The sequence below is a fragment of the Planctomycetota bacterium genome (genome assembly GCA_033763975.1).
In the GTDB taxonomy this organism is placed as follows: Bacteria; Planctomycetota; Phycisphaerae; order Phycisphaerales; family UBA1924; genus RI-211.
The window spans coordinates 1-57420 of the sequence record JANRJM010000001.1 but is presented as its reverse complement, the minus strand read 5'-3'; the positions used below and the strand labels follow the sequence as shown (position 1 = coordinate 57420).

The 57420-nt window shown below is 68.7% G+C and carries 49 protein-coding genes and 1 tRNA gene (1 of these 50 only partly in view); 21 read left to right on the top strand and 29 right to left on the bottom strand.

Annotation, left to right across the window (positions count from 1 at the left end):
* Nucleotides 1-332, bottom strand: partial view of an MBL fold metallo-hydrolase gene (locus SFY69_00250; GenBank protein MDX2130467.1) — the 5' end (the start) only. Its footprint begins 733 nt before the window's first position; the window shows 332 of its 1065 coding nt (coding positions 1-332); its start codon is at nt 330-332; its stop codon lies beyond the left edge, outside the window.
* A gap of 205 nt (nt 333-537) precedes the next feature.
* Here SFY69_00250 and efp point away from each other — a divergent pair, with 205 nt between their 5' ends.
* From efp to SFY69_00235, 3 genes are all read left to right on the top strand, one after another.
* Nucleotides 538-1092 (top strand): elongation factor P, encoded by a 555-nt coding sequence (efp, locus tag SFY69_00245; protein MDX2130466.1) that lies wholly within the window; start codon nt 538-540, stop codon nt 1090-1092.
* A gap of 16 nt (nt 1093-1108) precedes the next feature.
* On the top strand, nt 1109-1636 hold the full coding sequence (locus tag SFY69_00240) for a shikimate kinase (protein ID MDX2130465.1): 528 nt from the start codon (nt 1109-1111) through the stop codon (nt 1634-1636).
* Nucleotides 1637-1742: 106 nt separating this feature from the next.
* On the top strand, nt 1743-2903 hold the full coding sequence (locus SFY69_00235) for a hypothetical protein (GenBank protein ID MDX2130464.1): 1161 nt from the start codon (nt 1743-1745) through the stop codon (nt 2901-2903).
* 56 nt (nt 2904-2959) lie between these two features.
* Here SFY69_00235 and SFY69_00230 read toward each other — a convergent pair whose 3' ends face one another.
* Nucleotides 2960-3595: a phosphoribosylanthranilate isomerase gene (locus tag SFY69_00230; protein ID MDX2130463.1), complete on the bottom strand. Its 636-nt coding sequence runs from the start codon at nt 3593-3595 to the stop codon at nt 2960-2962.
* Nucleotides 3596-3796: 201 nt separating this feature from the next.
* Here SFY69_00230 and SFY69_00225 point away from each other — a divergent pair, with 201 nt between their 5' ends.
* The gene (locus SFY69_00225) at nt 3797-4927 is read left to right on the top strand and encodes a citrate/2-methylcitrate synthase (protein MDX2130462.1); all 1131 of its coding nucleotides are present in this window, start codon (nt 3797-3799) and stop codon (nt 4925-4927) included.
* Nucleotides 4928-5205: 278 nt separating this feature from the next.
* A complete protein-coding gene (gene tnpA, locus SFY69_00220; protein ID MDX2130461.1) occupies nt 5206-5649 on the top strand; it encodes an IS200/IS605 family transposase in 444 nt (147 codons plus the stop codon).
* A gap of 433 nt (nt 5650-6082) precedes the next feature.
* On the opposite strand, the gene SFY69_00215 is transcribed toward tnpA, so the two are convergent.
* Nucleotides 6083-6601, bottom strand: coding sequence for a hypothetical protein (locus SFY69_00215; GenBank protein MDX2130460.1), 519 nt, complete (start codon nt 6599-6601; stop codon nt 6083-6085).
* Between the two features lie 234 nt (nt 6602-6835).
* Between SFY69_00215 and rpsU the strand changes: the two genes are divergently transcribed.
* Together rpsU and SFY69_00205 are read left to right on the top strand one after the other, a co-directional pair.
* Nucleotides 6836-7057: a 30S ribosomal protein S21 gene (gene rpsU / locus SFY69_00210; GenBank protein ID MDX2130459.1), complete on the top strand. Its 222-nt coding sequence runs from the start codon at nt 6836-6838 to the stop codon at nt 7055-7057.
* 99 nt (nt 7058-7156) lie between these two features.
* Nucleotides 7157-9778 (top strand): sodium-translocating pyrophosphatase, encoded by a 2622-nt coding sequence (locus SFY69_00205; GenBank protein ID MDX2130458.1) that lies wholly within the window; start codon nt 7157-7159, stop codon nt 9776-9778.
* Nucleotides 9779-9970: 192 nt separating this feature from the next.
* Here the strand turns inward: SFY69_00205 and SFY69_00200 are convergent, their stop codons facing one another.
* The 3 genes from SFY69_00200 to SFY69_00190 all read right to left on the bottom strand — a co-directional run bounded on the left by SFY69_00200 (nt 9971) and on the right by SFY69_00190 (nt 12938).
* Nucleotides 9971-10486 (bottom strand): hypothetical protein, encoded by a 516-nt coding sequence (locus SFY69_00200; protein ID MDX2130457.1) that lies wholly within the window; start codon nt 10484-10486, stop codon nt 9971-9973.
* A 79-nt stretch (nt 10487-10565) separates the two neighbouring features.
* Nucleotides 10566-11258, bottom strand: coding sequence for a translation initiation factor IF-3 (gene infC, locus SFY69_00195; GenBank protein ID MDX2130456.1), 693 nt, complete (start codon nt 11256-11258; stop codon nt 10566-10568).
* A gap of 288 nt (nt 11259-11546) precedes the next feature.
* On the bottom strand, nt 11547-12938 hold the full coding sequence (locus SFY69_00190) for a serine/threonine-protein kinase (GenBank protein MDX2130455.1): 1392 nt from the start codon (nt 12936-12938) through the stop codon (nt 11547-11549).
* Nucleotides 12939-13267: 329 nt separating this feature from the next.
* Between SFY69_00190 and SFY69_00185 the strand changes: the two genes are divergently transcribed.
* The 9 genes from SFY69_00185 to SFY69_00145 all read left to right on the top strand — a co-directional run bounded on the left by SFY69_00185 (nt 13268) and on the right by SFY69_00145 (nt 21733).
* A complete protein-coding gene (locus SFY69_00185) occupies nt 13268-14188 on the top strand; it encodes a prepilin-type N-terminal cleavage/methylation domain-containing protein (GenBank protein MDX2130454.1) in 921 nt (306 codons plus the stop codon).
* A gap of 79 nt (nt 14189-14267) precedes the next feature.
* The gene (locus SFY69_00180) at nt 14268-14498 is read left to right on the top strand and encodes a hypothetical protein (GenBank protein MDX2130453.1); all 231 of its coding nucleotides are present in this window, start codon (nt 14268-14270) and stop codon (nt 14496-14498) included.
* Between the two features lie 29 nt (nt 14499-14527).
* Entirely contained in the window at nt 14528-15559 is a 1032-nt protein-coding gene (locus SFY69_00175; GenBank protein MDX2130452.1) for a prepilin-type N-terminal cleavage/methylation domain-containing protein, read from the top strand.
* The gene (locus tag SFY69_00170) at nt 15556-15819 is read left to right on the top strand and encodes a hypothetical protein (GenBank protein MDX2130451.1); all 264 of its coding nucleotides are present in this window, start codon (nt 15556-15558) and stop codon (nt 15817-15819) included. Before SFY69_00175 ends, SFY69_00170 begins: the two co-directional genes overlap by 4 nt.
* Nucleotides 15820-15889: 70 nt before the next feature.
* On the top strand, nt 15890-16579 hold the full coding sequence (gene elbB / locus SFY69_00165; GenBank protein MDX2130450.1) for an isoprenoid biosynthesis glyoxalase ElbB: 690 nt from the start codon (nt 15890-15892) through the stop codon (nt 16577-16579).
* A 141-nt stretch (nt 16580-16720) separates the two neighbouring features.
* Nucleotides 16721-18775, top strand: a complete 2055-nt coding sequence (locus SFY69_00160; GenBank protein ID MDX2130449.1) for a universal stress protein — start codon at nt 16721-16723, stop codon at nt 18773-18775.
* Nucleotides 18776-18853: 78 nt separating this feature from the next.
* Entirely contained in the window at nt 18854-21250 is a 2397-nt protein-coding gene (locus tag SFY69_00155; GenBank protein MDX2130448.1) for a UvrD-helicase domain-containing protein, read from the top strand.
* A gap of 75 nt (nt 21251-21325) precedes the next feature.
* Nucleotides 21326-21460, top strand: a complete 135-nt coding sequence (locus SFY69_00150) for a hypothetical protein (protein ID MDX2130447.1) — start codon at nt 21326-21328, stop codon at nt 21458-21460.
* Nucleotides 21461-21475: 15 nt separating this feature from the next.
* Nucleotides 21476-21733 (top strand): hypothetical protein, encoded by a 258-nt coding sequence (locus tag SFY69_00145; protein MDX2130446.1) that lies wholly within the window; start codon nt 21476-21478, stop codon nt 21731-21733.
* On the opposite strand, the gene SFY69_00140 is transcribed toward SFY69_00145, so the two are convergent.
* From SFY69_00140 to SFY69_00100, 9 genes are all read right to left on the bottom strand, one after another.
* Complete coding sequence (locus SFY69_00140) at nt 21720-23303, bottom strand: hypothetical protein (protein ID MDX2130445.1); 1584 nt, start codon at nt 23301-23303, stop codon at nt 21720-21722. The two genes, SFY69_00145 and SFY69_00140, sit on opposite strands and share 14 nt — an antisense overlap.
* A gap of 46 nt (nt 23304-23349) precedes the next feature.
* Nucleotides 23350-24780, bottom strand: coding sequence for a phosphomannomutase/phosphoglucomutase (locus SFY69_00135; protein MDX2130444.1), 1431 nt, complete (start codon nt 24778-24780; stop codon nt 23350-23352).
* Between the two features lie 90 nt (nt 24781-24870).
* The gene (locus SFY69_00130; protein ID MDX2130443.1) at nt 24871-27009 is read right to left on the bottom strand and encodes a helicase C-terminal domain-containing protein; all 2139 of its coding nucleotides are present in this window, start codon (nt 27007-27009) and stop codon (nt 24871-24873) included.
* Nucleotides 27010-27034: 25 nt separating this feature from the next.
* A complete protein-coding gene (locus SFY69_00125; GenBank protein MDX2130442.1) occupies nt 27035-27784 on the bottom strand; it encodes a PrsW family glutamic-type intramembrane protease in 750 nt (249 codons plus the stop codon).
* A 25-nt stretch (nt 27785-27809) separates the two neighbouring features.
* A complete protein-coding gene (gene rsmG, locus SFY69_00120; GenBank protein ID MDX2130441.1) occupies nt 27810-28754 on the bottom strand; it encodes a 16S rRNA (guanine(527)-N(7))-methyltransferase RsmG in 945 nt (314 codons plus the stop codon).
* A gap of 61 nt (nt 28755-28815) precedes the next feature.
* A complete protein-coding gene (locus SFY69_00115) occupies nt 28816-30039 on the bottom strand; it encodes an FtsW/RodA/SpoVE family cell cycle protein (GenBank protein ID MDX2130440.1) in 1224 nt (407 codons plus the stop codon).
* Between the two features lie 19 nt (nt 30040-30058).
* Nucleotides 30059-32446, bottom strand: a complete 2388-nt coding sequence (locus tag SFY69_00110) for a penicillin-binding transpeptidase domain-containing protein (protein MDX2130439.1) — start codon at nt 32444-32446, stop codon at nt 30059-30061.
* Between the two features lie 58 nt (nt 32447-32504).
* Nucleotides 32505-33281 carry a GTP cyclohydrolase FolE2 gene (gene folE2 / locus SFY69_00105; protein ID MDX2130438.1) on the bottom strand — a complete coding sequence of 259 codons (777 nt, stop codon included), beginning with the start codon at nt 33279-33281 and terminating at the stop codon, nt 32505-32507.
* A gap of 195 nt (nt 33282-33476) precedes the next feature.
* Nucleotides 33477-34361: a hypothetical protein gene (locus SFY69_00100; GenBank protein MDX2130437.1), complete on the bottom strand. Its 885-nt coding sequence runs from the start codon at nt 34359-34361 to the stop codon at nt 33477-33479.
* 73 nt (nt 34362-34434) lie between these two features.
* On the opposite strand from SFY69_00100, the gene SFY69_00095 reads away from it, so the two are divergent.
* Nucleotides 34435-35616 carry a hypothetical protein gene (locus SFY69_00095; protein ID MDX2130436.1) on the top strand — a complete coding sequence of 394 codons (1182 nt, stop codon included), beginning with the start codon at nt 34435-34437 and terminating at the stop codon, nt 35614-35616.
* Nucleotides 35606-35890: a hypothetical protein gene (locus SFY69_00090; GenBank protein MDX2130435.1), complete on the top strand. Its 285-nt coding sequence runs from the start codon at nt 35606-35608 to the stop codon at nt 35888-35890. The genes SFY69_00095 and SFY69_00090 overlap by 11 nt, the downstream gene beginning before the upstream one ends.
* On the opposite strand, the gene truB is transcribed toward SFY69_00090, so the two are convergent.
* Together truB and SFY69_00080 are read right to left on the bottom strand one after the other, a co-directional pair.
* Nucleotides 35829-36611, bottom strand: a complete 783-nt coding sequence (truB, locus tag SFY69_00085; protein ID MDX2130434.1) for a tRNA pseudouridine(55) synthase TruB — start codon at nt 36609-36611, stop codon at nt 35829-35831. The genes SFY69_00090 and truB overlap by 62 nt on opposite strands.
* Nucleotides 36608-38350 (bottom strand): glycosyltransferase family 39 protein, encoded by a 1743-nt coding sequence (locus tag SFY69_00080; GenBank protein MDX2130433.1) that lies wholly within the window; start codon nt 38348-38350, stop codon nt 36608-36610. Before SFY69_00080 ends, truB begins: the two co-directional genes overlap by 4 nt.
* On the opposite strand from SFY69_00080, the gene SFY69_00075 reads away from it, so the two are divergent.
* Together SFY69_00075 and SFY69_00070 are read left to right on the top strand one after the other, a co-directional pair.
* Nucleotides 38328-39131: a phosphatase PAP2 family protein gene (locus SFY69_00075; protein ID MDX2130432.1), complete on the top strand. Its 804-nt coding sequence runs from the start codon at nt 38328-38330 to the stop codon at nt 39129-39131. The two genes, SFY69_00080 and SFY69_00075, sit on opposite strands and share 23 nt — an antisense overlap.
* A gap of 19 nt (nt 39132-39150) precedes the next feature.
* Nucleotides 39151-39237: transfer RNA gene (locus SFY69_00070), tRNA-Ser, on the top strand.
* Nucleotides 39238-39409: 172 nt separating this feature from the next.
* On the opposite strand, the gene SFY69_00065 is transcribed toward SFY69_00070, so the two are convergent.
* From SFY69_00065 to SFY69_00025, 9 genes are all read right to left on the bottom strand, one after another.
* Nucleotides 39410-39988, bottom strand: a complete 579-nt coding sequence (locus SFY69_00065; GenBank protein ID MDX2130431.1) for a hypothetical protein — start codon at nt 39986-39988, stop codon at nt 39410-39412.
* A gap of 970 nt (nt 39989-40958) precedes the next feature.
* Nucleotides 40959-46259 carry a Holliday junction DNA helicase RuvB C-terminal domain-containing protein gene (locus SFY69_00060; GenBank protein ID MDX2130430.1) on the bottom strand — a complete coding sequence of 1767 codons (5301 nt, stop codon included), beginning with the start codon at nt 46257-46259 and terminating at the stop codon, nt 40959-40961.
* Between the two features lie 28 nt (nt 46260-46287).
* Nucleotides 46288-47844: a hypothetical protein gene (locus SFY69_00055; GenBank protein ID MDX2130429.1), complete on the bottom strand. Its 1557-nt coding sequence runs from the start codon at nt 47842-47844 to the stop codon at nt 46288-46290.
* 11 nt (nt 47845-47855) lie between these two features.
* Entirely contained in the window at nt 47856-49922 is a 2067-nt protein-coding gene (locus SFY69_00050) for a hypothetical protein (protein ID MDX2130428.1), read from the bottom strand.
* Nucleotides 49907-51223: a DNA cytosine methyltransferase gene (locus SFY69_00045; GenBank protein MDX2130427.1), complete on the bottom strand. Its 1317-nt coding sequence runs from the start codon at nt 51221-51223 to the stop codon at nt 49907-49909. The genes SFY69_00050 and SFY69_00045 overlap by 16 nt, the downstream gene beginning before the upstream one ends.
* On the bottom strand, nt 51220-51438 hold the full coding sequence (locus tag SFY69_00040) for a helix-turn-helix domain-containing protein (protein MDX2130426.1): 219 nt from the start codon (nt 51436-51438) through the stop codon (nt 51220-51222). Before SFY69_00040 ends, SFY69_00045 begins: the two co-directional genes overlap by 4 nt.
* Nucleotides 51439-51705: 267 nt before the next feature.
* On the bottom strand, nt 51706-52095 hold the full coding sequence (locus tag SFY69_00035; protein MDX2130425.1) for a hypothetical protein: 390 nt from the start codon (nt 52093-52095) through the stop codon (nt 51706-51708).
* A 74-nt stretch (nt 52096-52169) separates the two neighbouring features.
* Complete coding sequence (locus tag SFY69_00030; GenBank protein ID MDX2130424.1) at nt 52170-52907, bottom strand: hypothetical protein; 738 nt, start codon at nt 52905-52907, stop codon at nt 52170-52172.
* A 65-nt stretch (nt 52908-52972) separates the two neighbouring features.
* Nucleotides 52973-53992, bottom strand: a complete 1020-nt coding sequence (locus tag SFY69_00025) for a hypothetical protein (GenBank protein ID MDX2130423.1) — start codon at nt 53990-53992, stop codon at nt 52973-52975.
* A 181-nt stretch (nt 53993-54173) separates the two neighbouring features.
* On the opposite strand from SFY69_00025, the gene SFY69_00020 reads away from it, so the two are divergent.
* Entirely contained in the window at nt 54174-54836 is a 663-nt protein-coding gene (locus SFY69_00020) for a helix-turn-helix transcriptional regulator (protein MDX2130422.1), read from the top strand.
* On the opposite strand, the gene SFY69_00015 is transcribed toward SFY69_00020, so the two are convergent.
* From SFY69_00015 to SFY69_00005, 3 genes are all read right to left on the bottom strand, one after another.
* The gene (locus tag SFY69_00015; GenBank protein MDX2130421.1) at nt 54837-56762 is read right to left on the bottom strand and encodes a recombinase family protein; all 1926 of its coding nucleotides are present in this window, start codon (nt 56760-56762) and stop codon (nt 54837-54839) included.
* Complete coding sequence (locus tag SFY69_00010; protein MDX2130420.1) at nt 56759-56980, bottom strand: hypothetical protein; 222 nt, start codon at nt 56978-56980, stop codon at nt 56759-56761. The genes SFY69_00015 and SFY69_00010 overlap by 4 nt, the downstream gene beginning before the upstream one ends.
* 22 nt (nt 56981-57002) lie before the next feature.
* Nucleotides 57003-57420 (bottom strand): tyrosine-type recombinase/integrase (locus SFY69_00005; GenBank protein ID MDX2130419.1); only part of this gene is annotated, 418 nt, incomplete at its 5' end.

Here is a 57420-nt window from a genome sequence, read left to right as displayed (position 1 = left end):
TGGTCGAAGTGGTGATGCGTGTTCAGCACGCGCACGAGCGTGCCCGCGCGGGGCTGCATCTCGCGCCGCAGCGCGGGGGCGATCACCGCCTGCTTGGTGTCGACGAGCAGCGTCTCGCCCTTGATGGTGAGCACCACGCTGTTCCCGCCCACCAGGCTCAGGTCGTCCCCCGTACGCCCGAGCGCGACGAGCGCGTGCGTGCCCGCGGAACGCCAGGCGAAGAACTCGGCCGCCCGGCGGGCGGCGAGCGGGCGTGCGTGCAACCGGCCTCCCATGACCGCGACGCCCGTGGCGGCGCTCAGGGCGACAAACTGGCGGCGAGAGATGTGCATCGATCTGTCTCCTGGGAAGAACCCTCCCGATGAGGGTACCCGCGGGGAGGACGGAGGGAGCCTCTGCCCGGCGCTTCGCCCGGAGGCACGCGTCCCGCCGCTCCGGCCGGGCCTACACTCCCACCCATCGCCGGTCGAGCACTCGGGTCACGTCGCGGTCTGCGCGGCCTTCGCTCCGTCGGCCTGGAAACAGTCGAGGACTCCGATGCAGGCGACCAACCTCCGCCCCGGTCAGGGCATCAAGCTGGACGGCAAACTGTTCGTCGTGACGGGCATCGAGCACCGCACGCCGGGCAACCTTCGCGCGTTCATTCAGCTCAAGATCAAGGACGTCATCAAGGCCCAGACCCTCGAGCGCCGCTTCAAGCCCTCCGACGATCTGGAGGTCATCGACCTCGACCGGCGCCCGATGGAGTACCTGTACTCCGACAACACCGGCGCCACCTTCATGGACGCCGAGAACTACGAGCAGATGACGATCTCGAAGGAGGTCCTCGGCGACGCGCTCCTCTACATGCGCCCGAACTCCTCGGCCATCGTCCTCATGCACGACGGCAATCCGATCCTGATCGAACTGCCCCCGTCGGTGGAGCTGGTCGTCAAGGACTGCGACCCGGGCGTCAAGAACGCGACCGTGACGAGCGTGATGAAGGAGGCCACGATGGAAACGGGCCTCAAGACCCGCGTGCCGGACTTCATCAACCAGGGCGAGACGCTCCGCATCTCCACGGCGGACGGCGCGTACCAGTCGCGCGCCTGACCGTGCGGCGGGCCGCGTGAATCTCGTGCTCCTCGGCCTGCGCGGCGCGGGCAAGTCGAGCGTGGGCCCCGCCCTCGCCGAAACCCTCTTGCGCCCCTTCGTCGATCTCGACATCATCACCGCTCGCGCGGCCGGCCTGCCCAGCGCGGGCGAAGCGCTCGCGACGCTCGGCGAGGCCCGCTTCCGCGAGGCCGAGGCCGGCGCCCTCCGCGTCGTGCTGGCCGGCGACCAGCACGTCGTTGCGCTCGGCGGCGGCACGCCGACGTACGCCCCCAGCGCCCGCCTGCTCTCCGACGCCCGCGTCGCCCGCCGGGCCCGCACGATCTACCTCCGCGCCCGCCCCGACACACTCGCGGTACGCCTGCGAGACTCTGATCTCGCGGCCAGGCCGTCGCTCACCGGCGCGGGCACGCTGGCCGAGATCGACGCCCTCTTCGCGGTGCGCGACCCGCTGTACCTGGCGCTGGCCGACGTGGTGATCGATGTCGACGGGCTGTCGCAGGCCGACGTCGTCGCCCGCTGCGCCGGTGCGCCGCACGCGTGAAGCGGCGCTCATGACGCCCGAACGAGCACGACGCGCGTCGCCCGCGACGGGAGGTACACTCGCCCCCTTCTCATCCCGGGCGTGTGCCCGTTCAGGAGGCTGGGTCATGCGAAGCGCATTGGTTTCGGCGGCGGCGGGCGTGTTCATGCTGGGGATCGCCCCGCAGGCACACGCCCAGGAGTTCTCGATCATCCCCGACAGCACGGTCATCGGGCGCAACTGGGGATATCCCACCGGCACGCCCCATCCGCGCAACACCGAGAACCCCACCGGCGAGACGCGCGTCGACAACCTCGACGTCGTGTTCGAGTCGGTGATCTTCCTCAAGAACCTCGAACTCACGGGCTACGACACGTCCACCGGCATCGACGGCGAGACGTTCTTCGGGTTTCTCGCGCCCCTGCGCCTGCGCTACCGCGCGGGCGAGCGGGTGACGATCGAGGCCGGCGCCGTGCTGGGCCAGAACTTCGGCGACGAGGACGAACTCGACATCGCCGAGCCCCTGCTGCGCATCGTCTACGAGCCGACCGAGAACGTCTTCCTCGTCGGCGGCACCATCCTGCCCACGCACCCCATCCACGACGCGCTCCTCGACGACCTGCACGTCTTCCGCGAGACCGAGCAGGGGCTGCAGGTGCGCGTCGACCTCGAGAACTGGAAGAACGACACCTGGATCAACTGGCGCATCCGCGAGGACGAACTCACCGCGGAGGAGTTCGAGGTCGGCAACGCCTCGCAGCTCCGCTACGCGGGCTTCCACGCCGACGCGCAGCTCCTCTGGTACCACGTCGGGGGCCAGCAGAACTCGGCGGATCGCGTCGAGAACCGCGTCGCCGGGCTGATCGGCGCGTCGTTCGGGCTCATGGGCTCGACGATCTTCGAGGACCGCCCGAAGTGGCTCGAGGACGTCCGCGTCGGCGGCGCGATCCTCGCCAGCCACGACGACACGCTCGCCGAGGAGACCGGCTCGGGCTGGGAAGTCTCCGCGCACATCGACACGCGCCCCGCCGAGTTCGTCATGGTGCGCGGCTTCGCCAGCCACTTCTCCGGCAGCGACTTCTCCGGCGCCCGGGGCGACCCGCTGTACCAGTTCGACGACTACACGCAGGGCGGTGTGACGGCCTTCTGGACGCCCGGCGAGGGCTTCCGAATCGAGACCACCGCCGTCCTCCAGCACGCCGAGAGCGAACTCAACTACACGTTCGCGGTCAATCTTGTGTGGGGCCGCGCCTTCACCGTGTTCACGCCCGGCGCGGCGACGAACTAAGGCGCGTCGGCGGCATGTATGAGCACCGCCCGGCGCGACCAACATCGCCTCACGGATCAACCCGCCGCATCCGCGCGTTGCACGGCCTCGCAGAAGGCTTCTATCAATACGGGGTCCTTCACGCCGCGCGAGGATTCCACGCCGCTTGAAACATCGACGGCGTAGGGGCGTGCGGCGCGGATTGCCTCGCCAACGTTCTGTGGCGTGAGTCCACCGGCGATGATGATCGGCTTCGGGCATGCCTCGACGAGCGGCGCGAGCAGGTTCCAGTCGAAGGCCTCGCCCTGTCCGCCCGCGGAGCCGTCGACGAGGATCGTGCCGACGTCGTCGCACGCCGCCCAGCGGTCGAGGTCGGCGCCGATGGTCGCGGGGTCGAACCTGATGGCCTTGATGACATCCGGGCCGCACGCGCGCACGACCTTCTCGTTCTCATTGCCGTGCAACTGCGTGAGGTGCGTGGGGCAGGCCTGCTCGAGCTCGGCGAAGGCGTCGGGGCGCGGGTCGGCGATCACCCCCACCGCCGCGACGAACGGCGGGAGCAGCCCCATGAGCTCGGACGCGGCGTCGGGATCGATGTAGCGGGGCGAGGACGCGACGAACATGAAGCCGACGGCGTCGGCGCCGCTGTCGGCCGCGGCGAACAGGGCGTCTTCATCGCGGATGCCGCAGATCTTGATGCGCGTGCGTGCCACGGTGGCTCCTTGATCGCCCATGCCCGGGCGAGGGGAATCCCTCGCGGAGGACGGCGGGGGCATCCTACGGACTCGAGCGCGCGCCGCGCGGGGCGGGTGGCGTCGGCGGCTCTATACTGCGGTTCTTGGCCGATGCCGGGCGGGGCGTGCGGGCACAGCACGGGCGGGCCGCGCGATCGTCGGCGGGGTGCAGGAGGTTCCATGACGACGTACTCGAAGGGCCTTGAGGGCGTGATCGCGGCGGAGACGAAGCTGTCGTTCATCGACGGCGAGAAGGGCGTTCTCGAGTACATCGGCATCCCCATCGGCGAACTGGCCGAGAAGAGCACGTTCGAAGAAACCGTGTTCTTCCTCTGGAACGGGCGCCTGCCGACCCGGAGCGAGCTCGCCGAGTTCACCGGCGCCATCCGCGCCCGGTACGAGATTCCGCAGGGCGTCGAGGCGTTCCTCAAGAACATCCCGCCGGCCGCCGAGCCGATGCACGCCATCCGCACGCTCGTGTCGAGCCTGGGGCTGCACGACGCCAAGCCCAACGCGATCGACGTGCCGTCGCTCCGCGAGAAGGCGCTCACCATCCTCGCGCAGACGCCCACCCTGCTGGCCTACTTCCACCAGCACCGCCAAGGCAAGCCCTTCGTGCGCCCAGACGCCTCGCTCGGGCTCTCCGAGAACTTCCTGTACATGCTCAACGGCAAGCGCCCCACCGCCGCCATGACCAAGGCGCTGGACGTCTGCCTCGTGCTGCACACGGACCACGGCCTGAACAACTCGACCTTCACCGCGCGCGTCATCATCTCCACCGAGAGCGACATCTACTCGGCGATCACCGGCGCCATCGGCAGCCTCCGCGGGCCCCTGCACGGCGGGGCCAACGAGGGCGTCATGCGCATGCTGAACCAGATCCCCAGCGTGGCGGCGTGCGAGGCCTTCATCCAGGACAAGCTCGCCAAGAAAGAGAAGATCCCCGGCTTCGGGCACCGCGTGTACAAGGCGTACGACCCGCGGGCCACGCACCTCAAGGTGCTCGCGCAGCAGCTCGCGCACGACACGGGCAACACCCAATTGTACGAGAAGTCGACGGCGATCGAAGCGGTGATGAACCGCGAGAAGGCCGCCAAGGGCATCTACCCCAACGTCGATTTTTACAGCGCCACGACGTACCACTGCATCGGCCTGCCGCTGGACCTGTTCACGCCGATGTTCGTCATCGGGCGCGTCGGTGGCTGGTCGGCCCACGCGCTCGAGCAGCTCAACGGCAACCGCCTCTACCGCCCGGACGTCGACTACACCGGCCCCCACAACGTCGCGTACACGCCGATCGAGAAGCGGTAAACCCTCGCGCTGCGGCGAAGCCGCTCGGGTCCATAGCCGGGGGTCGCTGCGGAGCAGCGCCCCCGGACGCCGTGCCCCGAGCACACCGTCAGTACACGTCGCCGCGGTTCGCCTCGCGGCCCTTTACCTCGCCGCTCTTCGCCTCACCGCCCCTCGCCGACCTTCCCTTGCGGCGAAGCCGCGGGGGTCAATAGCCGGGGGTCGCCGCGAAACGGCACCCCCGGACGCCGTGCCTACCACCCGCACGCACCGCGTAGCGGTGCGGTACGCTGGCGCGCATGGCGACCACGCTCACGAGCATCCTCGTCCATGTTACGTTTTCGACCAAAGGCCGCGATCCAACACTCCCGCTCGACCCGCGGCCCGAGCTCTTCCGCTACATGGGCGGCATCTGCCGCGACATGCACTCCGCGCTTCTCCACGCCGGCGGCGTCGCCGACCATGTCCACCTCCTCGTCAGCCTGGGAAAAACAACCAGCATCGCGGACCTCATGCTGCACGCGAAGCGCGGCACGTCGTCATGGATGAAACACCAGGTCCCGCTCTTCGCCTGGCAGGACGGCTACTTCGCGTTCTCCGTCGGGCATGACACCATCGACGCCGTCCGGGCGTACCTCGACCGGCAGGAGGAACACCACCGGGGGACCGACTTCAAGCAGGAAGTCCTCGCGTGCCTGGCGAAGTACAGGGTCGAGCACGACCCGCGATATCTGTGGGATTGACCACCCGCACCGCTGCGCGGTGCGAATGGGAGGGGAGTGTGTATCTGGGGGTGCCGCTTTCCGGGGGTGCCGCTGCGCGGCGACCCCCCGGCTACTTACCCCCGCGGCTTCGCCGCGAAGAGCGATGCGTGAAGCGCCGAGGTGAACGCAGCCAAGCAAAGGCAGCCAGGCGAACGCAGCCTGGTGAACGCGGCAACGCGAACGCAGCAAGGCGAACGCAGCAACACGAAAGGAGCCCGGCACGACCATCGGCGGCGGTCGCTTCGTGACGCAAACCCCCGCCCTGCGGCGCTGTGGCGCTGTGGCGCTGCGGCGACGTGGCGCTGCGGCGCTGTGGCGCTGCGGCGCTGTGGCGCTGTGGCGATGTAACGCGGTGGCCCGTGGCGCCGCTCCCGCGACGCGCGGCGTGTCGCACACCGTCCCGCGCGTCCTGTTACATCCCCAGCCGTTGCAGCGTGCCGTCGAGGATCGAGCGCGACATTTCCTGATCGCCGAAGGGCTTGACGACGAGCCGCACGCGGGTGCCATTGGGCACGAGGTCGGCGGTCAGCTCGAGCACGGGGTAGTCGCTCGTGCGGGGCGGGCGGGCGACGAGCGTCCCGAGTTCTTCGGTGGCATCGGCCCGGACGACGGCGTACCCGCGGGCCCGCACGGTGTCCTCCGCCGCGGCGACGACGGCCGGGATACGGGCGGACGCCGGGAGGACGGCGGAGAGCGTGCGGGCGGAGTAGGTGGCCTCGAGGCCTGACTGGCCGTGCGACTTGACCGCCGGGCTGCATCCGCCGAGCGCGCCAGCGACGATGCTCACTGCGCAGGCCGTCGCGGCCAGCCGGCTCGCGATCGCACGGGCCGTCGCGCCGTTCGCGGCCTGCCGGGCGAACGCTCGAATGCCCGACCCGAACAGACCCAATCCAACCGTCCGCACCGACGACGACCTGGCACGCGCGCGCATCGAGAACCCTCCTGACCAACGACCGAACCCGGCGGGAGGATACACCCGGCGGGGAGGGCGTTGGCGTCAGGCGAGCGGCGCGGCACTTGATACCGGGCGGCGGATAGGCTTTACTTGGGGCCCGGCCCGGGGTTCGTGGAAGGGTCGGGTGTCCGGCAAGAGATGGCGAGGTTCGAACTCCCGGCGGCGTGGGCCGTCGCGGACTCGCTGTCGAAGCCCCTGGCGAGGTTGCACATGGCGATTCGAGTCAAAGCGCGCAGTGGAGAGAGCACGGAGGGTCTTCTCCGTCGTTTCAAGAAGCTGTGCGAGAAGGAAGGGCTGACGAAGGACATCAAGCGGAAGGAGTTCTACGAGAAGCCTTCCGAGCGCCGGCGTCGCGCGGCGCGCAAGAGCCAGGTCCGCCGTCTGAAGACCGATTCGCCGCTGCCCGCCAAGCCCGCGAAGCCCGAGCGTTGACGCCGCGGGGCGTTGGCCCCGTGTCCGCTGTCCGCTGCCCGCCGCGCCAGTGATGTTGCGCTCCAGCCGCTCCCGATCCCTCGTGAGGAGGTTTTCCTGATGCAATCCGGCTCCACCCCCCCGCTGACACCGGCACGCGCGGGCGCGATCGTGGCGCGCCTGCTGGGCGTGCTCGCCGCCGTGCTCCTGGGCGTGTCGCCCGCGTTCGCCGAGACCACCGGCGGGCACAAGCCCGGCGGCGAGGTGAACATCGTGCTTCCCGACCTCACGAACGACTCGGTGAAGGCCGAGTTCCTGGGCGGGATGAGCGGGCACACGCTGCTCCTGGGCGGGATCGCGGTGAGCGTGCTGGGTCTGGTCTTCGGGCTGATGATCTTCATGCAACTCCGCGCGATGGAAGTGCACAAGAGCATGCTCGAGATCAGCGAGCTGATCTACGAGACGTGCAAGGCGTACCTCCTGCGGCAGGGCAAGTTCCTGCTGATCCTGTGGGCGTTCGTCGCGGCGGCGATGACGGCGTACTTCCTGCTGCTGGTGGGCGTGTCGGCGTTCGACATGGGCGTGATCCTGCTCTTCTCGCTCATCGGGATCGCGGGGTCGTACGGGGTGGCGTGGTTCGGCATCCGGGTGAACACCTTCGCGAACAGCCGCGCCGCCTTCGCCGCCCTGCGCGGGAAGCCCTGGCCCTGCTACGACATCCCGCTCAAGGCGGGCATGAGCATCGGCATGGCGCTCATCAGCGTCGAGCTGCTCATCATGCTGATCATCCTGCTCTTCCTGCCGAGCGAACTGGCGGGCAAGTGCTTCATCGGGTTCGCGATCGGCGAGTCGCTCGGCGCCGCGGCCCTCCGCATCGCCGGCGGCATCTTCACGAAGATCGCCGACATCGGCTCCGACCTCATGAAGATCGTCTTCAAGATCAAGGAAGACGACGCCCGCAACCCCGGCGTCATCGCTGACTGCGTGGGCGACAACGCCGGCGACAGCGTCGGCCCCTCGGCCGACGGGTTCGAGACCTACGGCGTCACGGGCGTCGCGCTCATCACGTTCATCATGCTCGCCCTCGTCCCCGGGCTGTACCTGCCCGACGGGGTGACGGTCGCGTCGGCCACCGCCGAGCAGCTCGCCGCCGCCCAGATGGACGCCGCCAGCGTGCAGGTCAAGCTGCTGGTCTGGATCTTCATGATGCGCATCATCATGGTGATCGCCTCGGCCGCGTCGTACTTCGTGAACCAGGCCTGGGCAAAGGCCAAGTTCGGCAGCGCCTCGAAGATGAACTTCGAGCAGCCCCTCACCACCCTCGTCTTCATCACCAGCTTTGTCTCGATCATCCTGACGTACGTCGTCAGCTACCTGCTCATCCCCGACATCAACGGCGACACCAGCCTGTGGTGGAAGCTCTCGTCCATCATCACGTGCGGCACGCTCGCGGGCGCGCTCATCCCCGAGATGGTCAAGTGGTTCACCAGCGTTCACTCGCGCCACGTCAAGGAAGTCGTGACCAGCAGCGAGCAGGGCGGGGCCAGCCTCAACATCCTTTCGGGCCTGGTCGCCGGCAACTTCTCCGCCTACTGGCTCGGCATCGCCATCATGATCCTCATGGGCATCGCCTACTACCTCACCACGTGGGGCTTCACCCCACCTGGCGCCGAAACCCCCATGTTCCTGGGCGACCTCATGGTCGCGCCGGCGGTGTTCGCCTTCGGCCTGGTCGCCTTCGGCTTCCTGGGCATGGGCCCGGTCACCATCGCGGTCGACTCGTACGGCCCGGTCACCGACAACGCGCAGTCCGTCTTCGAACTCTCGACCATCGAGACTACCCCGGGCATCCACGCCGAGGTCAAGAAGGACTTCGGCTTCGACCCCGACTTCGAGAAGGGCAAGGAGTTCCTCGAAGAGAACGACGGCGCCGGTAACACCTTCAAGGCGACCGCCAAGCCCGTGCTCATCGGCACCGCCGTCGTGGGCGCGACGACCATGGTCTTCGCGCTCATCATCGGCCTGACGCACGGCCTGACGGAGAACCTCGACAAGATGGGCCTGCTGCACCCGCCCTTCCTGCTCGGGCTGATCGCGGGCGGGGCGGTCATCTACTGGTTCACCGGCGCGAGCACGCAGGCCGTGTCCACCGGCGCCTACCGCGCGGTGGAGTTCATCAAGGCGAACATCAAGCTCGAGGGCTCGACCAAGGCGAGCGTCGAGGACAGCAAGCGCGTCGTCGACATCTGCACGCGTTACGCCCAGGCCGGCATGTTCAACATCTTCCTGGGCATCTTCTTCGCAACCCTCGCCTTCGCCTTCTACGACTCGTACTTCTTCATCGGCTTCCTCATCTCCACCGCGCTCTTCGGGCTGTTCCAGGCCATCTTCATGGCGAACGCCGGCGGCGCGTGGGACAACGCCAAGAAGATCGTCGAGACCGATCCCGTCTACAAGAAGTCGGGGCGCGGCAAGGGCAGCGATCTCCACGCCGCCACCGTCGTCGGCGACACCGTCGGCGATCCCTTCAAGGACACCAGTTCGGTCGCCATGAACCCGGTGATCAAGTTCTGCACGCTCTTCGGCCTGCTCGCCGTCGAACTCGCCATCAGCGTCGCCGCCTCGCAGGGCACCGTCTTCACCCACACCCTCGCCGCCGTCTTCATGGCGATCTCGGCGTTCTTCGTCTACCGCTCGTTCTACGGCATGCAGATCACCGGCTCGAAGGTCGGCTCGCACTGACCGACCCCGCCCCGGGCTCGTGGGCCCGGCGCACACGCCTCGCAACGACACACGCGGTGCACGCGGCGCTCCGCAGAGCCCCTCGCGCACCGCGTGTGTGTTTTCCCGCTGTCGAGATCCGTTCGAACCGCGCGGGCGGGGTGCATCCGGCGCCCGCCCGCGCGGCCGCCGCGTCGCCCACGGTCGCACCGCTTACAGGTTGAACTGGGCCGCGAGCTTCTGCACCTCGGTGCCCAGGGCCTCCACGCCCTGACGCACTTCGGCGCCCAGCGTGTCGAACGCCTCGCCGGACGCGTCCTTGAGCGACGCGGCCTTGGCGGCGAGGGCGTCGTACTGCTTCTCGAGCGACTCGATCCCGGTCATCGCTCCGGCCCGCGTCGCCTCGGGCAGCTTCGCCGCCTGCTCCTTCATGCGCTTCACCTGCGCCCCGAGCGTGTCCAGCTTGGGGTTGAGGGCGTCGAGCAGATCGGCCCGCGCCTGGGCCGCGGCGTCGGCGGCGCCCTGCGCCCCCTTCTGCACGGCGTCGGCGCCCTGCTTCATCGCGTCCTTGCCGGCCCCGACGAGCCCGTCGACCGCGCCGGCCGCCCCGGTGGTGGGCGTCTGGGCGGGCGTTGCGGGCGGGGGCGCCTTCTCTTCGCAGCCCACCGGGAGCACCAGCATCGAGGCCATCACCAGCGGCAGACCCATACCCCACGCACGAGTGGACATGACACGTTCCTTCCGCGGCGATTGCCGCCTGTTCGTTCGCCCCCGTTGACCGCTGTCCGGCACGCCGTCCCGCGCCGCATCAATCTTCGGCGTCGTCGCCGTCGTCGTGCTGCTCGGACGCGAGTTCCTGCTCGAGTTCCTCGATGGACTTTTCCTCTTCCACCTTCTGCCCGGCGGCGATCTTCTCGGCGCGTTCCTTCTCGAGCTTGCGCTTGATCGCCTCGACCTTGACCTTGTCGGGCGCGAGGATGATGCTCGCCTGCTTGCCCATCCAGCGCGGGCTCTGCTCGACCTTGCTGATGTCGGCGAGCGCGTCGCGCACGTCGGCGAGGTTCTCGAGCCCCAGCTCCTTGTGGGCGATCTCGCGCCCCTTGAAGCGCTGGGTGAACATGACCTTGTGCCCGGCCATCAGGAAGCGGCGCGCCTGGTCGACGCGCACCTTGATGTCGTGCGGGTCGATCTTGACGCTGCGCCCCAGGCGCAGCTCCTTCATCTCGTTGGACTTGCTCGCCGCCCGCTGCTTGCGCTGCTTCTGCCCGAGCTCGTACTTGTACTTCCCGTAGTCCATGATCTTGCACACGGGCGGGCGCGCCTCGGGCGAGATCTCGACCAGGTCCATCCCGAGCTCGTTCGCGCGGCGCAACGCCTCGCTCGTCTCGATGACGCCGAACATCTCTTCGTCCGGACCGATCACCCGCACCGGCGTGATGCGGATCATGTGGTTCACGCGGATGCGCTGCACCGGCCCCTGATCGCGGCTGAATCGACCCATTAGCGGCGTTCTCTCCTGGTCGACGGGCGCGCGGCGGTCCCCGCGCGACGCTTCGCCGTCGCCTGTCTGGTCTGCTGCATTGTGCCGGGGCGCGTGCTCATGCGGACGTCGAGGGGCCCTGCCCCGCGCGGCGCACGAATGTCCGGAATACTGCTGGACGCATGCACGCTCCACGATCTCCCGCACGCCGCCCGCACGCTGCGGGCGATACCGGGTGATTCCCGTCCAATGCTACGGGACCCTGCCCCCCAGAGCAAGCACATTCCGGCCCGTCCACGCCGGCTATTTCTACTCCCCGGACCGCGCCACCAGCACGATGTTCACGATGACGCTCACCCCGAGCAGCACGCACAGCAGCACGAACAGCCAGTTGCGGATCGCCATCGCGCCCGACGGCTTGGCTTCCACGTAGTCCGCCGGCACCGACGATTCCGCCGCCGCCAGTTGGCTCAGGTCCGTCCCGCCGATCTCCTTGTGCGCCAGGCGGGGCACCTTCCCGTCGCGCACCAGGCGCAGGTCCTCGATCAGGTCCGCGCACGTCTGGTACCGCGACGCCGCGTCCTTGGCCATCATCATCTCGATGACCTCCGAGATCCCGCTGCTCAGCTTCGGGTTCACGTGGTCCGGCGCCACCAGCTCCGCCTTCAGGTGCTTGTGCATCACGCTCGAGGGGTTCTTCCCGTCGAAGGGCACCTGCCCCGTCACCATGTGGTACAGCGTCGCGCCCAGCGAGTACACGTCCGCCTGCGGGCCGATGTTCAGTTCGCCCCGGATCTGCTCCGGCGAGATGTAGTACGGCGTGCCGAACGCCTTGCCCTGCTCGGCCTCCGCCGCCTCCCGGTCCGAGATCGCCCGCGCCAGCCCCATGTCCGCCAGCTTCGCCGTCCCGCCCTTCGTCAGCATGATGTTCTTGGGCTTCACGTCCCGGTGGATCAGCCCGCGCTGGTGCGCGTGGTGCAGCGCCTCGGCCACCTGCAGCGTCAGGTCGATAGCGTCCTTCTCCGCGAACCGCTTGCTCTTCGCGATCTCGTCGTAGACCGTCGTCCCGTCCACGAACTCCATCACGAAGTAGTGGTACTCCCCCGCCTTCCCCACGTCGTACGCCTGCACGATGTTCGGGTGGTTCAGCTGGGCCGCCGCACGCCCCTCGGCGTAGAACCGCTCGATGAACTGCGGGTTGCTCGTGAACTTCCGCGGCAGCACCTTGATCGCGACGATCCGGTCCAGGCTCAGCTGCTTCGCCTTGAACACCGTCGCCATCGCGCCCGCGCCGAGCTTTCCCAGCACCTTGTACCCGGGGATCTTCTGCCCGCTGCGCTCCGCCTGCGCCACCTCGCGCAGGCGCGCCATCTGCCGGCGCGTCACGTACTCGTTCTCGACCAACAGGTCCGCCAGCGAGCGCTGGTTCGGATCCTCGGTCAACTGCTTCACCATCGACAGGCAGTGCTGAACCTCTTCGGGGGTCGCAAACCCCTGATCGATCACCAGACGCCCCACGATCGTGTCGACGTTTGTCCCGCTTTTGGCGACTTCCTGGAGCACTTCCTCGGGCGTCGGGGCAGCCGGGCCGGTCGAGCCCATCTTCCGCCCGTCGGCCTCGCTCACGGGGCCGCTGCGTCCCAGGGGCGAGGTGGCGCCGGGATCCGGGCGACGGGGAGAATGAGCGGATTCGTCGGGCATTCGAGGTCGTTCGGAACTCGGTCGGTCGTCCGCGCCGCCAGATCGGCGATGAAAACGCGGCCCATGGTATCAGCGTACGCCCGCACGCGCCGCCAGTTGCCAGAAGCCGGCAGTTCGCTGGGCGAGGACGAACCACGCGGTTCGGCTCATCGACGCCCCGGCGACGCTCGATATCGGTCGATGCCGGGGAAGTTGGTGCATCCCGGTTGACGGTCTGTTCGTAGTGTGGTTAACTGCATCCTGACGTTGCCGACACCGGGCACACCCCGGGAGTCCCGCTCGGGCGGTCGGCGACAAGGCCGTCTGTCGGTTTTCAAGGGGTACACGCTATGGGTCGTTCGAACGCGCGTCGCGGCTTCACCCTGATTGAACTCCTTGTCGTCATCGCGATCATCGCGCTGCTGATCGGGATCCTGCTGCCGGCGCTGGGCAAGGCCCGCAAGGCCGGCCGTCAGACGGTGTCGCTCAGCAACGTCGCGCAGATCGCCAAGGCCGGGGCGGCGTACCAGACCGAGCAGAAGGGCTTCCTGCCCATCACCCCGCTGTGGTCCGGCGGGCGCACCTCGCCCCCCAGTCCCTCCTCGCCGACCACCGGGCTCATCGGCTGGTGCACGTGGAGCGCGTTCGGCAAGAACGCCCAGTACCGCTGGGGAGCCGGCACCTACGGCGCTCAGTTCGACCCCTATGCGGGCAACCGTCCGCTGAATCCGTTCCTCACCAGCGAGGCGATTCCGAATCCGACGAGCGCGTCTCCCACCGACACCGCGCGGCTCAACTTCCAGATCCCGGTCACGCGTGACCCCAGCGATCAGCAGGGACACCAGCAGAACTGGCCGAACAACAACGCCAACCCCTTCCTTTCGTGCTACGACGATGTCGGCACGTCCTACCAGTGGCAGGCGAAGTGGTGGGATCAGGTGACCCTGCAGTTCCCCGGCCAGAGCTTCCTCGGCCGCTTCGACATCGGCGCCAAGCGCTTCAAGATCGCCGACTCGTTCCAGCCCTCGCGCATGGTGTGGCTGAACGATGAGTGGGCCGACATCATCATGAACGCTCCCTCCGACAACTACCGGGTGCGCAACGGCTACGGCGACATCAACAAGTCGGTCCTCGGCTTCATGGACGGGCACGCGTCCTACCTCGACGTCATTCCGGGCGGCACCAGCCACCCCGAGGCCAATCGGCGTCCGGACCGCGTGCCCGCGTTCAACAACGAGAAGTACTGCGTGATCTTCCCGTACATCAACTGACCTCGGATCTCACCGCCCCGCCCGCCCCACGCGCGATCGCGCGCCCCGGGGCGGTTGTTGCAAGAGGAATCGCACGAGCATGGAACTGCTCCCCGAAGACCCCAAGAAGCGGAAAATCACCATCGGCGTACTGGGCGTCATCGGCCTGGTCGCGGTGGTGGTCATTGTCATGCAGGTCCTGGGCGGCGACTCGGTGCCGTCCGACCCGGTCAAGGCGGCGGAACAGGCCGCGGTCGACGCCGGGCAAGCACCGCCCGAACCCAAGGGCACGGGCCATCAGGGGGGCGCCCGGGTCTTTAATCCGCAGTGAGCGACGCCGCGTCATCGTGGAGTATCTCTATGTTCGACCGATCCATTCGTCGTGGCTTCACCCTGATCGAACTCCTGGTCGTCATCGCGATCATCGCGCTGCTGATCGGGATCCTGCTGCCGGCGATCGGCAAGGCGCGACAGAGCGGCCAGCGCGCGGTGAGCCTCTCGAACCTCCGCCAGAACGTGACCTACATGGCGTACTACAGCGCCGACAACAAGGAGGACTTCCTGAATCCGTTCGCCGCGCGCCGGTTCCGCACCGGCGGGTGGAACGAGTGCAACGTGGTCTTCGAGCCGCTGGGCGTCGCCGCCCGCGAGGGGCATCAGCCGTACCAGTACGCCTGGGACTACGGGCAGGGCACGCAGAGCAACAGCGGCACCGAGACGTTCGGGTACCACTGGCTGAGCCATATGCTGTTCGGCGACGCCGAACAGACCTCGCGCGCCCGGTCGGGCTTTGCGCCCGCCGACTTCGCGATGCTGGATTTCCTGCGCAACAACCCTGATCCGTCCGCATCGGGCGATCTGTCGTGGATCTTCCCCGTGTCGTACTGGTACCCGCCGGTCTTCTGGCAGGACCCCGCGCGATTCTCGGGCGCCACGGCGACCCGACCGTTCCCGACGGCCAGCAATAACTTCCAGATCCGGCGCAACAAGTTCAGCGAGGCGCTGAGCCCCTCGAAGAAGGTGCTTCTCTTCGAGCGGGCCGACTTCTACACGCGCACCCGCAACGGGCGCATCGTGCAGTGGAACAAGCCGCAGGCAACGCCCCAGGTGGCGTGCGTGGACGGCAGCGCCAAGAGCGTGAACATGTCCAACGTCATCAACCGGACCTCGACGAACCCCGGAAACACCAACCAAGGCGACGGCACGCTCTTCCAGCCCGCCGGCACGTGGGGCCCGGGATTCGCCACCGAGCAGGAACTGCGGTACTTCTTCGTGTACAACACCACCGCGTACAACAGCCCGTTCCAGTTCGAGATCACCGCGCCGAACGGGCCGTACCCCGCCTACTTCTGGGCGACGCGCTTCGGCTTCCGCGGAGTGGACCTGCCGTGAGTTTTCTCCAAGACGCGATGGAGAACAAGAAGAAGTTCTACATCCAGATCGGCCTCATCGGTCTGTGCCTGGTCGGGGCGATCATCGCCTACGTCTCGCTCAGCGGCGGCTCGGCGGCCCCGTCCGAGACCGACGCCGCGGCACAGCAGCGGGTGGAAGAAATCTCCGCCACGATGCAGGCGCAGCAGGCCGAACAGCCCTCGCCTCCCCCGGCGCCCGAACTGACCGCGCCGCGCGGGCGCATCCCCATGCCGCAGTAAGGCGACGCGTCGACCCGATGTCATTCGTCCGGCCCCGACCCCGCCGGGTACACTGCGCCCGGAGGTCACGATGCCAAAGACCTGCGCGGTGGTGCTGTCCGGCTGCGGGCGCGCCGACGGCTCGGAGATTCACGAGTCGGTGAGCATTCTCGTGCACCTGTCGCGCCTGGGCGTGGCGTACAAGTGTTTCGCGCCCGATGCGCCCCAGGCGCAGGTGATCAACCATGCGACGGGGGCGCCGGCGCCGGGCGGGCAGACGCGGAACATGATGGTCGAGGCCGCCCGCATCGCGCGGGGCGACATCGCGCCCCTGCACCGGCTCGAGCCGGGCGAGTGGAGCGCCGTGGTGTTCGCCGGCGGGTTCGGGGCCGCCAAGAACCTGTGCACCTACGGCGAGGCCGGCGACCGCGGCGGGGCGAACTGCGAGGTGCTGCCCGACGTGCAACGCGTGATCCAGGGGTTTCATCGGGCGGGCAAGCCGATCGGGCTGTGCTGCATCGCGCCCGTCCTCGCGGCCCGGGTGCTGGGCACGCGCAAGGGCGGGCCGGGGGTCAAGGTGACCATCGGGACCGACGCCGCCACCGCCGAGGCCATCGCCATGATGGGCTCGACGAACGTGCCCAAGTCCGTCATGGAGGCGTACGTCGACGAGCAGAACCTGGTGGTGACGACGCCGGCGTACATGTGCGACGCGGCCCCGCACGAGGTCTTCGCGGGCATCGGGCGGATGTGCGAAAAGGTCGCGGAACTCGCGCGATAGCGGCCACGCCCGCGACCCGCGGCGGGGGTGCGTGGGGGGCACGCACCCGGCCAGCGTCCGACCGGCGTCCGAACTGACGGGAGCGGCGTAGTCCGTACACTCCGGGCTTCCCATTCGGAGCGGGGCCGCCCCTGATCGTCGATGCTCGTTTCTGAGAAACGCCCGCGGAACCTGAGCTGGCTGCACGCGGGCCCCCTGCTGTTCGGGGACTGGGGAACGAGCCGCCTGTACGTGCTGGGGCTGTCGTTCTACTACACCGCCCACGCGTCGCTGTTCTACCTGCTGGTGATGTCGGTGATCATGGCGGGGGTGGCCTGGGGGTACACGGTCGTCTGCCGGAGTTTTCCGGACGGGGGCGGGGTGTACTCGGCGGCGCGACGGATCAGCCCGCTGTTGAGCGTGGTGGCGGCGACGCTGCTGCTGTGCGACTTCATCGTGACGGCGGCGCTCTCGGCGATCGAAGGGTTTCACTACCTGGGCGTGCAGAGCCAGGCGATGGTGGTGATCTGCGCGATGGGCACTATGGGGGTGCTGGGCGCGCTGAACTGGTTCGGGGCCAAGGCCGCGGGACGGTTCGCGTTGGTGATCGCGATCGCGGCGATCGGGGCGTCGGCGGTGATCGGGGCGTTGTGCATCCCCCTCCTGCCCGAGGGGCTGCGGGTGGCGAAGTTCAACGTCGAGGGGATCGACACCACCTGGGACCGGTGGGAGAGCCTGGTGCGGATCGTGCTGGCGCTGTCGGGGGTCGAGGCGGTCGCGAGCATGACGGGGCTGATGAAGGAGCCGGTGCCGAAGACCGCCAAGCGCACGATCTGGCCGGTGCTGCTGGAGGTCGTGATCCTCAACACGATTTTCTGCATCGCGATCAACGCGCTGCCGGGGCGGATCGACACCGACGTCCCGGACTACGTGAAGTACGAGCAGCGGATGGATCTCTCGAGCGACCTGACGCCCCGCCCCGACGCGACGCCCGAGGAGGTCGCGGCGTTCGAGGGCGAGCGCGAGCGCCTGGCAGAGGTGAAGGAGTATCGCCAGACGGCGGTCAAGGTGCTCGGCGACTACTCGGGCTCGCGCCTCTTCGGCCCGACGTTCGGCAACGCGGTGGCGATCGCGTCGGGGATCGTGTTCGGGCTGCTGCTGCTGTCGGCGGCGAACACGGCCATTCTGGCGATGGTCTCGGTCTTTTACGCGCTGGGGCAGGACAACGAACTGCCGCGCGGCTTGACGAGGCTGAACTACTCGGGCGTGCCGTGGGTGGGGCTGCTGCTGGCGGCGGGGCTGCCGGCGCTGGTGCTGCTGTTCGTGCACGACGACAAGGCGCTGGCCGAGTTGTACGCGATCGGCGTGGTGGGCGCGATCGCGATCAACATGGCGTGCTGCGCCGCGAACCGCGAGTTGGTGATGACGCGCCTGGAGCGCGCGGGGCTGTGGGGGCTCGCGGTGCTGATGAGCGCGATCGAACTGACGATCATCGTCGCCAAGCCGCACGCGACGGTCTTCGCGGGCTCGATCGTCGCGGTGGTGCTGGGCGCGCGGTACGTCGTGCACGCGCGCCGCCCGAAGGCGGGGGTCGAGCCCCTGCCCACCCCAGAGGCGGGATGGCTCGCGGAGATCCGCTCGGCCGAGGTGCGCCTGGAGGGCGGACGCCCGCGGATCATGCTGGCGGCCCGCGGGCGGGGCAACGCCGAGTTCGCCGTGGACCTGGCCCGCCGGCGCAACGCGATCCTGTTCGTGATCTACGTGCGCACGCTGCGCGTCATCGACGTGCGCCCCGGGCAGATGCCCACCATCGAGAACGACGCGCAGGCGCAGGAGGCGCTGGGCACGGTGGCGGTGCTGGCGAAGCAGGCGGGCGTGCCGATCGTGCCGATCTACGTCACGTCGCCCGAGATCGCCGACGAGATCCTCGACTACACGGTGACGTTCGGGTGCGACACGCTGATCATGGGCAAGACGCGCCGGGGCGTGTTCTCGCGGGCCGTCGCGGGCGACGTGCTCGCGACGGTGAGCGCCCACCTGCCCGAGGGCATCACGCTGGTCACGCGCGCCGCGACCGGGCCCGATGGTGCGCGGCACGAGGAGCCGAGCGTCGCGGGGGCCCCGCCGGCGACGACTCTGCCGCCGACGACGCCCGCCACGCCCCGGAGGCCGGACGCGCCCGCGGGCGATGACGACGACATCGCGTCGCCCAGCTAGCGCCGCCCGGCGCACGTGCCGCGACGGATGTCGCCCGGTGTCAGGTGATGGGCGGGCCCGCGTCTACACTCGGCAACGATGGAGCACGGAGGCCTCCCGGACACCGCGGACGACCCCAGCGCGACGCTGCTGCGCGGGCTGACGCCCGAGCAGCGCGACGCGGTGCTGTGCACCGAGGGCCCGCTGCTCGTGCTCGCGGCGGCGGGGTCGGGCAAGACACGGGTCATCACCCGGCGCATCGCGCACCTCGTGTCGTGCGGCGTGCCGGCGTGGAACATCCTGGCGCTGACGTTCACGAACAAGGCGGCGGCCGAGATGCGCGAGCGCGTGCTGACGCTGCTGGGCGGCGCGGAGGACCGCCGGGCCCGCGGGCTCACGGTCACGACGTTCCACGCGCTGTGCGCGCGCCTGCTGCGTCGGTTCGCGCCCGAGGCGGGATTGAGCGCGGAGTTCTCGATCATGAACAGCGACGACCAGGCGTCGCTGTGCAAGAAGGCAATCGAGGCGTGCCAGCTCGCGACGAGCAACTTCCCGCCCCGCAGCGTGCTGTCGGCGATCTCTCGCGCCAAGAACGATCTGCTCGACGCGGAGGCGTACGCGGCGCGGGCGCGCGAGTGGAACACGAAGAACATCGCGCGCATCTTCGCCGAGTACACCCGCCTCATGCGCCAGGCCAACGCCGTGGACTTCGACGATCTTCTCGTGCTGACGGCCAAGCTGCTGCGCGACAACGCGAGCGTGCGGGGCGAGTGCCAGTCGCGGTGGCGGTACCTGCTCGTCGACGAGTATCAGGACACGAACCACGCCCAGTTCGTCATCGCGTCGATGATCGCCGGGGATGGCCGGCCGCGCGCGGGGTCGTCGCCGGACGGCGCGGCCTGCGCCGCGGCCCCGAACATCTGCGTCGTCGGCGACCCCGACCAGTCGATCTACGGCTGGCGCGGGGCGGACCTGGGCAACATCCTGGAGTTCGAGGAGCACTACGCGGGATGCCGCGTGATCACGCTGGGCGAGAACTTCCGCTCGACCGCGCCGATCCTGGCGCTGGCCGATGCGCTGATCCGGCACAACCAGCGGCGCAAGCACAAGCCGCTGTTCACGCGCCGGCCCGGGGGCGAGAACCCCGAGGCGGTGCTCTGCCGCGACGAGGGGCACGAGGCCTCGCTCGTCGCCGACTGGCTGGCCCGCCGGCACGAGGCCGGCGCCGCGTGGCGCGAGATGGCCGTGTTCTACCGCACGAACTCGCTCTCGCGCGTGATGGAAGACGCCCTCCGCACGCGGGGCGTGCCGTACACCATCGCGCGCGGTACCGCGTTCTTCGAGCGCGAGGAGGTCCGCACCGCCCTGGCCTACCTCCGCGTCGTCGCGAACGGCGCGGATGACGTCTCGCTCGCCCGCATCATCAACACGCCCACGCGGGGAATCGGCAAGACAACGTTCGACGCGCTCGAGGCCTTCGCGGGCGCGGCACGCGTCCCCGCGCTCCAGGCGCTGCGCCGGGCGGGCGAGGTCCCGGGGCTGGGGGCCAGGGCCGTGCCGGCGATCGGGCGATTCCTCGAAATGCTCGACGCGTGGACGGGCGGGGGCACGTTCATGGGCCAGACGGTCGCGGTGTCGCTCACGGATCTGGTGGACCGGGTGATCCGCGAGTCGGGCCTGCGCGACATGTACGCGAAGCAGGCGCAGACGAGCGGGAGCGACGCCGACGCGCAGCGCGTGGACAACCTCGACGAGCTCGTGTCGTCGGCGCGCCAGTTCGAGATGGAGTACGACCCGACATCCGACGCCGCCCTCGCCCCGGGCATCCAGAGCGCCCCCCCGCTGCTCGCGTTGCTGCGCGCGTACCTGGAGAGCGTCGCGCTCGTCGCGGACGCCGACGCGGTGGACCCCGCGCAGGGCAGCGTCACGCTCATGACGCTGCACGCGGCGAAGGGGCTGGAGTTCGACAGCGTGGCGATGATCGGGCTGGAGGAGGGAATGCTGCCCCACAGCCGTGCGTTCGAGAGCGACGCCGACCTGGAAGAGGAACGGCGCTTGTGCTTCGTGGGCATCACCCGCGCGATGCGCCGACTGCTGCTGACGAGCGCGAAGTACCGCACGCACCGGGGCGTGCCCGACCGCACGGTGCCCAGTCGCTTCCTGGGCGAACTGCCGCGCGAGTTCCTCGCGATCGCCGATCAGTCCGACGCGTTCGAGGGGCTGGACCCCGCGTGGCGGGGCGACGAAGACGAGGGCGAAGGACACCCATCGCGCCGTGTCGGGCCGACGGGCACCATCCCGCCCCGCCCGCCGGGCCCGCGCCCGACGCCGAGCGTGCCCTTCCAGGTGGGCGAGCGCGTCCGCCACCCGCAGTTCGGCGTGGGCGAGGTCGTGTCGATCACGCCGGGCGCGCAGGCCCGCGCGACCGTCAAGTTCCGCGACCTGGGCGTCAAGACGTTGATCCTCGAGTACGCGCGGCTCGTGCCGGTGCGCTGACCGCCGGCCCGAGCCGCAGGCCGGACCCGTCGGGCGGTCTGGACACGCACGGCAAGTTAGCGTACACTTTACTCGATGACTCAGGACGCCCGTGTTCCCGAGGCAGCCCCTCCCGCGCCCGGCGCGCCGGGCATCGCAACGACCCCGCCGCGCCGGCGCTGGTTCCGGTACGCGGGCCAGACGGTGCTGCTCGTGTGGGCGGCGTTCTGATCGTGGTTCATCATCATGAGCGTGATCGCCGAGCCGACGGGGGCGCTGGCGCCGGCGGGGGGCATGCTGGGCGGCGTGCTCGTGCTGGCGCTGCTGCCGCTGCGCTGGCCGATGGCGGGCGCGGTGCTCGCGCTGACCTACGCGGTGTGGGCGGTCGCGTTCTTCCCGCACCCGGCGGCGTGGGCGCTGCTGGCGGCGCCGGCGGGCGTGTCGGGGGTGCTGCTGCTCGCGGGCGGACGGCGACTGCGGCCTGTCGCCGCTACCCGGGCCTGATGCCCCGGTGCATCTGCTGCACGCGCTCCGACTCCTGCTTAGTCACGTTCACCAGCACGTGGCGCGGGATGCGCCACTGGCCCTCGCCCCGCGTCACCCCGGCGCAGTGCTCGTTCATGCACCGGTACATCAGCTTGAACGCGTCGCGCGGCTGGTGCACCCGCTCCAGCGCCTCGGCCAGTTCCTGACGCGTCACGTCCTCAGCGAACAGGTCGATCAGCGGCAGCGTCGGCAGGCCCGGGTTGCGGCAGGCGTTGAGGCGCGACTCGCACAGGTCGTACAGCGTCTGCCCCGTCCACGAGAGCCGCTCGACCATGCTCTGCTTGTCGAGGCGGGCCGCCTGGAAGAACGCGCTGCTCTCGCGGAACACCGCGTGGCGCAGCTCCATCGGCAGCAGCATCTTCACGCCGAAGCCCTCCTGCTGGAGGAACTTGTTGTTCAGCAGGGGCCACACCACGCCCTTCATCCGCTCGGGATCGCCGTTCACGATGGTGGGCTCGTCGACCCGGTCGATGACGACGACGATGCCCGCGTAGCCGAAGTTCCGCAGCACGCGCCGCAGCCGCTCGATCATCTCGAAGCGCGGTTCGTCCGAGTCGGTGAGCGGGAGGTGGGCGGCCTCGCGGAACCAGCGGGGCACATGGCGCAGCGAGCCGGCGAACGAGATGTCGCCACGCCCGATGACGCGGATCTGCCGACGCACGCGGTGGGCCTGGCGGAGCAGCGCGAGCCGGTCCCACACGCCGATCTTCAGGGCCAGCATCGCGTAGAGCGCCGCGAACGCCGCCAGCGCCCAGTCGGCCCACTGCGGGTCGAGCGCGGGCGAGGCGTCCGCCGGGCGCGCGAGGAGCAGCTTCTTGCCCCACCACCACCCGGCGACGATGAGCAGCGGCACCAGCACGAGCGTGAGGCGCCCCCAGATGGCGCTGCCCGGGGGGAGCAGGCGCAGGCGTGAGCGCAGGCGCGCGGTGCGCTGCGTCGCGTGCTGGGGACGGTCGTACAGCACCTGCAGGAGCAGCACGTCACGCCGCGTGGGCTTGTCGAGGCGCTTGGCGATCGGTCCGTCGTCGGCGAGGGCGAGGCGCGCGTCGGGGTCGTTCTCGCCGAGGATGGAATCGACCAGCCGCGGCACGACCTGGTGCATGATCGCATCGATGTGATCGACCATCCGGATCTTCTGGAGCGAGTCGAGCGGGGCCTTGCCCCCGAGGCGTTCGTGCAGCTGGTCGAGCGCGTTGTTGAGGTCGTCGTACGCGACGAGGAGGATCTTGGCGCCGGGGTTGGCGCCGTTGAACTCGTCGATGCGCCGGGCGATCTGCAGGCGGATGGCGGTCTTGCCGCTGCCCTTCTCGCCGAAGACGACCGACCCGGAGGGACGTCGCAGGTCGCCGAGGATCTTCTCGAACTCGGCGTGGTAGGTGCCCTGCGTGGGGACGTGGCGGAACTCGGCGCCGGGGGGCGGCGCGTCGGTGCCGCAGAGGCGCGCGAACACATGGTCGGAGCGGGCCTCCTCGCCCTTGAACGGGTTCTCGTGCAGGCCCCAGTGTTCGAGGAACTCGTTCAGGATCACGCGTGCGTCAGCCTCTCACGGGGCATAGGCCCCTGCGGGCGGGAGATCAGTGATCGACCCGGCGCCCCAGGCGCGGGGAGATCGCGTCGACCATCCGATCGAGGGTCGACTTGTCGCGGGCCTCGAGGTTGAGGCGGAGCAGGGGCTCGGTGTTGCTCTTGCGGATGTTCGCCCACCAGCCGTGGTTCTTGAAGCAGTCGATCGTGACCCCGTCGAGGTCGTCGATGACGCCATCGGCCTCGGTGCCCGGGCCGTAGTCCTCGCGCAGCTCGGCAAGCACCGCGTCCTTGTCCTCGACCTGGAAGTTGATCTCCCCGCTCTGCGCGTAGCGGGCGATGGGCTTGACGAGCTCGCTCAGGTGCTTCCCGCTGCGCGCCAGGACCGTGAGCAGCGAGCACATCGCGATCGCGCCGCTGTCGGCGTTGAAGTTCCGCGCAAAGTAGAAGTGCCCGGAGAGTTCGCCCCCGAACACGCACCCGTGCTCGGCGAGCGCCTGCTTCATGAACACGTGCCCCACCCGCCCGCGCACGGGCCTGCCCCCGGCCTTGAGCACGTCCTCCTCCACCGCCTTGGTCGAACGCAGGTCGTACGCGATCGCCGACCCGGGCGCCTGCGCCAGGAAGTGCTTCGCGAGCAACGCCGTCAGGTGATCGCACCCCACGATGCGCCCCTTCTCGTCCACCGCCATGCAGCGGTCGGCGTCGCCGTCGTAGCAGAAGCCCGCGTCGGCGTGGTGCGCCAGCACCGCGTCCTGCGTCCACTTCATGTTGGCGGCGACGAGCGGGTTGGGCTCGTGCACGAACTGGTTCTTCGTGTTGTCGAAGTGCAGCGGGATGATCTCGAGCCCCGGCACCGCGCCCATCGGGCCGTCCTTCCCGAAGACCTTGGGGATCATCGTCCCCGCCATGCCGTTGCTCGCGTCGATCACGATCTTGAGCTTCTTGCCCGCGGGCAGGTCGAGGAAGCTCCGCACGTGGCGCGTGTACGCGGGCCACAGGTCGCGCTCCTCCACGCGCCCGCTCTGCTTCACCAGCGACGACTTGTCCACCATCGCGGCGTGCTTGCGGATCTCCGCCAGGCCCGTCGCCTCGCCCACCGGCTTGGCCTTGCGCTTGCTGATCTTGAACCCGTTGTAGTTCGGCGGGTTGTGGCTCGCGGTCACCATCACCCCGCCCGCACAGTCCAGGTGGTTGATGGCGAAGTAGATCATCGACGTGTCGCACAGCCCGATGTCGATGACGTCGCCCCCCTGGTCGCGGATCCCCTGGATCACCTGCTTCGCCAGGCTCGGGCTGCTCGCGCGCATGTCGCGGCCTACCACGATGTTGTGCATCATCGGCGTCGAATCGCCCGCCGCGGCGGCGTCGGCCAGCAGGTACTTGCTCGCCCCGTACCCGATCTGCCACGCCATCGTGTCGTTCAGCAGATCCGGGTACGTGCCGCGGATGTCGTAGGCCTTGAAGACGCGTCCGAGCATAAGGGTTCTCCTGAGGTGCTACGGTAGGTCGGCGATCCCCCAAACTTCACCCGAATATGCCTCGCGCATGCGGTTTTCCCCTACCCCGCGTCAGGCTCCGGGATCGCCCCCGTCCGGGGCGAACTCGTCGTCCGCGGGCGAGATCCGCACGCCCGCGGGGAGCGCGTTCAGGAACAGCCGCCCGTACCGCGCGGTGCGCACCCGATCGTCCAGGATCACGACGCGCCCGTGGTCGCTCGCGCTGCGGATGAGTCGTCCGACGCCCTGCTTGAACTTGATGACGGCCCGGGGCAGCGCGTCTTCCATGAACGGGTTGCCGCCGCGCGACTGGATGAGCTCGCCCCGGGCCTGCGTGATGGGGCGATCGGGCGGGTCGAAGGGCAGCTTGGTGATGATGACGTTGCGGAGGGCCTGGCCTCGCACGTCGACGCCCTGCCAGAACGACGCCGCCCCGAAGAGCACGCCCCGCTCGCTCTCCCTGAATCGCTGGAGGATCGCGGTGCGCGAGCCGTCGCGCCCCTGGGCCACGAGCGGGTAGCCGTCGTTGGCGAGAATCCCGGCGAGTTCGCTCGCGCAGCGGTTGAGGGAGGCGAACGAGGTGAACAGCACGAACGCGCCGCCGCGGGTCGCGCGCACGTGGTGCAGAATGGCCGCGGAAAGCGGCGAGAGGCCCCGCGCGTGCTCGCCCGCGCGCGGCGCCCCCAGGTGCACCTCCATCTGGCTGGCGAAGTCGAACGGGCTGCCCAGTTGCAGGCAGCGGGCGCCCTCGCAGCCCAGGCGCGTGATGGCGTGCGCGAACGCGGTCTCGGCGGTCTCGGTCGGCTCGTCGTCGCGCACACCCCGGGTCGCGAGCGTCGCGCTGGTGACGACCACCGAACAGCCCGCTCGGAACAGCCGGTCGCGCAGGATCGGGCCGACCTCGATGGGCGCGCACGCCAGGGTCACGCGCTCGCCCCGCGGCCCCTCTCCCCCGCCCGCGACCTCGACCCAGTACGCGTTGCCGGGCATCTGCTGCGACACGAGGACCTCGGCGTCCAGCGCGATCTGCTCGGCGCGGATGGCGTACGCGTTCAGTTCGTAGCGATCCTCGTCGGCCTTCACGCTCTCGCGCAGGCCCTTGAGACGCAGCGAGAGCTCGCGCATCGCCGGCGTCAGCACGTTCGGCACGCACCCGGGCCCGCGCAGGCGCGCCGAGCGGGGCTCGTCGGCCCCCCGGGCGCCAGCGGGCGAGCGCTCGATCCACGAGCGCGCCTCGCGACCGTCCGCGCCGATCAGGTGGCGCAGGTCGTCAAAGAACGCGCGGGCGGCCCCTGCCGCCTGCTCGACGCTCCGCACCGCCCCGCCCACGCGGTCGGCCTCGCCCATCGCCAGCGTCAGGTGCGTGAGGTACCCCTTGTTCGACCGCCCCTGGAAGAGCGTCGTGAGCAGGTGCTGCACGCGTCCCTCGCCGAGGCTGACCCCGAAGTGGTCGCTCGCGGCGTCTTCCACGCCGTGCCCCTCGTCGAGCACGACGTGGTCGTACGCGGGCAGGATGCCCGCGTCCTGGGCGCGGAGGTTGAGGTCGGCGAAGAACAGCGCGTGGTTGGTGATGAAGAGGTTGGCGTGCTCGATCTGCGCCCGGGCCGCCTGATAGAAGCACTGCGCGTACGTCGGGCACTTTCGCCCCATGCAGTTGCCCGAATCGGACTGGACCTTGTCCCACACGCCCGGGCGCTCGAGCGCGGGCAGCGTGCTGAGCGTCCCGTCGCGGGTCTGCATCGCCCAGTCCTCGATGACGTGCAGCGAGCGCCGGGCGGCGGCGTCGGCGAAGAGCCGGTCCTGACGCTGCGACGCGAGCTTGAGCCGCCGGACGCTGACGTAGTTCCCCCGCCCCTTGACGAGCACCGGGCGGACGGCGGGCGGGTCGTCGAGGCTTGCGGGGGGCGGGCAGAGCAGGGCGGTGAGCAGCGGCACGTCCTTCTCGACGAGCTGCTCCTGGAGGGCGATCGTGTTGGTCGCGATGACGACCTTCTCGTTGCGCTCCATGCACCGGAGGATCGCGGGCACGAGGTAGGCGTAGCTCTTGCCCACGCCGGTGCCCGCCTCGACGAGCAGGTGCGAGCGCGTATCCATCGCCTCCGCCACGCCCCGGGCCATGTGCCCCTGCTCGGGCCGGGCCTCGAACGACGCGCCAAGGTGGGCGGCGATGGGCCCCCGCGACGAGAGGATCTGCACGGCGTCCTGCGTCACGGACGCAGCGTAGCCCGCCGTGGGCTTACGCCGGTTCGCCGGGCGGAGCTTCGGGCCGGGTGTCGAAGACCCGCTTGGAAAGCGCGGCCCCGCGCGAGACCATCCAGCGGAAGGCCACCATGCCCAGGAGCATCAGGACCACGCCAGCGGCGGTCCGCCAGGCCGAGACGCGCCCGCGCAGGTCGTACTCGTCGGCCGCCCCGAACGCGACGACATCCCAGAGTGTGTGCAGCAGGGCCGCCCCGGCGAAGGAGGCCGCCGCGGCGAGTCTCCAGCGGGGGTGGCGCATGGCGCGCAGGCCCAGCCCGAACCCGCCGATGCCGCCCATGATGAGGTGCCCGGCGAGCCGCACCGGCTCCTGGCCGGGGAGAAAGGGCGACCCATCATTGAACCCGACGAAGAAGACAGACTCCTCGAGCGCGGCGCCCATGCCGGCGAAGCTGCCGTAGATCAGCCCGTCGAGCGGGTCGTTGAAGTGCCTGGGGAAGACGAGCAGCACGACGAAGACCGCCGCGATCTTGCCGACCTCCTCGCTGACGCCGGCGAACAGGGCCCACATGGTGTTACCCGCCGCCTCGTGCGCGACGTCGACGGTGATATCGATGAGCACGCCCTGCACGCGCCCGGCGATCCAGATGGACGCCGCCCCGAGGACGACCGCGAGCGCGAGCGGGCGGGGCGGCTCCTTGTCGTACAGGTCGTAGCGGTACACCAGCGCGCCGATGCCGGCGGCGCAGAGCAGGAGCGTGGCGTACAGCGCGACGAGCGAGAGCATCCGCGCAGTATGCCACGGCGCGGGCCTACCCGCCCAGCGGGGCGCGCTTGGGCTCGCCGTCGCGGCGGGGGTACATCCGGGGCGTGCGCGCGTCCTTCTCGAGCAGCACGATCCGCCCCGTGGGCGTCTCCAGCGTCTCCGCGTGCGACGCCTTGAGCAGCCGCAGGGCCCCGACCGCCTCCGCGAGTTCTGCCTCGGCCTTTGCCCCCTTGATCAGCGCGATCACCCCGCCCGGGAGGCCCTCGCTTTGCGCTTTCGCGAACGGCACCGTCAGTTCGGCCAGCACGCGCAGCGGGCCCAACGCCCGCGCGACCACCGCGTCGTACCGCTCGCGGTGCCCGCCGACGCGCCCGGTGGGCCCGCGCTCGCCCCGGTCCTGCCCCGCGTCCTCGGCCCGGGCCTGCACACACTCCACGTTCGCGAGCCCGAGCGCGCCCGCCGCCTGACGCAGGAACTGGATCTTCTTCTCCGTCGCGTCCATCAGCGTGAACCGCAGGTGGGGCATGCTGATGGCCAGCGGCATGCCCGGCAGCCCGCCCCCGGTGCCCACGTCGATCACCCGCGCGCCCTCGGGGAGTTGGGCGAGCACGGGGATGAGCGTGAGGGAGTCGAGGATGTGCCGGCGCCAGGCCTCGTCGGGCTCGACGACGCTGGTCAGGTTCGCCCGCTCGTTCGCGTGCAAGAGCATCGCGAGGAACCGCCCGAGCCGCCCGACATCGTCGCCCTCGAACTCGATACCCAGTTCCGCGGCGGCGCCCGCAAACCAGGGCGGGGGCTGCATGGGCGCGACGCCCGCGAGGCCGAAATCGATCGCGTCGCGTTGCGGGGCGGCGGGCTGCTGGCGGGGCCCGGGCTGCTGGCGGGGCCCGGGTCGCTGGCCTGAGCCGGGGCGCTGGCGGGGCCCGGGTTGCTGGCGCGAGCCAAGGCGCTGGTGCGGCGCAGAGCGCGGCGGGCGCCGGGAAGGTGTCATGCGCCCAGCGTAGTCCGCCCGTGCCGGGCCCAGCACGGGGCGCGGGACGGGCCGCGCGGGGCTAGTCCTCGTCCCACTCGAAGCTCTTGCGCACCGTGACGCGGGGGCGGCGCAGCGCGATCGACCACACGAGCCCGGTCATGAGCCAGGACGTGACCATGCTCGAGCCGCCGTGGCTGACGAACGGGAGCGTGATGCCGATGATCGGGAGCAGCCCGAGATTCATCCCGATGTTGATGAACGCTTGCGCGCCGACGAACGCCGCCAGCCCGACGGGCACGAGCCTGCCGAACGGCTCGCGGCAGAGGGCGGCGGTCCACAGGGCGCCGACCGCCCACAGCGCATAGAGCGCCAGGACGCCCAGGCCCCCGCCCAGCCCGAAGCGGTTGACGACGACGGCAAAGACCATGTCGTTGTGCCGCTCGGGCAGCGCGTTGTACCGCACGAGCACGCGCGACATGTGCTGGCCCGCGCCCGCCAGCCCGCCCGCCCCGGCGAGGCGCTTGGCGGTCGCGGACTGCATGTTGATGTCCTGGTCGGCGCTCTCGTCGCCCTGCATCTGCATGACCAGCCCCGCCAGGCGCGCCTTCTGGTGGGGCAGCAGCATCGGGTACGCCGCCGGGGCGGCGAGCGCCGCGAGCAGCACGATGAGCCCGAGGTGCCAGAGCTTGGCGCCGGCGGCGACGAGGACGGCGAACAACGCGGGGATGAACAGGCACGCCGTGCCGAGGTCGGGCTGGAGCACGATGAGCCCCACGGGCAACGCCGTGATGAGCGCCGGGGGCAGCAGCCCGCGCAGCGTGCGATGGTTTCCCTTGTAGCGGAGATACCACGCGAGCGCCATGACCCACGCGATCTTCATGAGTTCGCTGGGCTGCAGGTCGACCGGCCCCAGGTCGATCCAGCTCCGCGCCCCGTTGCGCGGGCGGACCAGGAACGCGGGCACGAAGGGCAGGAGCAGCACCACGAGCAGCGCGAGCGCCAGGCCGAACAGCACCCACGACGCGTATCCGAGCAGCCGGTAGTTCGGAAGGATGATCGCGAGGGCGGCGAGCGCGCCCGCGCCCACGAACACGCCCTGGCGCATCGCCAGCGGGCCCAGTTCGAACAGCGCGCGATCCGCGACGCCCGCCCCGACGTCGATCGCGTGCAGCCCGACCAGCGACAGCCCCAGCGACGCGCCGACGGTGAGCCACGCGGGCCCGGCACGGGCCGCCGCCCCGAGCACCGGGCGCACCCGCACGCCCGGGCGGAGCACCGCCTGATTGGTGTGCACGAACGACACTAGCGACTCCCCGCCCGCGTCACAGGTATCCCTCCGCGACGAGGGCATGGATGATCTGGTTGGCGATCGGCCCCGACACCTTTCCCCCGCTCCCCCCGAAGTCGATCACCACCGCGATCGCGTAGCGCGGGCGGTCTCGACCCGCCAGCACCACGAACCACGAGTGGTCGCCCTCTTCCAGCAGTTCGCGCGGCTCGCCCCGCGTGAAGATCCGCGGCGCCTGCGCCGTGCCCGTCTTGCCCCACACCCGCACGCCCGGCACGTTGAAGATCGGCTCTTCGCCGTTCCCCGTCGCGATGTGGTTGCCCGTCCCCTGGTGCTCGCCCACGCTCGCGCGCAGGCCCTCGATCGCCGCCCGGACGGCGCGCGGGTCCAGCCCCAGGTCGCGCGGCTCGGGACGCGCCGCGCCCACGACGATCCGCGGCTGCACCCACACCCCGTCGCGCGCCAGCGTCGCGTACGCGTTCGCCGCGTGCAGGGGCGTCCACGTCACCGGGCCCTGGCCGATCCCCATCTGCGTCGCGTCGCCCGTCTCGATCCCCAGCAGGGGGTGCGCCGCGTCGAACCCCAGCGCGCCGGGCGCTTCGCCCCCCACGCCCAGCCCGAACGTGCTCCCGACCCCGAAGTCGCGGAACGCGGTGATGACGCCCTCCGGGCCCAGCCGACGCCCCAGCGTGAAGAAGAAGATGTTGCACGACACCATGATCGCTTCCTCGGCCCCGGGGTCGTGCCCCAGCGTCGCCGAGTGCGTCGTCTGGAACCGCTTGTAGATCCAGCAGCGGTACGCGTTGGGCGAGCGCTCGTACAGGTGCCCGGTGCACGCGATCGCCTGCGAGACGTCGTACTTCCCGCGCGCCACCGCCTCTACCAGGATCAGCGGCTTCACGATCGACCCGGGCGTGTAGTACTTCCCCGTCGCCCGGTTCACCAGCGGCGTGCCGACCAGGTCCGCCGCCAGACGCTCGCGCTGCGTCTCCCACTCCTCGCGCGTGTACGTCGGCGTCGAGACCAGCGCCAGGATGTCGCCCGTATCCACATCGAGCACGACCGCGGCCCCGGCGAGGTCCGACCCCACCGGCTGCGTCGGGCTCTCCTGCTTGTGCCAGTCCTGCACGCGCGCCAGCCCCAGACGCGGGTCCAGCAGCGCCTGCACCCGCGCCTGAAAATCCACGTCGATCGTGAGCCGCACGTCGCGCCCCGGCTCGGGGGGCACGAACTCCCGCTCCCCGGTGTCGACGCGCGTCGTCCGCACGCCCCGCAGCCCGCGCAGCTCGTTCTCGTACGTGTGCTCGAGCCCCCACGCGCCGATCCGGTCCCCGTCGCGGTACGACCCGCGGTCGCCGCCCAGCCCGCGCCGCGCACGCTCGGCCACCTCCGGCCGGGCCTTCAAGTACTCGCGCCGCCGGTCCGCGTCGCCCAGCACGTCCACCGTGCCCGACGCCGGATCGCCCGCGGCGCTCTGGAACACCGTGTCGCGCAGCGTTCCCAGAATATGGCACGCCACGCCCGAAACCTCGATCTCCAGCGGCTCGTCCGACGCCACCGGCCTGGGCAGCGTCGTCCGGTCGATCCGCACGCGCACGTTCTCGTTGGGATAGTCGCGCTCGCCGCTGTCGCGCACCGACAGCCCCGGCACCGTCGGCACGATGTCCACCGGCAGCCGGCGCGCCTCGCTCAGGCGATCGTCCGCCAGCGGCAGTTCCAGTTCGACCTGCTCTTCGCTCACGCCGATCGCCCGGAAGCCCCGCTCGTCGTCGACACGCGCGATGACCACGTGCGCGCGCTCCTTCTCCAGGATCGGCGCTTCCGCACGCCGGCGCATCGCCCGCTCGTCACGCGCCGTCGGCGTCCGCCCCGACGCCGCCACTCGCGCGCGTTCCTGTTCGAGCCGGGCGGCGGTGACGGCGTCCTGCCGGCGCGTCACCATCGCGATCACCCCGTCGCGCGCCCGGTCGAGCTGCGCACGCGACACGCCCCCCACCTCCGCCAGCCGGTCCCACGCGCGGTCGAGATGCACCCGGTACACGGGCACGTACACGTCGACCATCGCCTGGCGCTGGTCGCGGCTCAGGCTGCCCCACGCGGACCCAGCCGCCCGGGCCGCCGCCCGACGGGCCTGGTCCGTCGCCCACGTCCCGTCGATGACCCGGTAGTCGACCGCGAGGTCGAACCGTGGACGGTCCTGGGCGAGCACCCGCCCTTTGCGGTCGACGATCCGACCGCGGACCGTCGGGGTCTCCTGGCTGCGTGTCAGCCGCGCCTCGGCGGCCAGCCGCAGGTCCGCGCCCTGCGCCAGCGTGAGGCGGACCAACTGGGCCGCCAGCGGCGACAGCGACAGCACGAAGAGCACCCCGAGCAGGAGCACCCTTCGCTGGAACATGCTGGGAATGAGGACTTTGAGCGACACGCCGACGATAGGATCGGCGATTCCGACGCCGCACCGAGAACGATCGGGCGCCGGTCGCTCAGCGCCGCGTCGCCCGGGTGATCTGCGCGTAGGCGTTGTGGTTGTGGATCGACTCGAAGTTCTCCGAGTTGATCGAGAACCAGCGGACCCGCTCGTCGGACTCCAGCCCCAGGGCCAGGTCGCGCACGATGTCTTCGACGAACTTGGGGTTCTCGAAGGCCTTCTCGGTCACCCACTTTTCGTCGGGGCGCTTGAGGACCGCGAAGACCGGGCAGCTCGCCGCTCGCTCCAGCAACTCTACCAGGTCCTCGATCCACATCATCCCGTTCAGCCGCACCTTCGCCTCGATGCGGCAGCGCTGGTTGTGCGCGCCGTACTTGCTGATCTCCTTCGAGCACGGGCACAGGCTCGTGGCGGGGGCGGCGACCCCCATGATGAAATCGTCTTCCCCGTTCGCGGTGCACTCGAACGTGACCTCGTAGTCCATCAGGCCGATCTGGCCCGTCACCGGGGCGGGCTTCTTGATGAAGTACGTGAACCGGGCCTCGAAGTGCGCGACCTCGGCGTTGAGCCTGCCGCAGATCGCGCGCGTGATCTCCGGGATGCGGTCGGGCGTCACGGGCTCGGCCGCGTGATCGTTCAGCACCTCCAGGAAGCGGGACATGTGCGTCCCCTTCTGGTAGTGCGGGAGCGCAACGTACATGCTGATCTTCGCGACGGTGGCCTGCGTGCCGCCGTCGCGCGTGCGGAGGATGATCGGGTAGGTGATGTCCTTCACGCCCACGCGGTCGATGGCGACATTGCGCAGGTCGTCGGACGATTGCACGTCGGGCATCTTGACGCGGGCGGTCTTCGGGCTGGGGCGAGCGACCGCGGTGCGGGCCGCCGGGCCGCTGGTCCGCACGGGCTTGCGACGAGTCTTCTGCGCCATCGAACCTCCGCGAACGAGCGGGCTGGCTTGTTCACCGGACGATAGGGGGATCGCTCTGTCCACGATACGGGCTTCGATGCCGGAGACGCCCCGGATGCGTCACTCTTCCGCGGCCCGGGCGTCGACGATCGCGCCGCCCCACGACAGCCCGATCGGTGCGCCCAGCAACGCGCCCGCCGCCCAGTCGAGCGAGAGCGGGAGCGCAAGACCGATCACCCGCCCCTGGAACACCGCGTCGACCAGGCGCGAGCCGTGCATGATCGACGCGACCAGCGGCGACACCCCCGCCGCCAGCAGCACGAACAGGCCGACCGTCACGGGCGTGAGCGAGCAGCGCATCGACGACGCCACCAACTGCGCCGCGGCCCCGCACGCGATCGTCCCCGCAACGGCGGCCATCAACGTCTGACCTCGCAGCGGAGTCGCGGCGACGAGCCACGTCGCGAGCACGAGCGCGACCATCCCCACCAGCCCGCTCGCGACCAGCGCGGGCACCGGCGCACCCTCGCCCCGAACAATGCTGGACAAGAGTCCCCCGGCGTGGGGCTTGGCGGCGCCGGGCGGGCGCACGCTCGGCTGGTACCGGGCCGCCACGCGTCCCATCACCAGGGCGAGCGCCACGGTCGCGGCCACCGCGAGCACGTTCTCGATGGCGAGCCACGGGAGCACCGAGCCGGGCGACTCGCCCCGCACCAGCCCGTCGAGCGTGCCCAGCCCCCAGCGTGCCCAGGCGACGACGAGCCCGGCGCACAGGCAGCCGGTGTTGAGCGAGAAGAACCGGGCGCCCAGCAGGCCCACGGCCCCCGCGGCGACGATCGTGAGCGCAGCCCCCGCGAGCGCCGCCCCAGGCGTGTCGTTCACGAGCAGCGTGGCCGCCCGTCCGCCGTCCGCGTCGTGCACGCGCGCGAGCGCCGCCATCGCGAGCGGGCCGAGCACCAGCAGGCACGAGAGAATGAGCGTCCACCGCAGCGCGGAGCGGGTCATGGGGCGGATGATACGGACGCCCCCGGCGCGCCGGCGCCCGCACTATGCGATAATGCCCCGTGGGAGTCCCCGCATGAAACGATTCCGTTCGCAGGCGCCCTCGTTCGACGAGATCGCATCCACGCTCGTCTGGCCGGCCCTGCTCCGCACCGCCCGGCTCGCGCTCCGCCCGGCGCGCCTCGGCCTCGCGGGCGTGCTCCTCGTCATCCTGGGCCTGCTCGTGCACCTGCCCTCGCTCTGGCTAGGCGCGGGAGAGGGCCCCGCACCCACCCTCGCCAACCTGGGCAGCGAGGCCCTCGACCGCTTCCGCAGCGGCGTCGTCCGCCTCGACCTCACCCTTGCACTCGACGCGCTCGCCGACCTCACGCTCGGCGCCCCGCTTCAGTCCCTCCGCAACAACCCGTGGAGCACGCTCGCCATCGCGCTGCCGGCCCTGGCGGCGTGCGGGGTGCTCGGCGGCGCCATCTCGCGCCTCACCGCCGAGGAACACGCCCTCTTCGTCCGGTCGCCCTGGACATCCGGGCTCGGCATCGCCCTTTCCCGGGGCGTCTCGCTCGCGCTCGTGCTCATCGCGCCCGTCGCGCTGCTCGCGATCGTGTGCGCCCTCCTCGCCGGCGCCGGCTATCTGCTGCTGAGTTTCCCCGTCGCCGACGTCGTCGGCGGGGTTCTCTACGGCGGGGCGATGCTCGTCGGCGTGCTGGTCGTCGTGTTCGGGCTGGCCCTGCTGCTGGGCGCCCCGATGCTCGTGCCGGGCGTCGTGTGCGAAGGCACCGACGCGATCGACAGCGTCCAGCGCACCATCGCGTACGCCCTGACCAAGCCCGCACGCCTCGTCGCGTACCTGGCCGTCCTGCTCGTGCAGTTGTTCGTCGTCGTCTCGGTCCTCGAAGTCGTCTTCGGCGCCGGACAGCGCCTGACCGCCGCGACGACCACGGCGCTTATCTCCGAGCCGCGACGGGAGCGCCTGGAGCGAGCGGCCCGGGGAGAGCCGGCCCCGCCCGCGCCCCCGCGCGACGATGCCGCCCCCCCGCGTGTCGGCGCCTCCCGCTTCCTGCGATTCTGGGCGGCCATTCCCTCGCTCGCCATCGGGTCGTACGTCATGAGTTTCTGGTTCACCGGCGGCACGCTTCTCTACCTCACCATGCGGCGCGTCTGCGACGGACAGGACGCCCAGGAACTCTGGCGCCCGGGCGCCACGCCCGGGCTCGCGTCGGTTGATGTCGAGCCGCATGCTGAGTCCGACGATGACGACTGATCCGCCCGCCGTCTTTCCGGGCGAAGATCTCGCCGCGCGGGGTGTCGCGCTGGCCGGCTGGCTGGCCGAGCAGGGCGTCACGCGCCTCACGCTGATCGATGCCGCGGTCCGGCGCAGCGACCACCGCCCTCGCGAGACCGATCTGCCCGGGCTTCTGGTCGAGCGTGTGGCGCGAACCGGCGCGTGCCGCGTGCACGCCGACCGGTGGCAGTTCACGGCGACGCCGGGGGCGCTGACGTCGAGCCCGGGTGCATCGGCGGATCCGGGAGCGTGAGCGGCGCGGGCCCGGGGCGCGCGGGCGCCAGGTGCGACTGGTCCATCGCGTTCGGCAGGTCGGCGATGCGCACCGCCTGCCCGACGCTGAACGCGCCGACACGCGTGCGTCGGAGGGACGCCAGCAACCCGCCGACGCCGAGCGCGCGTCCGAGGTCGCGTGCCAGGCTGCGAACGTAGAAGCCCTTGCCGCACTCGATCTCGACGGTCGCGATGGGCCAGGCGAAGTCCGTGAGTCGCAGCGCGGAGACGAACACGGGGCGGGGCAGGAGCTGCGGGGGCGTGCCCGCCCGCGCGAGGGCGTACGCCCGCCGCCCGTCGACGTGCACCGCCGAATAGACCGGGGGCGTCTGCAAAATGGTGCCGACGAAGCCCGTGAGCGCGCGCTCGACCGCGCCGCGCGTCGGGGGCACCGGCACATCAACGGGCGTGCGTTCGCCCTCGGCGTCGTCGGTCGCGGAGTTCGCGGACAGATCGACCTGCGCGACGTACGCCTTCTCGCCCGCCATGTAGAGGTCGCACAGGCGCGTCGCCCGCCCGACGAGCACCACCAGCAGCCCCGACGCGAGCGGGTCGAGCGTGCCGGCGTGCCCGACCTTCACGCGCTTGGGCGCACCCCCCTCGCGCAGCCGCCGGCGGATGTTCGCGCACACCTGCATCGACGTCGGCCCGACGTGCTTGTCGATGAGCAGCAGGCCGTCCAGCGGCGGGGGCTCGGTCATGGCGGGAACTCCCCGAGCCGCCACGTGCCGGCGGCGCCCTTGGGGTAGTTGAAGCCCGAGACCTCGTCGAGGGTGCGGAATCCGCGCCAGCGAGCGGCCATCGGCGCGGGCATGACGATGAGCGCATCGGGATTCTCGCGGAGGAAGCCGCGCGTGTCGTGCTCGTTCAGCCACACCACGCGCCCGCGCGTGAGGAACCGCGAGCTGTCCTCGTGGAGTTCGACGAACGCGAGCGGGCGGGTGTCTCGCGCCCCGTGCCGCCCGGCCGCCTTGACCAGCCTGTCGACCACCCACAACTGCGGCGCGTGCGCCAGCGTCACGCCGATCATCACGAGGCTCGCGGCTCCCAGGCCCGCGGCGTGCGTGAGCACGCGCGAGTAGTCCCGGCGCGAGATCTGCCCGTGAGCGTCGATCAGGAACGCCAGCACCCCCGCCACGCTCGCCCCGACCACGCCCCACGCCCACCACGCCCCCGCCGACGCCGCCAGCACGCCCACGAGCCCCCCCGTCGCGCCCACCAGCACGCCCGCGATGCACCAGGCCCGCACCAGCGCGACCACCGTGGGCCGTGCGCGCCAGCGCAGGAGCCACGCGGACCTCGACATCGCCGCCCGGGCCGCCAGGAGCGCCAGCGCCGGGTACAGCGGCATCACGTAGTGCGGGAGCTTGGTCCCGATCGCCTCGAACACGATCCACGACGGCACCAGCACGCACAGCAGGAAGCACTCGGCCGGGCGGCCCACGCGCAGCGTGCGGAGCGCGCCGCGCACCCGCGCGACCACGCCCCCGGCCGACGGTTCCCAGCGCAGCCCGACACGCACCCCCCGGACGATCGAACCGACCAGCCACAGCGACCCGGGAAAGAACATGACCACCGTCAGCACGAGGTGGTACCCCGGCGGGCCCCAGTGCCCCTCGGCCCCTTCCACGCTGCGCCCCAGCGTCTCGGTGTGGATGATCCCGAGGTAGTTCTCGAACCCCACGCGCTGGGCGACCAGCAGCACCCACGGCATGACCGTCACGCCCACGATCGCCACACCGAGCAACGGGCGCGTCGCGCGCAGCGGCGCGAGCGATCCGCGCAGCACGCACCACACCAGCAGCGTCATCCCGATGATCAGGGGCGGGGCCGGTCCCTTGGCGAGCACGCCGAACCCCACCGCGATCCACAACGCCGCGGCCCGGGCGACGCTGGGGCGACGAAGCGTCTCCCACAGCAGCCACACCGCCGCGGTAGTGAACGCGATCATGAGCATGTCGGCGCGTGCCTGGCGTGCTTCCCAGGCCATCAGCGGGCAGATCGCCACGAGCGCGGCGCCCGCCCACGCCGCGTTCGGGGCGAACATCGAGCAGCCCAGACGCCACGTCAGGAGCACGACGAGCACCGCCGACACGAGCGAGGGCACGCGGTACATCCAGATCGCGTCGCGGCGCACGTCGCCGCCGCTCAGCGCCTGCGCGGTCCGCGCCTGCACCCAGTAGATCAGGGGCGGCTTGTTGAGCCGGGGCCGCTCGCCCACCTTCGGGATCACCCAGTCGCCCGATTCGGCCATCTGGCGGCTGGCCTGCGCGAACCGCGACTCGTCGCGGTCGACCGGGGGCATGTTCCACATCGCCGGCAGATACACTGCGAGGCAGATCAGCACGAGCAGGAGCCCGCCCCACCACGTCCCCGCCAGCGCGCGCCGCCCCGACGTCTGGCCGAACCGCCCCGGCATGACCACGCCCAGCACGTCCATGCAGGCTCCGACCGCGGCGATCCCCGCGCCCGCCGACTATACCCGTCGCGCCGCCCTCGCCCTGCTCGCCGGCGCCGCCCTCACGTGCCTGTGCCTCCTCGTCGACGAGCCCGTCGCGCGGGCCGCCCTCCGCCTGCAGGACGGCGGCGATCTCCGCCTTGGAGGAGACGTCCGGCGCACGCTCCAGTTCCTGCAGCAGTTCGGCGATCTTGCGTCGAGCCTCATCGCGGGGGCGTGCGTGCTGCTGCTCGACCCGGCGAAGCGCACCCGCGTGCTGGACTGGATCGTCGCCGCCCTCGCGACGTCCGCGCTCGTGCAGGTCGCCAAGATGGCGTTCGGCCGCCCCCGACCGCGCGTGGTCTTTGACCCCGCCAGGTCGGCGTCGGGATTCGAGAGCGTGCCCGTCGTGTCGTTCACCCCGCCCTGGTCGACGTTCGACCTGGTGCGCCCCGGGGCCGACGGGCCCGGCCTGGTCGAGCGGCACGCGTGGGAGTTCTGGGGGGGCATCTCCTCGGACCTGTGGTCGATGCCCTCGAGCCACACATCGGCCGCGATGGTGCTCGCGGTCGCCCTGCACGCCATGTATCCCCGGCTGGGCGTGCTGGTGTGGACGCTCGCGGTGATCGTCGGTCTCTCTCGCGTGATCTTCGGCGCGCACTTCCCGTCCGACGTGATCGCCGGCGCGACGCTGGGATACGCCGCCGCAACCCTGGCGATGCACGGGCGATGGGGCGAGCGGGCCGCGTCACGCGTGCTACCGCGCGGGCCTCGCGCGGCCTAACCTTGCGATTCCCCCAGCCGGAGAGGTGTCCGAGAGGCTGAAGGAACGCGACTGGAAATCGCGTAAACGGGCAACCGTTTCGGGGGTTCGAATCCCCCCCTCTCCGCTTCACAATCGAGGGTCGTCAGTTTGTGCCTGAAAAACAGGCCTGAACCGACGACCCTCGATTTCGTTTTGGGTGGCTGTCCCCAAAAGTGTCCCCAGTCGGCCAAAGCGGCGCGGTGGCAACTCGGCACCGAACGGATGCCTTCGCCTTTCGTGCCTACTTTGTTTTTCGCTCAGCGCGCGGGCGGGATCAGCGGTGACTTTGCCGCGGCAGCCCAAGCTTCGGCGGCAGCCTTCGAGAAGCCCTTTGGGCCGTCGGCCGCAACGAACCGACGACGTTCGTGACGGAGCACGCCCGCGGCAACCATGAAGCGCGTGCAGACCCGCACGCGGTAGTCTGGCAACTCCCCCAGCGACTTCCGAAGCGTGTCGAACAGGAGCATGAAGTCGAACGGGTCCTTCCGACCACCGGCGAACTTGACGACCGCGGCGTACACCGCATGCGGGGTGCGGAACGGCTCGGTCATCGGGCCGCGGTACTCGGTCAGCGTTTCCTGCCCGTCAAACGACTCGACGCGGTACTCGGTGATCCGAGCGCCCGTTCGGCCCTCACGCTTCGGAGGACCGGCGGCGACGCGGGCGAGCTCCGCCTCGACCTGGGTCCGGCTGCGGTTGAGATGGGTCAGCGCGATCGACAGATCGGCCGCCTTTGCGCCCTCCCGTGCAATACGGGCTTCGAGCAGCACTTGGACGTTGCCGAGGGACTCAGACCAGGAGTTGGGGGTTGAACGTGCCACTTTCAGAAGGTCCACTGTAGGACTGTAGTACGGTCAGAGCCGATCGGCATTGCCGACTCGTCGACGTGGCTCTAGGCACAATCCGTTGAGATGTCGGCTTAACAGACACACGGCGCGTGCGATTGCATTGAATCTGACGCGTCGTGTCAAGAGGCCCCATCGTGATTGGATGGCGTTGTCTTGGCCGGAAGTGCGTGAGACTCTCCAAGATCATCGATAGAGCAGCGATGCTCAAAAGGCCTGGATCGGACCGTTACTCTCGTTTGGACGGTGCGAGAGGGGGAACCAGAAGTGTGGCCCACACGTCGAGCGAAGCGGCAAACGGTCTCCAATGGGCATGTCTTGCAACGAGGTTTCCGAACCGTGCAAGTCGTAGCTGCAAGGTCCAGGATCGCCCAGTTGATTTCGCGGGCCCGCGGATGATCTACCACCGCGCGTGCGAGGGCCTGAAGCCACGGGTCGTATCGAATGTCGACGAGGGTTCGGGGCGAGAAACATCGCTCCAAGATCCGCGCCATGTTCACGTCGAGCAAGGGCTCTCGCTTGCCGTGGCAGAACAGCATCGCGGCGTTCGCCACGTATTGTCCGACGCCCGGCAAGGCTTCAAGGTCATCGCGATTGGTAGGGAATCTTCCACGCCTTGTTCGCATCTCGGCTGCCAGTGCGCGGAGCGACGCGGAACGTCGTCTCCAAAGGCCTATTGGTTCCAGGAACGCGCGGAGCTCGTCCTCGTTTGCCAGTGCAAGAAGGTTCCAGCTGGGAAACCGCTTCACGAAGCGTGGGAAAAACCCCGCCACGGTCTCGGCCCGCGTGCGCTGGAGGAGGAGCTCCGACACGATCAGGGCGTAGCCAGAGGCCGACCGGTTGCGCCACGGAAACTGGCGCCCGTGCGATCGAAACCACGAGAGAATCAGGCGGCGAAAGGCGCGCAATCGCCATTGCTCACGACCGAGCCGGGCAACGATGCTCTGCGAACGCTGGCCAGTCATGGTCCGCCGCGGCCACTCGCGCGGTGGGCAAGCAGGTATTCGCGGCCCTCGCTCGTCAATTCGCGTCCGCGCGGACCGTGCCTGATGAAGCCCAGACGCACGAGGAAGGGCTCCACGTCGTTCAAGATGCGATCCTTGTCCACCGTTCGCATGAGGTTCAAGATGTTCTGCTCGCCGACGGGTGCATTGGCCCGCTCAAGGATGGCGAGGTACTCGAAGTCCATGCGCGTGAGCCCGCGAGCGTCGATCTCCCTGGCACGCCGCACTTCCTCCAAATGATCAAGGATCGTCTTGGATTCCTCCGCGACCAAAACGGCCGTTTCAAGCGCCTCGGCCAACTGTATGGCAATTCGCGGAACGCGGCGGCCCAGCCGAGCGACGGACTCGTACACGGGTTCGGGCCAATCGTCGTGTGGCACCTTCCAGCGGAGAATGCGGGCGACCTCGGCTTCCGTGTACTCGCGGAGCTGTATCTCGTCGCACCTGCTTGCGAAGGCGGCATCCACGTCCGACACGCGCGTGGTCGCGAAAAGGAACGTTGTCCTCTGAACGCGGGCAACGTGATCGTTCAGGACGACCGTGCGGTCGGCCGCTTCGAGCATGGTGAGCAACGCTTCCTGGAGTGCCCGCGGCACCAGATGCACCTCGTCGATGAAGATGATGAGGGGCGGGTACTCCAGGACGGGCAGGCCAACTTGCTGTCCCACTTGCGAGGCGGTGAGGTTGTGTGACGAGAGTTCGCCGTTCACCATCTCGAACAACTTGTCGCGGCTTGACACGCCGCGCCCGTCCAGCTTGACGAACGGCAGGCCCAGAGCGCGTGACATGCGACGGGCAAGCTCGGTCTTGCCGGTACTCGGCAAGCCGGTGAAGAGGTAGTTCTTCGCGAGGTGCGGAGGATTCTCGATGAGTGCCCGCAGCAGGTCGTTAGACAACCGGGTTACCGCAGGCTCGTTTCCGATGAAGCCTTCGAATGCGTCGCGCACACGCTGGCGCACCTCAGACGGGACACGCGAACCGGCTTGGGGCTGGGTCGCCGGCGTGATTGCGGCGACAGTTGGAGAAGCAGCGGGAGTTGCTGTGAGATTCGCTGCAGATGGCCGGGTTGGTGCCGTCGAAGCAGGGGTCTGGCCCGCGGTCGGGGCCAGTGACTGCGCCGGGACTGGTGCGGCCGGCAGCTCTGGTATTGCAACTGGGGCCTGTGTTGCCGACAACGGAGGCGCTGTTGGCACGGGGGTAACCGGGACGGCAGGAGGCGCGGTGGCAGCCGGTGGAGTCGCCGCAGCACCGCAGCCCGGGAACGAGAAGTCCATCTGCGTAACTGCCGTGTCGGCTGCCACGGAAACTCCCGTGCCACCGGATAGCAACGCCCGGGCATCGTCTTGCGACACAATAATCGTGTCCTGACGGTGATCACCGTCCAGGTCGGCAACGCGCGTTGTCTGCGAGCCGTCAAACACCACTAGCCTGCCGGCCGTTGTAACCGTTATGCGGGCGGTCCCTTCGAGCACGTCCTGCATGGTGCGCTGGTGCACGGCCGCCCAGTCCTGGTTCGGGTGCTGATGTAGCCAGTGGGCGGCGTAAATGCGGAAGGCAAAGTCGAGGAGCTGGGCGAGCAACGCGTTCACGCAGGTGCGCCAGAGATCGCTGGCAGGAGGCTGTGTCCACAACGCTTGCAAAAGGCCGCCCAGAGTTTGTGCCTGAGTGAGCGCATCGCGCATGTCGGTTGCCGCCATGCCGGTGGCGCGGTACTTGATCTCGACGGGAGTGATCTTGATCGAGACCGGTTGCGCCGCCGCGGGCAACTGGATTGCAACGACCAGAAGGTCGGGCCGCTGCGCACTAGCGGAGGCGGGCAACGACGCGCGACGAAGCCGGTCAAACAAGTCCTCGTAGGGATCCACCGGGAGAACAAGGTGAATGCAGCTGCCTAGCCACACCGGAAGGCGCGCGGTGGTAGCGTTCGGACGGAAGGCATCCTGGAGAAGCCGGGTGGCCAAGAGCAGTCCGAGCTCCCCGCGCGATTGGCTCCCCCCGCTCGCGAGGCGTTTGAGAATCGGGATGCCGTGCCGGGAAACTTCTTCGAGCAAGCCGGGAATACTCGGCGGCGGGTTGACAACGAGCGAGGCAGCGTGTTCAACGGCGTCGCACATGGCCGTGGTCGGCTGCGCGACGAGGTAGTACCCAAGGCTACTTTCGCCGCCGCCCAAGACGCCGGGCAACTCGTAGTCCCATAGGAACCCGCTTTGCGAGACGGTGCCGCGCACGATGCACGCGGGATCGACCTGATTCGACGTGAGCGAGAGGAAAATGGCGTCGCGTAACCTGCTTCCTACGGCGTCCTGATTCGGCGTAAACCGGAAGTGTGTGTGTTGCGCGTCGGCGTTGACCAGTTGCTCGTACTGCTGGACCGTACGCGACAAAAGCGATGGAAGATCGTTTCCCGCGAGACGCGTCGTGGACACGCGTGACTCCAGGATGGACCTCGCGTCGTGGAAGTCCTCGCGGATGCGTGCCCTATAGAGGACGCCAGGAGTCGTGGCCGACCGGGTCCCGCCGGCGACCGCCTCGTGCGACCGGGCTCCAAGCTGGTCGATGATTGTGAGGTCGAGCTTGGGAACTTGCGCCGCGGGATGAAGCTTGAACCACCGCGCCCGCTCGCCGGTAATCTCTGAAAGGTCGGCAAGCTCTTCGGGCGACGGGTCGCTAGCGCCCCTGGTGTCAAAGACCTCCACGCGCAGGCTGTTCGATGGGTTAACGAAGTCCTGCGAGTGCTGCGCCTTGCTCCAGCGAAAAACCCCGTCTCCGCACTCGCTGGATGTCTCGGCATCGCCGACGATCCCCACGCGAAGCGTCGCGCGGGCGGGGAGCAGGCGGTTGACCTCGTCGAGGCTGTCTTCTGTTTGCTGGGCGGTGAAGCCTCCCGTGATGGCCTGCACTTGCAAACCAAGGTCGAATAGGCGGCGCATCGCCTCCGCGCGCGGGACGGGCCTGTCAAGATACGCGGTGTTAATGAGCACGGCCCAGTGGGGATGCTCGCATGGCAGCGAGAAGAACGCGCGCGGCTTCAAAGCGTGGCCATCCCACAGTTGCAACAGGGCCGCGTCCGGGCAGTGCGCCGGGCTCAACAACCCCGCGCCGGGGCAGGGGTGGGCGAGCGAGTCCGCTAGTTGTCGCTGCGCGGTGGCATGCCAGGCGAGCCGCAACGGGTGAAGGGGTGACAGGAGAATCACGACGGGCTCGTCGGTTGCCACGTGGCGACCGGCCTGAGCATTCCACTCGGCCGTGTGAATCGCCATTACGTCTAGCCAGCCCGCGGCTGAGGCATCCTGAGCCAGCCAGTCGTGATACTGGCGAAGGTACTCCGAGACAAGCGGGGCAAGGGCTGCGTTGCCGAGGTCGATCTCGGAAATGCACCGCTGCTCCTGATTGAGAACCGTTCGCACTGCTTCGCGGGCAGCAAGCAAGGCGGGCGGCGGCGTGATGGCCGGCCGTGGATCAATCTGCGGCGTGACATCGCCCAGGGAGCGCGACGCGGTCCAGTCAACAACGCGGACGCCCGCACCCTCGGAGGTCCAGCACGCGATAACGGGACGCCAGCTATCCGCCGCTCCGAGGTACGAACCCAACTCCAGACGGTGGATCGCGTTGTCCGGCGCATGGGGTATGCACTTGCGCTTCGGTTCGCGGTGCTCGCGGATCAAAGCCGCCAGCCGCGAACTGGCCACGTCGGCGATGTCCTGAACGGTGACGAGCAGGGTCCATTCGCCGACCGTCGTTCCGGCCTGATTGGTGAGAGTTACCGTGAAAGTGTCGTTGTCTTCCACGTCAACGGTGATCACCGTTGACCAGGCACCGGCTGCCGTGGCCTGGATCTGGGGCGCCTCGCCCGGTCGGCCAACACTGACATGGGTAACGGAATCGACATGAAAGACGGTGAGGTCTGTGTTTCCGCCCCTGGAGAGGCTGAGTTCCTGCGTCCACGCGCCGCTACGGGCAGCATGCACGGGCAGCCCGTTCCGCTCCGCGTCGCGTGCAACAACCAAGCCACCGCAGGCGAACGACTGCAGCACGATCACGTCCACTGTGCCAGCGCGGAAGTTGTTCGCCTCGACTTTGTACGTTAGGGGCTTGCGGTGGGCCGGGGCCGCGGCATCGGACACCCGCGACGGGTCCATTGCGAGCGGCGGCACGGCTACCGGTTGCGCGCGGTCTACCTTGCGTGTGAATGAGAGGGGACCCGGAACGGCACCCTGCGCGGCGGAGGCCTGGAGTTCCGCGGTTGTGGTGACGACAAATGGTCCCTTTCGCACCGGGCTCGCGCCTGCTAGCCCGTTCGTGCAAGCCAGAGCTAGACGGCCTTGCTGCGGTCCCTGGTCAAGCTCGGCGAGTATTTCGGCAAGGACAGGAGTGGTCAGCGCGTCGTACCAGGACGGGGACGGCGTGGTTACGCGGTAGTACCTGGAGGGCGCTGTCTGGAGCAGCGTTGGTGAGAACAGGCTTGCGGACAGGTGCGTATACAGGGAGTCAAGGCTGTTCCCGATGCCGTGTTGCTGTGCCGCAGCGGTTGCCTTCATCTGGTCGATGGCGTCGCGAAGTCCCTCGGTAGCGACGAACTTGCCCAGGCCGGCAAGGGTGTCGTACGCGCCCCGAAAGCCCGCGCCGCTGGCACCCAGCACTGGAAGGCCGGCTGCGCGGCAGGCAGCATCGACGCCGGACGGCCCGGGCACGGTGGATAACAGCCGGTCGATGACCTCCCAGGTCATGGCGTCGCGCGCGGCGGGTTCCAAGTGCGAGGACTCGGTACGGACAAGGCGCAAGAGGTCCCGGGCCTGAGGCTCTTGAAGGGCCAGTCGCGTCGCGACGGCACCGGTTAGATGGGCCTGCAGCGGATCGTCTCCGGCACGTGTAGACCCGATCTGGCCGATCGTCTCGGTCGTGTTTGCAAGCGACTCCGGGCGATTATCCCACGACCGGCGGCTGGCAAGTATGAGGACGCGGGGCCGGCTGTTCCTGATGGAGACCGCGTAGTCCCAACCACAAACCTGCGAGAGCCCCGTGCCTGCCGCGGGTGCCCCCGGGTCTACCAGAAGCACTACCACGTCGCGCGCCGGCGTGCCAGGCACGAGATGCCAATCGTGTTGCCCCGCGCTTGTCAGGATGGAAAAGAGCTCGCGGATCGCCGAGTCAGGAGGCCCCACCATGACCGGACGAACCGGGCCGTTGGGATCGCGCGCAATCGCCGCGCTGAAGTGCTGCTCGGCGTAGGTCTTCAAGCATTCTGCAAGGGCGCGCATCCAGGGATCCTCTTCGCTCTTTCAAGCTTCAAAATGGTCTGACCAGCAACCTACCACCGGCCGCGTCGGGGCTATCCACGACCAGGCCCAGCATGGAAAGGTCTCGGCCCGTTTTGCCATGCACCAGTTCGCCAGCCGGGACGCGAAGCCCATAGTCCCCGAGATGTCGCCTGAAATCGTCGAGGCTCACCGGGATTGCCGGGTTCGCAGAGCAGCACGCGTGCACCAGAGCCACAAGCATGGCGGGGCCGGGCTGCACCGGGAGGGGCTTGCGCTCGTCCGCGTAGGCCAGCAGGTAAGACAGGTCGTAGCAACGCTGGTCGGGGTCCTTCGCCTTGACTTGGCCGAGGCTGTGACGGGCAAACTCGAACAAGTTCTTGGTGTAGCCCGAGTCGCACTGGGCAAGTGCCCGGAGATCCTCTCGACTGTCGAACAGGCCCCCGACCTTGGCTCGCAACCACTGCCCTGCATCGCCCGCGTCGATCGCTTGCCGGTTCGCGTGCACATGGGCGAGAAACTCTGCGAGCGCGACGGGGGCGCTTTTCTGTGGCATCGTGCTGAAACCGATCGGAACAGTGGGCGCCCAGGAGACGCCGGCGTCGTCCAGTCGGCAGAGAAGTAAGTTCAGCCCGGTCCTCGCGTAGGCGTACAACTCGATCATGCGCTCGACGAGGGACTCCGCGTCCGCGCCGAGTTCGAGGAGCGGCCTTGCCTCGTCGTGCGTTTCCCAGATCGCCAACTCGACCGCCGGCGCCGATGGCGGGGTGCCTCCCGAGGCGACGGCGAGCACCTGCTCCCATGCCAGGATGTTTGCGTTGCAGGTCCAAAGCACGTGCATACCGAGACCAAGGCGAAGCATGGCTTCGAGCAACACCGTCCACTGGCGACGGGTGAGCGACGGTTTGATCGCGAGCACCGCGGGAAGGTCGGTGCAAAACCGCTCGGCCGGGCTGAGCCGCGGTGGCGGGGTGGTTGCCACGCGGCGTGCCCGCAGCACGTCGTCACCAAGTGCAATCTGCCGGAAAGGCGCGGGTGTCACCGGGACCGGGTCTACGCCCTGCAGGCCCTGCCGCAGAGCATCCTCCACGTAGCGTGCAAACACGTCGTCGGTCGGTGCTACTTCCAGCGCCTCGCCGAGAGCGACAACCAGTGCCTCGCCGTCCGCTTTGCCTAGCCCCGCACCGATAGTCTCCAGCAACAAGTTGGACGGGTTCCACCGGCTCCTCGGGCGCTTGCCGAGCACGCCGGCAATCCGCGCGATGGTCGGGACGATCGGCATCAGCTGCCGGGACGCCGTGGGGCTGAACTGGCCGTGGCGAAGTGGGCTCGCGATGCCACCTCGCTCGGTGAGAAGTGGCATCCACACTTCGCGGCCTCCCACTCCCGCTGGCATCGAGGCGGGCGTGCGTGCGATGTTCTCCAAGTCAATCGTGCTCTCGTTCACGCCCAGTACCAGCCGGCGACATGCAGCCGCAAGTAGAACCTCGCCCGTTGACCACTCCGGCGCGGTGGTGTATAGCAGCGATCCCTCGTAGGAGGGGTGCCGTTTCTTCGTGGGCTCGCTCTCGAAATCCTGGACCTGCATGGAACTCCTAGCTATTCAGGCACGATAGTGGGCTGTCCCGCCGCAACGGGGAGCGTCAGTTTCTGGTTGGCGGGCAGCTTGATGGACGCGCGACCGTCAACAAAGAGGTCGTCCGCGCGGCACAGGCCACCTGCAATCCTGTGGCGGACCCGGTCGATCGCGGCGCGAACTCCGGCCGGTAGGCTGCTCCCGGCGCAGCCTTCCTTTCGCAGGCGGATCGCCATGAAGAAATCAAACGTCAGGGGAATGCGGTAGTTGAGGCTTGTGAACTCGATGCACGGCACGTCGTGGCCGGGAGTGGTCGGGGTCCCGACCGGTGCCGCGATTGGGCGGATGCCGGGGCCTTGCCCCTGAAGGCTCACCAGCGGCTGACGATCTGCCGTGGGTTGGCCGAGAATCTCCAGCATGTTGAACCGCGGCACCGTTTCTCCGAGCAGCGGTTGCAGCGCGCCTCGCACCGCCGCTAGCCGTGTCACGTCGCGAAGCGACGCCTCGTAGTCCGCGAGGTACTCGTCCAGCGCGTGGTGTCCGAAGCGAAGCCCGGCGCTCCGTTTGGCGATCATCGCGGAGATCTTGCGGATCAGGCAAACGGCGGCGATTGCCGTCGCCGACTCGCGTCCAAGCGTGTCCCACTCGTCCTCGGCCTTCTCCAAGAGGGCGAGAAGGCGATCCTCCAGCGGTGACGGCGCGGACGCCTGGAACGCCGATCGGCCTTGCTCTACCGATTGGCAAAATGCGTCTTCGATGACGCGAAGCGCGTGCACGGGATCGACGGGAGTATAGGTTGCCGGGTCAAGCCGCGCGTAGTCGCGCAACAAGGTGTCGCGGATGGGCTTGGACGAGGCGCGACTGTCGCCGATGGCGATGGCGGCGGTGAGCGCCTGGGTGAGCGGTTGCAGCTGCGCTGTCACGGTTCGCTGCTCAAGGAAGGCGCTGGCAGTCTGGCGAGCTTCTCCGCCGCGGAACATCGCGTTGGGATAAAGCTGCGACGCGAGCGAGAAGACGCTTCGAGCGTCGGCCGCGGCGGTGCCGGTGGCGGCATTGTGCTGGTGAACCCACTGGCATGGATGGTTCGCAGGCTCGAAGTCACTCCACTGTCCGACAAGGAGTTCCGCGGCAAGCGAGAACGCGTCGCGGAAATTCCAGCGCTGGCCGCGGGCGAGTTCTCCGCGCCGAAGAAGCGTGTGCAGGTTGGCGCGCTGTGCATCGGCCCGGAGCCACTCGGCGTTTTGGCGAAACGGGCACGATGCTCTCGACGTGCAATCCTGGCAACGGCCGGCCGTCTCCCACCGTGTGGCATCCACCGCCTGCCGAAGCGTCACCTCGAATGGACTTGGCCCTTGCCCATCCGCTAGTAGGCTCTCTACGTCAAGCGGCCAACACGCGAAGCGTTCGTCGTCCAGCGGCCAGCATCGCTTTCGGCCGGCCAGAGTTTCATGCCCGAGGCTCGACGCCTGGATGACGCTCGCAAGCAGACGCGTGACCACATTGGTCGGACCGTAGGCTCTCACCGCCTCGTTCATCGCGCGCGCCAGCAGGCCGCGGTTCGCGCAGGCGACGAAGACGGGCAGCGGCGGCGTCGCTGGATACGTGAACAAGTCCGCGAGGTCATCGGCAAGTTCAGCCGCGGCGTTGCCGTTTGCGGATTCGGTCGCGGTCGCGTCCTGGACCACGATGAGGCGCGCCACCTTGGCGGCAAATTCCGTGGCACCTCGCGCCAGGTCAGCGGTCCGGATTTCGACCTTTCGGGGCAAGAGGCCGGGGCGTGAGAACTGCTGCCGGAGCGCGTCGGTGAGGCCGCCGCCGGCGCCGAGAGCCGTGTCGAGGTGAGTAAGAAAGTCCTGGACCGTTTCGGACTTGCCGTTTCCCGGGCCGCCGACAAGGAAAATCCATCGTGGTTTTGACTGCGCGCTCGCTGCGATTTCGGTCGCGAGGGTCCTAAGGCGGCGGACGAGCGCGGTTTCGATGATTTGGCCGACGGGGTTTGGGCGCGGTTGGAAGGGAACGTGCACACCACCGGCCGAGTGGCCATGCCACGTCAACAGGTCCACGACGTGTGGATTCAGGTTTGCTGGCATGGTGCCTCCGGCAACCCGAGGTTGCGCTTCAAATCGGCAATCAGTTCACCGACAACTTCCGCGAGGAACGGTGGCACAGCATTACCGGCTTGCGTGTACCTAGGGCACTCGCGCAACCGCCGATCCCCGCCGGTCGTGTACTTCCCCTTGAAGTCGTACCAGTCTGGGAAAGACTGGAGCCGAGCGTACTCGCGCACTGTGAGGATGCGGGGTTCCGAGTAGTGCAGAAAATCGTCGGGCAACGTCGTCAGCGTGTGAGAAGGCTTGTCCGGGTGCAGCGGAACGACGCACTGCTTCTTGAGGTCAAATCGCTTCCGGTCGGTCGCGGACAACTGCACGCCCTTTCGGCATGTGGAGAGGATGTTCTTGAAGCGCGTGGTCACCTCGTCGCCGTGTCGCGCGAGGCGAAGGCTGTTGGGAGCAGTCCCGTTGAGCGTGCCGTGCAGTAGGCGTTGGTAAGTACTTAGCGGGTGCTTGTACTCGATCTGCTTGAACCCCTTGGAATCTACGCACTCGATGATCCTGTTCTTCTCTCTCGCCAAATCGGAGATCGCCTGCTTGACGGTCACCGGTTTGTCGGCGGGCAGCCCCTTGTGCTGAAGGAACTTCTTGCGGCGGGTTTCGAAGTCCTTGAAGGGATCAAAATCGGTGAGGTCCTTCAACAGGGGCTTCTTGATGGCGAGCATGATGTAACGAGGGCGAAACTGCGGCACGCCGACATCCGTGCCATGCACGAGCTTCGTGAAGACGCGGTACCCGGCCTTGTCCAACCGGGCCTTGATCTTCTCCGAGAACGGCTGGGGCGGTCGGCCGCGTCGCTTCTTGTTCTTCACCCCATTCTTGAACGCGACGGAGATGCCCTTCACGTTTTCGAGAAGCACGAACGACGGTTGCAGCACGTTGACCAGCGTGATGTAGTGCTTGAAGAGCTCGTTGCGAGGATCGTTCCGCTTCCTGCGGCCCGCGAGCGAGAAGCCCTGACACGGCGGGCCACCCGCGAGGAGGTCAACCGTGCCCCTCATGGCGGCAAGTTCATCTTGGTGCTTCTTAATGAAGTGGCTGATTTCGATCGGGGTCTTCTCAAGCCAGTCTGGCCACGCGTAGCGAAACGGGCAGTTAACTTGCCCATCAACCAGATTGTGCTTGAGCGTCTCGAACGCGATCGCGTCGCGCTCGACTGCAAAGAGGCCGTTCCAGCCGGCTGACATGAGCCCGAGGGAAAGGCCGCCGCAGCCCGCGAACAGGTCTACGAAGTTTCCCGCCTGCGATGACTTCGCCGGTGCCGGCGGGTCGGTGTTCATGCGCCTCTCCTGCTCGCGTGACGCGAGCCGGCACCGGCGCGCGGACGACCCGATTGCTTGTCCAGCCACGCGTCGATCTCGGGCTGGCGGAACTTCCAGAGGCGGCCGACCTTGAGCGCGGGCAGATTGTTGCGGTCGATCAACTTGTAGACGGTGTCGCGCTTGACACCGAGAAACACGGCCAATTCGTCAACTGAGAGTAATCGTTCGCTCATGTTGTCTCGCCACGGCTCATCCAGATTGCTCCAAAGCTCGATTCTGGTGCAGTTTAGCCTCTCTGGGCCCAGTGTATTGGACAATGCACCGGCTTTCCTTCCTGGCGTCTTGCGGTCTGCAAATCCGATCCTGCGCCCGGCGCACCCGTCTATCGATTTCATTCAGAGTGGTTCGATCTGCTCCAATTCGGTGATGGACAACTGAGATAGTGGCCGGGAGGTCTCGGGAACCCCCGGAGCAAGTGCCCTGTCCAGCGGAATCAAGCTCTAGCCGTGGCCGGTCCATTCCACGGCGACATACCGCTCTCCCGTTCGGCTCTGTAGCCCCTTCGCCTCATGCTCAGCGTCTTCGCGAAAGCGCCAACCAGTCTTCAAGTCGGCATTGCGATAGAACGTGTTTCCCTCGGTGTCGACGACAACCCAGCACTCCTCGTCGCCGCTGGCGAGCACGATGGTCTTGGCGGCCCGGGCTTCGTCGAAGTCTTCCTCGCTGTCGTACTCGCATAGGGCATCGCCGGAGAACACCATGTACTTCCCGTCGCCCCGCCAGTACGCGGCGAGCCAGATACCGCCACCGCTGTCCCACGCCTCCCCGCTGAACACTTCGGCAAGGGCTTTGGCTTGTTGCTCGTTCATGCAGATCTCCACCTTCATCATGCCATTGTACTTCGACGGAGACGTCGCCGAGGAATTGCCTAACGGCTGCTTGGCTAGGCACTTCGGCGCACCCTTCACGCCTTCAACGATCTCTCCACCCACGCCTCGCTCAACTTCGCCACCGCCGTTGACCACCACGGGTTGATGTGCCACCGCCCCGGGCGGATCTCCTCGATGCGCCCGGCCTTGCGGAGTTCGAGGAGGTGGGAGAACAGGTTGATCTCGATGATCATCTCGGTGCGCTCGCGCATGAACCCAGCAAGGCGGCGGTTCAAGCGCAGGATGGTGCGGGTGCGGATGCCGGGGCGGTGGAAGATCTGGAAGAGCACCATGTCCTCCATCAGGTCGCGCTCCCAGTCGCCCGACTCGGTTTGCCACTCCGAGCGATCGATCATCTCGCCGCGGTACATGTCGGCCAGCGGGATGCCGCGGAGGGCGCCGCCGCAGTATGGGATGTGGAACGCCAGGTCGATCGGATTCTTCATGCGGAACCGGGGCGCGTAGGCGAACGTGGCGCGGAGATTCTCGTGCGTGTCGAGCCAACGCATCAACTCCAAGTACGACGGGTGGTCCTTCGCCGGGAGCGGCTTGCGGGTCGGCGGAATACTGGGGCGCAGGCGTTCCTTCGGAGGCTTCAACTTGAGCTTCACGTAGGGCAGTTCCACGCGGCCGTACTGCTTCTGCATCACGCTGCGGCCCACCGCCTCACAGCCGCGCTCGTACCACGCACGGAGATACTCCGACAGTTCGACGGCCTGGTCGTACGCCTTGCGCGAGTGCTGCGAGTCGCGCTTGACGAGGTTGAGCAGCATGCACGCCGTCTCCCACTTCACACGCGATGGCTCGGTCAACAGGATCTTTGCGTCTTGGACGAAGCTCACTGACCACCCCCGTTGCCGTTGAACGTCGGCCACTGCGGCAGCAGCTTCTCCTCGACGATGACGCGGCCGGCGTGGGTCAGCATCCAGCCTCCGCCGCGCTCATTGCCAAGCGAGGTCACGAGCATGGGCTGCGCGGACATCATGCTCGCGAGCTGCGCCTTGGCGGTCAGAAGCAACGCATCGGGATCAAGCGTCTTGACCAACGCCTTGAGCGGCTTGAGCCACCAGTTGAGATGGACGTCCGAGACGCGGTAGACGTTGTCGGCGCTGGCACGCACGAGGATCAGGTCGTGGATGAGATCGAGTTCCCAGTTGGTGGTGATCGGCGCCCACGGGCGGTCGATGAGCCCCGCTTCGTACGCCGGCGCGAGGTCGCGCAGACGCGTCACCGTGCCGTCGCCGTGCTTGAAGACGAAGTCCTCGGGACCGCTGGGCGGCAGGATGGCATCCGCCGGGTTCTCAGCCATCCACGCAGCGACCTCGGCGTCCACGCGCTGCGGCGGCTCTATCGGACGCGTCGGCTCGCCGACTTCGACACCAACCGGGTCGGGCTTACCGAGCTTTTCAAGGCGAGCCTGATGGCGGAGCGTGATCTGCGTGCGGCCGTAGCTCTGGCGGCAGTGGTTCGCCGCGTTCCACAGCCCGGACACCAGCTTCGCGCCCCACGGCACCATCTCGGGATTCTCATGGACCAGCTGCTGGATGTGCATGACCACCTCCTGCACCTGCTCTTCGAGCTTGACGACCGTGCGGACCAACTCCTGCGAGGTCGGCTTCACCTCCACGGAGATGTTGTACGTGCAACGCTCGCTGGGGTCGGTCACGGCCACCAGCGTGTCCCACTGCTCGCTGAACCAGCGGTTGTACACCTCGACGAATTGCTTGAGCGAGCCGCGGTGCTTGGGATGACGCTCGTAGAGGTCGATCAGGCTGCGGGAGGCGAGCTTGGTGAGGGTGAGGGCCTGGGTGAGTTCCGAGATGGCCACGTTCTGACGACGACGGTCTTCGATCTTCATGCGATTCTCCCAGTTTGACGGGTTCTTTGGCCACAGGCCTTGACAAGCAGCCGTATTAGCCGTCTAATTACCCCTCGACGGATAAGGCCGTCAAGAGCGCGGCGCGGAATTCCGCGCGAGATTCTGAAACAAAGTGATCAGCTTGCAAAAACGCAATCTGATCCACAGCGGAGAGCACCCGATGTCGAGCAAACAGCAGCCGAGGCCCATCACTGGAGCCGCCGTGCGGGCGTACCGAAAGCTCCTCGCCATGAACCAGGCCGATTTCGCCGCGGCGGTCGGCGTGAGCCAGGGTTTGATCAGTCAGTGGGAGGGTGGCTCGGTCGCAGTGGGTTCAGACTCCCAGCGTCGCATGTGGGACGCCTTTGCAAAGCACCCCCAGCACCCGCTCGGGAAGTTCATGGACAAGTTCGCCGCGGAGTCCCGCGGCCGCACCCCATTGGCTTCAAACCCCAAGGGCCGCTCGCTCTCGCTGCTGGTGTACCGCTGGCGAGAGGACTTCTCCTTCGACGCCGACCCCAACCAGTGCGAGGTGGTGGGCATGGTGACGCTCAACCTCGATGCCGTGGCCGAGGCCATCGCGCTGGAGATGCCCGCCGCACGGGACAAGCGGGGCGACATCGTGGCGTTCGTGCGTGATGGCGACTCGGCACCGGAGGAGCCAGGTCAGTGGCTCGTGCAGCAGCGCCGAGGCGGCGGCGCCGGCCAGGTCCTCGTTATTGAAGTGAAACGCGGCGGGCCGTCCCCGCCGCGCTCGAAGGTCATTCTGCCCAGCGGCGCAACCTACGACCCATCGGCGGTCGAGGCTGCGTTTCGGGCAGTCTTTGAAGGGAGGTACCTCTGATCATGCCGCGCGCCGACGCAGACGCTGCGGCGGAACGACGAACCAGAGTCGGCGTTCCGCGCTCGCCAGCGGATGGGCCTCGGCTACGGCTTTGTATACCGAGGTGCAGTCGAGGCCCATCGCTTCCGAGGCCTTGGCGGCCGATCCGCTGGCCCAGAGGGGGATGCGGGCGACCATCTCGACCTTCATCGTCGCCAGATCAACGGTCATGCTCTCGATGAACGTCGCCAGCAGTTCGCGCAGATGCGCGGCGGGCAGTTCTCGCAACGCCTCCGCCTGTTCGACTTGGACATCGATGACGGCATCGACGAACTTCTCGACGTCGGAATCAGACAGCGCGGCCGGCGTCGCCATCGCTCTCAGACGCTGCGCCGCCTCGCGGCGCGCGGCTTTCAGTTCGGCGAGCTTGGCGCGGACGGCCGACTCATCCTCCCCATCGAACTCGTCGAGGGCGACGGCGATGCGGCGGTCGAGGCGACGGACCTCGGCAGCCAGCGCCTCTCGATCCTGACCGTCGCCGGCGCGGCGGCGGACGGCGGCCTTGTACTCGGCCGCGATCTCGTCTCGCAGCCCGGGCATCGAAAGGATGAGGCATTTCGCCAGGTAGAGCGCGGTCGCTTCCAGCGGCTCGGCCGGGACCATGCGGCGAGCAACCTTGTCGCTGGTCGGATTGCTCAAGGACTTGCTGACGGCGTAGTAGCGAGCCTCGCCATGGCGACCCTTGCGGCGTCCGGTCATGGACTGGCCGTCGACGGTCTTCAAGATCCCCTTGAGGAGGAAGTCGGACCCATGATGCTTGTCGCGCGCGGTGCTCTCTCGCCCGTTCTTGAGGTCATCAAGGATGCGTTGATGATGCTCAGTAGCGAGCAGTCGCAGGTCCGCAGGCAAGAGCTCCGCCAAGTCGGGATACTCGACGACGATCCATTCCGATGAGGGGCGCATTGTCTGCGCGGGACGGCCGCTCGCGGTTCGGCGGGCCTTGGGCGCCTCAGAGGGCTGGTCCGCCGCGCGGGCGTAGTACAGAGCCATGGTCGAGCGGTTGGCGATGCCGCGGCCCGAATAGGTTGGGTTGTCGATGATGGCCTTGACCGTCGAGAGGCTCCAGCCCTTGCCCGTCGGCGATGGAACGCCTCGATCGTTGAGGTCCTTGGCGATCGTCCAGTAGCCGACCTTGTCGCTGAAGTAGCGTCGGTAGATAGAGCGAGCGACCTCGACCGCGGCGGGCTCGCCAGGGATGAGGCGAACGCGCTCATGCTTCTGCTTGCGGTAATGCGCAGGCGCGCCCGAGGCCTGATTGCGGCCGTAGCGGTCCAAGGCCTCGCCGGTCGTCGGATGCAGTCGGACCTGCGTCCCGTCCGCGTAGTTGGTACGAACGACATGCAGCGGCCGACCGTCTTCAGAGACGTACAACTTGTCGATCGCAAATGGCGAGATCGAGCAATGGGCCTTGCGGCCCGATTCGAGGGCCGACTGCGATCCGCGAGCGACGCCCATAGCGATCGACTTGGCCTGCTGCTTCGCGACGACGGCGTCGAGCGCGTCTTTGACCTCGCCGAAATCTCCCATCGGCGCATGCCCCAGCGCTGAGACGACTTGAATCCCGACGCGCTCCAAGTCGTATCGCAGCTTTGCGCTATGGCCCGCACCGGCGCGGCTGAATCTGCTCGCGTCTTGAACGACGACGATGTCGAAGTCGTTCGCCTCGGTCTTTCTCTTAATTAGACTGGCGATGACGCGGTCAAGATTCTCCGCGATCGATCCAGAAACGCCCTCAAGGCGAACCACATCGACCTCGACCATGCCGTTCTCCGCAGCGAATCGGCGGACCAGACGCAGCTGGTCATCGATGCTCGTATCAGCCTGCCCCTTGGTACTGCAGCGCACGAGCGCGATGTACCTCTTCCCATGAAGTCTTTGGTCTCTCATTTCTCAATCTCCCCGCGACTCTGCAGATTCTTCTGAACGATGTCGGCAACGATGCGCTGCAGAGCCGCTTGAAAATGACGTTCCGCCTCGACCGACATCGGGCGCGCAGTCATCGCGCCCGCCATGAGGCCCTTGGATTTGCGGCATCGCCCAACAGGGGCGGAGGTTGCTGCGGCTTGGGCGGACTCATGGTCGTTAGTCTTAAGTACTGAGTGCATGCGCGGACTCCTTCTTTAATCTTCAAGATTTCTTGTGCGGCGGAATCTGGATCCGCTTCACCGCGTCGAGAGCGGCATCGTCGTAGAGCGAGAAGTACAGATCCGTCACCGTGCTGTCGCGGTGGCCCAGCAGACCGCGGACGTAGCGCTCAGGCGCGCCGCCCTTGGCAAGCTGCGAGCAGAAGAAGTGGCGAAAACTGTGCAGCTTGAACCGCTGGTTCTCGGCCAGCTTCAGCGTCTTGGCCGCCACGCGGAGGCGGTTGAGGCACTTGCTGACATTGAGCGGTTCGATACCTTCGGGATCAAACTGCGACGGCGAGCGGGTGAAGACGCGGTCGGTCTTGCGTGGCAGCCCTTTCAGCACGGGCAGCAACTCGGGATGGATCGGGATGCGGCGGATGCCACCGGTCTTGGTCGTGCCCTGCGAGCCGCCGCGGCGG

Bases quoted from the DNA above. Each gene is read 5' to 3' on its own strand.
- efp (MDX2130466.1), top strand. From the start codon at position 538: ATGCAGGCGACCAACCTCCGCCCCGGTCAGGGCATCAAGCTGGACGGC.
- SFY69_00235 (MDX2130464.1), top strand. From the start codon at position 1,743: ATGCGAAGCGCATTGGTTTCGGCGGCGGCGGGCGTGTTCATGCTGGGG.
- SFY69_00225 (MDX2130462.1), top strand. From the start codon at position 3,797: ATGACGACGTACTCGAAGGGCCTTGAGGGCGTGATCGCGGCGGAGACG.
- tnpA (MDX2130461.1), top strand. From the start codon at position 5,206: ATGGCGACCACGCTCACGAGCATCCTCGTCCATGTTACGTTTTCGACC.
- SFY69_00215 (MDX2130460.1), bottom strand. From the start codon at position 6,601: ATGCGCGCGCGTGCCAGGTCGTCGTCGGTGCGGACGGTTGGATTGGGT.
- rpsU (MDX2130459.1), top strand. From the start codon at position 6,836: ATGGCGATTCGAGTCAAAGCGCGCAGTGGAGAGAGCACGGAGGGTCTT.
- SFY69_00205 (MDX2130458.1), top strand. From the start codon at position 7,157: ATGCAATCCGGCTCCACCCCCCCGCTGACACCGGCACGCGCGGGCGCG.
- SFY69_00200 (MDX2130457.1), bottom strand. From the start codon at position 10,486: ATGTCCACTCGTGCGTGGGGTATGGGTCTGCCGCTGGTGATGGCCTCG.
- infC (MDX2130456.1), bottom strand. From the start codon at position 11,258: ATGGGTCGATTCAGCCGCGATCAGGGGCCGGTGCAGCGCATCCGCGTG.
- SFY69_00190 (MDX2130455.1), bottom strand. From the start codon at position 12,938: ATGCCCGACGAATCCGCTCATTCTCCCCGTCGCCCGGATCCCGGCGCC.
- SFY69_00185 (MDX2130454.1), top strand. From the start codon at position 13,268: ATGGGTCGTTCGAACGCGCGTCGCGGCTTCACCCTGATTGAACTCCTT.
- SFY69_00180 (MDX2130453.1), top strand. From the start codon at position 14,268: ATGGAACTGCTCCCCGAAGACCCCAAGAAGCGGAAAATCACCATCGGC.
- SFY69_00175 (MDX2130452.1), top strand. From the start codon at position 14,528: ATGTTCGACCGATCCATTCGTCGTGGCTTCACCCTGATCGAACTCCTG.
- elbB (MDX2130450.1), top strand. From the start codon at position 15,890: ATGCCAAAGACCTGCGCGGTGGTGCTGTCCGGCTGCGGGCGCGCCGAC.
- SFY69_00160 (MDX2130449.1), top strand. From the start codon at position 16,721: ATGCTCGTTTCTGAGAAACGCCCGCGGAACCTGAGCTGGCTGCACGCG.
- SFY69_00155 (MDX2130448.1), top strand. From the start codon at position 18,854: ATGGAGCACGGAGGCCTCCCGGACACCGCGGACGACCCCAGCGCGACG.
- SFY69_00150 (MDX2130447.1), top strand. From the start codon at position 21,326: ATGACTCAGGACGCCCGTGTTCCCGAGGCAGCCCCTCCCGCGCCCGGC.
- SFY69_00145 (MDX2130446.1), top strand. From the start codon at position 21,476: ATGAGCGTGATCGCCGAGCCGACGGGGGCGCTGGCGCCGGCGGGGGGC.
- SFY69_00135 (MDX2130444.1), bottom strand. From the start codon at position 24,780: ATGCTCGGACGCGTCTTCAAGGCCTACGACATCCGCGGCACGTACCCG.
- SFY69_00125 (MDX2130442.1), bottom strand. From the start codon at position 27,784: ATGCTCTCGCTCGTCGCGCTGTACGCCACGCTCCTGCTCTGCGCCGCC.
- rsmG (MDX2130441.1), bottom strand. From the start codon at position 28,754: ATGACACCTTCCCGGCGCCCGCCGCGCTCTGCGCCGCACCAGCGCCTT.
- folE2 (MDX2130438.1), bottom strand. From the start codon at position 33,281: ATGCCCGACGTGCAATCGTCCGACGACCTGCGCAATGTCGCCATCGAC.
- SFY69_00100 (MDX2130437.1), bottom strand. From the start codon at position 34,361: ATGACCCGCTCCGCGCTGCGGTGGACGCTCATTCTCTCGTGCCTGCTG.
- SFY69_00095 (MDX2130436.1), top strand. From the start codon at position 34,435: ATGAAACGATTCCGTTCGCAGGCGCCCTCGTTCGACGAGATCGCATCC.
- SFY69_00090 (MDX2130435.1), top strand. From the start codon at position 35,606: ATGACGACTGATCCGCCCGCCGTCTTTCCGGGCGAAGATCTCGCCGCG.
- truB (MDX2130434.1), bottom strand. From the start codon at position 36,611: ATGACCGAGCCCCCGCCGCTGGACGGCCTGCTGCTCATCGACAAGCAC.
- SFY69_00075 (MDX2130432.1), top strand. From the start codon at position 38,328: ATGACCACGCCCAGCACGTCCATGCAGGCTCCGACCGCGGCGATCCCC.
- SFY69_00080 (MDX2130433.1), bottom strand. From the start codon at position 38,350: ATGGACGTGCTGGGCGTGGTCATGCCGGGGCGGTTCGGCCAGACGTCG.
- SFY69_00060 (MDX2130430.1), bottom strand. From the start codon at position 46,259: ATGCGCGCCCTTGCAGAATGCTTGAAGACCTACGCCGAGCAGCACTTC.
- SFY69_00055 (MDX2130429.1), bottom strand. From the start codon at position 47,844: ATGCAGGTCCAGGATTTCGAGAGCGAGCCCACGAAGAAACGGCACCCC.
- SFY69_00050 (MDX2130428.1), bottom strand. From the start codon at position 49,922: ATGCCAGCAAACCTGAATCCACACGTCGTGGACCTGTTGACGTGGCAT.
- SFY69_00045 (MDX2130427.1), bottom strand. From the start codon at position 51,223: ATGAACACCGACCCGCCGGCACCGGCGAAGTCATCGCAGGCGGGAAAC.
- SFY69_00040 (MDX2130426.1), bottom strand. From the start codon at position 51,438: ATGAGCGAACGATTACTCTCAGTTGACGAATTGGCCGTGTTTCTCGGT.
- SFY69_00035 (MDX2130425.1), bottom strand. From the start codon at position 52,095: ATGATGAAGGTGGAGATCTGCATGAACGAGCAACAAGCCAAAGCCCTT.
- SFY69_00030 (MDX2130424.1), bottom strand. From the start codon at position 52,907: ATGCTGCTCAACCTCGTCAAGCGCGACTCGCAGCACTCGCGCAAGGCG.
- SFY69_00025 (MDX2130423.1), bottom strand. From the start codon at position 53,992: ATGAAGATCGAAGACCGTCGTCGTCAGAACGTGGCCATCTCGGAACTC.
- SFY69_00020 (MDX2130422.1), top strand. From the start codon at position 54,174: ATGTCGAGCAAACAGCAGCCGAGGCCCATCACTGGAGCCGCCGTGCGG.
- SFY69_00015 (MDX2130421.1), bottom strand. From the start codon at position 56,762: ATGAGAGACCAAAGACTTCATGGGAAGAGGTACATCGCGCTCGTGCGC.
- SFY69_00010 (MDX2130420.1), bottom strand. From the start codon at position 56,980: ATGCACTCAGTACTTAAGACTAACGACCATGAGTCCGCCCAAGCCGCA.